Genomic DNA, 57,262 nt, shown 5'->3' with positions numbered 1-57,262 from the left:
TCACGCGCGTTGCCCAGAACGCGGGAACTGAGGCGACCACCACCGCGAGCAGGCTCGCCAAGACGGCGGCTCCCACCACCACCAACGGAGTCCATATCGGCACCGACGCGATCGCCGCTCCCGGCACGTCGCCATGCACTAACCCAAGGTGCACCGCGGCGCCGGCAAAGCCCAGGAGCGAGCCTGCGGCAACCCCAATGATCGCGAGCAGCCCGGCCTCGACGCACGTCGCGAGCACAATGTGCCGCTTCGACGCCCCAAGCGCCCGTGCCGTCGCGACCCACTGGGTGCGGGATTGGGCTTGGGCGCGTCCAAAGGCGAATGCCATGGCGATGGCGCCGATGACGAGGACTACCGCGGCCATCGCTACCCAGATGCTTGCGTTGTTGGTGCCAGTCTCGAAGCCGTACGCGTTTGCTGCGGGCTGTGTCAGGGCGTCATTGAGAACGGTGCTCTCGCCGTCCCAGTACAAATCCAGGTCGTAGTACGTTGGTTCGTCGTCTCCGCGAAGCTCGCTCAACTGCTCGGTGTAGAGCGGGAAGTCGTCCCACGCCACGAGGACCTCTGGGTAGCCGTATAGCGACAGGCCAGCGCTGTCGAAATTGGAGACCGAGATGCCCGAGACGGTGACCGAGGTTACGAGCGGCTGTGGAACGTCTACCTCGCCGTACAGTGGGATAGCGTCGCCCAGGCTAACTCCAAGGACGTCCGCGACGGCTGCGGTCAGCACCACCTGTCCGGAGGAGGGCGGCTCGCCGTCGAGTAGCAGTTGGTCCCAGTCCAGGTCTCCCATCGCGGCCGTGACCTGGCCGTTGTATTCGGGGTCACTGCCTGGCAGCGCCGAGAGTCCCCAGACCCTCGCATACGCCGCAACTCTGGTTCCTTGAGCCTGCGCGGTCTCCACGTCTGCCGCGAGATCCGCAGTGTCGAAAAGGGGCAAGCCCACGTCGGGGCCGCCCGTGGCCCCCGAGCCGATAGAGGTGTACTCGGCGTCGAACACGAGCGCAGCGCCCATGTCCGTCGATGCCTGGCGCAAGGTTGTCGACAGCAGCGCCCCGTACACTGCGGTCGCCACAGCAAGGGCCACCACGACGGCGGCCCAACCGATGTACCTTCGCTGCGAGCGCACCTGCTCGCGAGCCAACGACCAGATCATCGAACACCCCCAACGGTCGAGTACTGCAGATCCTCTACGGGCGTGTGCGTGCGCCGAGTAACGGCCGTGATCCACACGGTGATGCCCACCACGCTCACGGTGATGAGCACCGCGCAGAGCAGCACCACCCACGCCACGGAGCCGAACGCGGTGGCGAGGTAGGAATCGGTGATCACTCCCGTGAGTGAGCTCCGTGCACGTTGAATCAGCGTGATGACAAAGCGTGTGATGCCTCCGAGGCCGGTGCCGACGACCATGGCGAACGCGGTGATCGTGACGGTCTCTACGACGAGCGCGCGGCGCAAGGCGACGCGAGTGGCGCCCATCGCCGCGAGCGTCGCGTCGTCACGGCGCCGGGCCCGCGCCACGCCAACTCCGAGCGCCACCATGGGCGTTCCAAGGAGCAGTGCCAAGAACGCCCAGTAGGCAAGGTTCACCAACCACATCGAGTTGCCGTTGCTGCTGGCCGTCTGACCCGAGCTCTCCCAGCTGTCCTCGCCGGGGCCGTACGGACTGAGATCCCACGCCGCTTGCGTCACCTCGTCGTTGAGAGCGGGATCCGTGGAGTAGATGAGGTAGGTGACGGCATCGGCGCTTGGCACCATTCCGGCCGACGCGCTCGTGAACGTCTCGCAGCAGGTCACGATGGGCACGATTCCTGTGGGGATGAAGCCCCAGTTGGGATCGCTTCCCTCATGCAGGTGGCCTGACCCGTTCCACAGGTTCTGTGCGATCGCGGATGGGTGCTCGGTGAGGATCTGGGCGAGTGCTGGATCGTATTGCCGCACCTCATTCGGATCCACGGCAAAGAGGTAGCCGGGATTGCCGCTCGCGTCCCCGATGTCTCGCGTCTGCGGCATGATGACGCCCGCGACCCCGTCAACCGCGCGCAACTCGTCGGCGAATGCCTCGGCATCGATATCGGAGCCGAATGTGCGGAAGCCCAAGTACGTGGGGCTGAGTTGAGTGGAGGTATCGACGGACGCCGCCGCGCCAAGCAGATACCCGAACGAGCCAAGCACCACCACCAGCCTGCCGCCGGCCCGCGTGACGGTGCCCGCGCGGGCGGCAACGATCGACCCGGCAGGGCGGGGGACGCGAGCGGCGACCCAGGTCAAGACAGCGGGCACCGCGGCTTGCGACGCGGGAATCAGCACAAAGAGAGCGAGCGCGAGCATCGCCACAATCGCTACCGCAACCGCTATGCCTATCGTGTTCGACACATAGAAGCTGGGCGCAAGGTCATAGGCGAGCGCGATCCCTGCCACCACGCCGCTCGCGAGCGCCGTCACTACGGCGAGCGCCACCCCCAGGCGGCGACGTCCGCGCCCGCTCTCGACTGGCTTCGCGTCCTCGTAGAGCCGCTCAACGGGCGTGCGGTGGGGTCGCGCTGCGTCGATCACGTGTGCAAGCACCAGCGTGCCGATGGTGGATAGCGCTACAACGAGACGTCCGGTCCACATGTAGGCATCGGTGCTGAGGGGCCATCCGGACTGCACGAGGATGATCACCTGCGTCACGCCGCTCACCACATACGCCCCGCCAACCACGAGCGCGCCGTCCCGCAGACCGCGCGACGCGGCCGCGCGCACGGCCGAGCCGCCAGTCTCGCCAAGCGCGGCTCGTACTGCAAGGTCATGTGGCCTGCTCGAGTCGCGAATCCCCAGCACGGACACCTGAATGATCCCCACCACGACGAGCGGGAACGCGATATACAAGAGCACTGGCAACAGCACCCAAAGACCATGAGCGCCGCCCCACCCGTTGTACATCGAGCAGTTGCTGGGATCGCAGTTCAGCCGGTCCCATGGCTGGAACACCATCATGGCCAGGAGCGCGAACGCGCCCCCCACCCCGGCCGCAAGCTTTCTCATCGCTCTACCCCCGCGAGTGCGTCGAGGCCCGCAAGCACAGCGTCGGGCGTTGGATCGTTGACGTGCCCTGCCACCTGGCCGTCCGCAAACAGCAGCACCCGGCCGGCGTACGAGGCTGCCGTTGGATCGTGCGTGACCATCACCACGGACTGGCCAAGCTCGCGGCACGACTGCCGCAAGTGCGACAAAATCTCCGCGCTCGCGTGCGTGTCCAGGTTGCCGGTTGGCTCGTCGGCGAGGACCACGCGCGGGCGCGTGATGAGCGCGCGCGCTATCGCGACGCGCTGCTGCTGACCGCCGCTGAGCTCGAACGGGCGGCGCTCCAGCTCACGCCCAATGCCAAGCATGTCGGTGAGCGAACCCAGCCACGCGTCGTCGGCCGGAAGTCCGTTGAGCCGCAGCGGCAACACGATGTTGTCCCGCGCGCTCATGGTCTGCAGCAGGTTGAAGCCCTGAAACACGAATCCCACGATGCGCCCGCGCACCTTCGCGAGTTCCTTGTCTTTGAGCGCCGTGATCTCCTGATCGCCCACCCACACCTGGCCGGAGTCCGGGCGGTCGAGTCCCGCGAGCAGGTGCACCAGCGTGGTCTTCCCGGAGCCCGAGGGCCCCATCACCGCGGTCAGCACGCCCTCGTCGATGTCGAGGTCCACATGGTTGACGGCCGTCACCGCGGACGCTCCCGCGCCGTACGTCTTGGTGAGCCCTCGCGCCCTCAGCGCCAGCTTCGTGTCGTTCATAGGCCCGACGCTACGGCCGGCCTGGGTGGGAGCGCGTCGGACCGTGGGATGGAGGTGGGTAGTACCTGGGTATCGCTGGCGCCGAGGCGCCTATCATTCCCTGCGTGAGGCACACCGAGGATCACGACGTCTGGGGGCCGGACGACCGCTGCGACGTGCTGATCATGGAAGACGACGGCACGGTCACCCGGTGCGGGTACGTGCGGTCGGTGGTGGCGTTCGACCTCCGGCCAGACATGCCAAAGCCGCCGGCGCCGCGCGCTCCCAAGATGGCGCGCAACGTGATCATTGGTGTTGTGGTGGTAGTTCTCGGCCTGCTAATTGCCTTGGACTGGCTCGCATTCTGGCTCTACGTGTTTCGCAACGATGACAACCCAAACCTCGCCGTTGCCTTCATCTTTCGAATCGCGGCGAGCGGCGCGTACGCGGCCGCCGCTGTTTGGCTGTGGAGGCGGCGTTAGGGTCCGTCCGGGTCAAGGACCCGGCCCACGAACTCGATGGCGCCGGTCTGGGTATCGCGGATCACGTAGATGAAGGGCTTGTCCGCCTTCACCTCGATGGGCGGCTGCATTGGTGCTGAGCCGGCATCCATCCCCACCACTGTTGCGGCGGCCGCCTCCGTGCCCTTCTCGTCGACGATGACCTTGACGCCGTGGGACGCGGAACTGATGTAGAGGTTGGGGCCGATTCCGTCCAGGCCGATGACGTCGTAGATGCCCTTCACGCCGAGCGTGGTCTCCATTGCCTCGCGAAGGTCCGTGCTCGACTCCACGGTGAACTTGGGCAGGGTGAGCGCGAACTCGGTGCCCTCGAGGTGCGCGTTGATGGTGGCCAGAACCTCCGGGAGCGTGCTGTCGACCTCATCAAACCGGCCTTGATCAGGGACGATGATGAGCATCTCGGTATCGCCCTCAAGGTATGGCTTCACGCCAGCCGCCCAGCCGTCGCCCACGGCCGCTTCGCCCCACACCGTCTGATGCATGAGCGGCACCGTGGACGTGGAGCCGTCGAGGTGGGTGAAATCGCCGTCGCTCGTGGCGTCTTTCTCGAACGGCTCGTCCCAGTCGGCCTTCATGTACACCGTGTTGGCGAGCATCACGCGAGAGCGATCATTGAACGTGTTTGGCTTGACGAGATCCTTGATGAGGCCCGTAGTTTCATCGGAGATCCAGCCGTTGACGCGCTTGGCCGCGGCGTCAGGGTTCTTCACCATCGGAATGGGTTCAGCGCCCGCGCCAAAGTAGGTGGCGAGCGTGACGCGGTAGTCCTCGTTGGGGGTGAACGCCTCATCGGTGAAGAGCCGGTTCGCGATGGTGAGGATCTTCCCCTCTTGGTCGCTCCCGAGAGCGAGATCCAGCGCGTTGAAGGCCTCAAGGCGCTCGTCCCCGGAGGCAGGGAAACCGAAGAAATCGCTGAGGGCGCGTTCTAGGTCTCCGGTGGCCCCAGCGTCGGCCATTCCAAAGGCGAGGCCAATGCTCACCGGCGACACCGCGGTGTTCGCGCCGTCCTTGCGAGCGGCCAGGTAGATCTGGAGGCCCGCGTCGTTGATGCCGTCAACCAGGGCGGGAACGTTCTCTTGATCGGTGATGGGCCTATCGACCACCGGATCCGCGTAGGCGGCGGCGCAACCGGTCAGCACCAGCGCGGTGGCGAGGAACGGCAGGGATCGCCTCATGCAAGAAGGACGGAGCGGACGCGCATTTCGTTGGGGTGCGCGAATGTGCCGCTGAGGTACGGATCCTGCCGCCTGACGGCTCCTGTTGGTGCATGAGGTACATGTGCCGGTTGGTCCTTGAGGGGAGCCGATCTGTGGTGAGCAATTCCGGCGCATCAGGGTCTCCATGCCGGAATGTACCTGAGTGCCATTCGGGAGCTGTCGCGGGCGCGATTCCGTACCTCAGCGCACATTTCGCGTGGACCCGGTGCTGGGCCCACTCAGCCCTGCGGTGTGACGAGCCCCGCTTCATGCGCCATCACCACGGCCTGGACGCGATCCCGCGCGCCCAACTTGGCAAGCACGCGGCCCACGTGGGTCTTCACCGTGGGCTCGGCCAGGAACAGCTCCGCGCAGATCTCCTGGTTGGATTTGCCGCGCGCCATGAGCAGCAGCACCTCGCGCTCGCGGTCCGTGAGGTCGTCGAAGTGGTGGGTGCCGGTGGGCTCTGGAAGGTGGGCGAGGCGCGTCAGCAGCCGTCGCGTCGAGGACGGCGCAATCACCGCATCTCCGGCATGCACGGAGCGGATCGCGTGCAGCAGGTCTTCCGGGGGCGCGTCTTTCAACAGGAAGCCAGAAGCGCCGGCTTTGATCGCCGCGACCACGTACTCGTCCAGGTCAAAGGTGGTGAGGATGATGACCCTGGCGTCGCTCGCGGCGGTCAGCGCCGCACACGCGGCGATCCCGTCTGTGCCGGGCATGCGGATGTCCATGAGCACCACGTCCGCGGCAGCATCCGGCAGCACCCGCAGCGCCTCGTCGCCGTCGCCCGCCTCGGCCACCACTTCCATGTCGGCCTGCGAACCCACCACCATCCGGAAGCCCGCGCGGATGAGCTGCTGGTCGTCGACGAGCGCAACGCGAATGGTCATGGCGCGAGGCTACCCGCGCCAGCGTCGGGCGTGCCAAGCGGAAGGCGCGCCTTCACCACGAAGCCGCCACCCGCTCGCGGCCCCGCGGACAGCGTGCCGCCGAACAACGCCACGCGTTCGTGCATCCCGGTGATCCCCGTGCCGGAGCCGTCCCCGCGCGCGGCGGCGCCGCGGCCGTCGTCGCTCACGGTGAGCGCAACGCCGGCGTCCTCCCACGTCAGTTGTACATACGCGGTTGGGCTGGGACCTGCGTGTTTGAGGACGTTAGTGAGCGCCTCCTGCGCAACGCGATACAGGGTCAGACCAGCACCAATGGGCAGCGGCCGAGGGGTTCCGGTGGTGACGAAGGAGACGTTGAGCCCTCCCTCGCGCATCGCGCTGACGAGCACCGGGATGTCGTCGAGCGAGGGTTGCGGACCCATCGCGGCCACCCCGTCGCCGTCGCGCAGAATGCCGAGCAGCGCGCGCATCTCGGTGAGCGCGGAACGGCTTACCTCGGCGATCGTGTCGAGGGTGCGTTGGGCCGCCTCGGGGTCCGTCTTCGCCGCGAACCGCCCGCCGTCTGCCTGGGCGACCACCACGGACAGTGTGTGGGCCACGACGTCGTGCATCTCTCGAGCGATGCGGGCGCGCTCGGCCGCAGCGGCAAGCTCGGCACCTGCCGCAGTGTCGCTCGCGAGCTGCTGCTCGAGGCCGGAGACCCTGCGCGCGAGGCGTCGGGAGCGCCACCAGAAGGTCGCCGCCGCCGTGGCGCCCAGCACCGCGAACGCCCACGCGACCCACTCCATGCGCCCACTCTAGGGCTGGGACGCCTGCGCCCTCGTGGCCAGCGCCTCGGCGAGGCGAGCGCGAAAGCGCTCCTCGGTCGTCGGGCCGTCCGACGGCGTGGCAAGCCGGGCGCGAACCGCACGGGCCTCCGCTTCCGCCCTTTGGCGCGTGGCTGGGTCATTGCTCGTGAGCCGGCGGGCGAGGTCGAGGGCATCGCGGCCCGCTGACTCGAGAGCGGTCATGAGCGTGGTGCCGTCGTGGAGCAGGTCGTCTGGAGTGACGCCCGCGCGTGAGGCGAGCCACGTGACGCCGGGGCCGTGGTCACTGGTGGTCATTGATGAACTCCTTCACAAGTGCGGCCTCGTTGGCGGACGCGGGTTCGGCGATCAGGGTGGCTGCGGTGGCGAGATCCAGAGGCACGGGTGCTCCACCCGTGCTCGTGAAACTGAGTCCTGGAGCCAGGTGGTCACGCGCAGCGCGTCCGGCAACGAGCCACGTCTGTCCGTGTGGTTCAAGCAGGAGCGCCTCGGCGACGATCCCGCCCTGAGGGTCTCTGAGTGATCCCACGAGCGCAATCACGCTGTCGGCCACGGAGGCGAGGGCGAACACTTTCGCGGGAGCGACGTCGCCTGCAGGCAGCAGGGCGCTCGCGGCGCGTACCTGACCCGGCACGGCGAAGCGCCCGGAAAGCGGGCTAAGCCCGCTGCCCGGGGCGTAGTGCCGCTGGGCGTCTTCTCGTACCGCGATGTATGCGTCGTCACTCGGCTCCGCGTTCGCGGCACGCGTCACTGCGGCGTCCGCGGCCAAGTGTGCGGTCACGGCGTCGATCGCCGCTGTCACCCTTGGGTCAGTAGCCATAGGTCCGCTCCTATCTGATCTGAGTGGGTTCCGCCAGCCGGATCGGTGAACGTCCAGGTGTAGACGATGCCCGTGATGCGCAGCAGGTCTGGGTGTACCTGGCCCGCGTTGATTTTCTGGACGATCTCAGCGTCGAGGTCTGCTCCTGGCCGGATGCCCTGTGCATCGAGCAGGGCCTTCGCCTCCGCCAACGCTGCAGGGTCTCTGAGCGCCCCGAAGGACACGGTGACGGTCATCGTGAATGACACCTCGGTCACGCCGCGACCATTGGCATTGGCGAAGACTGCGATCGAGTCGCCGATGCGGCGCTCGATTCCACGCATGTGCGTCTGGTTGTACTCGGAACTCGCCGTGATGAGGTTTCCTCCCGCGGCGTAGCCCGAGCCTCCAAACTCGTTGGCGATGATGTGAGAGCGGTCGAAGCCGTTGTTGACGGTGAAAGCCGGCGAGTCTTGAGTGACACCGCGGCCCGTCATGAAGCGCAGGTTCTCGCCTGTCACCGACATAGACAGGCCGTTGTTGGAGTTAACCGTTGACGTGTACGTCTGCCCCGTGACCGTGCTGTACGTAATGGTGCGGACACCGCCGCCCTCGGTCTCAACGATGTTCACGGGCCGGTACCGCGTGTGGTCGGGAATGCGTTCCGTGGGGAACTCGATGCGGCCGCCGCCAGGGGCGCCCGGCTCAAAGCGCATCCGATTGAGGCGCGCGAGCAGACGGTCCTTGTAGTCCTGATCGACCCGAGTGCTTGGCTGAATGGTCCAGGTGGCCGCCGTCTGGAGACGTGCCACGGCAGCGTCGCCGTACCCCTTGCGGAACGACATCCGCGTGCTCATCGGGCCACCGCCGGTGAACACGTAGTCACTGAATGCGGCGGTCTTGACCCGGCGGTTGCGCGCGTCCGCTTGGAAGTACGGCAGGAACATTCGGTGCGTGGAGTCCGCGGCAATGAAGGTCTCCGCCCCGGATCTAGTGCCGTCAAGAACGCCGACGCCCCAAATGCGCTCGTCGTCCGGCTGGTTGCCAATGGTGAACTCGGGGATGCGCAGCGCCCAGTCTCGATACGGAGAGTCCATTGCGGTCTGCGCCTCGCCCGGCAGATACTCGCCCATCTCTCGCAGCCACTGCTCGGTCTTGTCCCCGCCTTCGAATATGTCGAAGAGCCGTCCGATGGCTGTGGCGAGGGCTCGCTCGCGGTTCTCGAGCGAATCGTCCGACGGCGGCTCCACGTCGTCGTTCCTATCCGCCTCGGCACGTAGGAAGTCGGCGGCGAGCGCGTCGGCCTCTGCGCTCGCCTCTCCGAGCAGTCCTTCGGCTGCGGACAGGGCCCCGTCCGCTTCCGCGTATTGCTGGGGGTCGTCTGGCTCGCCGGCATTATGGCGTCCTCTCCATTCGGCAATGCGTGCCTCGACCGGCGTGGGTGTCGAGGCGACCATGATGGTCGCGTCATCGCCTGCCCTTTGGACGAATAGCCGATGGCTTTCGCGCCCCCCGCTGAACCGCACGGTGGTGCCCAACTCGTCGTCCTCGTTGTGGTGCTCGTCGTCCTCTTCGTCCTCGTCGCCGCCGATGCCGATGCGCCTCAGCAGCGCCCTCGCTTGGGTCACGAGGAAGCCCACGATGGTGTCGATCACGCCAAGCACGTACGCCTGCATGCGCTGGATCACGCCGGCCACCTCGTCTGGCAGGTCGCCCAGGCCGAGCAGTCCCATGAAGAGGTCGATGACCACCACGAGCATCGACGCGAGGGCGCGCTCCACCACCGCGGCGAGGCCGCCGATGTTTCCCGCGATGACGTTGGCGATGCCGCCAACGACGGCCTGCACAAACGCGAAGATGCGTGCCGCGTTGCGGAAGATCCACGAACACACGCGATAGATGAGCATGATGGCCTGCGCCACCGCGCCCGCTGGGTTGAGCAGCGAGAAGATGTATTCGGCCGCCTTGACGATGAGCTTCTCGACGATGAAGTCGATGGCGGCGTCGAGGATCATCCCCACGATGTTCTCGGGCGACAACTGCTCCTTGATCATGTTGACGAGCCCTTGCGGCCCTTGGCTGATGAGCGTCGAGATGATCTGCCACGCGATCTCGAGAAGTTCCACGGCCTCCGGGCCAAGATGGCGCACGAGGATCTCGCGCACGTTGGGCCACGTGATGCCCATGAGCTGTAGCGCGAACGTCACGAGAGACAACGGGTCAAAGCTCGAGGGCATCGGAATGGGCGTCTTGAGGCTCGAGAACAGCCAGTTCCAGAACGCCCCGATCAGGTGCGTCCCAAAGTTGTCGAAGAACTGCGAGAAGCCTTGCTTCACGCCCGCTTGCAGGTTGTTGATGAAGTTCTCGGGGTTGTCGGCGATGTCGCTGATGACCTGCTCGATCTGCGCAATCAGCGACCAGAACGCCCCTGGCGGAATCCCCACGAGCCGCAACAGTCCATTGATGATGGCCCGCACGGGGTCGTCAATGAACTCGGCGATCGCGGCCACCACCCGGCCAATAAGTCCGCCTGCCTCTTCGCGCTTTGCTTGCACGGTCGCGTGAGCCTCGTTGACGGCAGTGATTGCACGCGTCGAGACGTCCCGCACAAAGCTCGTCTGCGCCTCGGTCACGCGCGTCGCGAGGCCGTCGAGCATGCCTGCGAACCGCGCCCGCTCCGTCGCCACGAACTCGGGGAACTCGGCCTCCATCTGGTCGAACAGCCCGTTGATGTCGTCCCTCGCCTGGCGGATGATTCCTTGCGCGGAGGCGATCACCGCGTTGACGTCAGAGGAGATCGACAGCAGCGTGTCGCATACCCCGTCGCCGAACTGCCGCTCCGCGCGGTTGTATTCGTCGATCACCCACCCGGGCAGGCCAGCCACATAGTCGCCGATCGCCACGAGGGTGCCGATCACCCCGGAGTGGCGATCATCGATCCACCGCTGCACCGCATCGAGAGCATCGTGGAACTCCCGCGAGTGCCGCGCGAGCTCCGCATCCCACCGCGCCATCGCGGTGCGGCTTAGCGGCGTGAGAAGCGCCTCGACATCGCGTTGTGCCTGGTCATAGATGCCTTGCGCGCGTTGCGAGACGTTGTCGCGGGTCACCTCCTCGGTGCCGGTCATGGCTCCGGAGGCGCCCGTGGTCTCACCAACGGTTCGCCCGCGCGCCGCGCGCATCGCCGCTACGGCCTGCAACTGCAGGTTTGCCATATCGGCCTGCGCGGTGTCGATGGCGGTCTGCTCTTCCGCGCGAATCTCCTCTGGCGTGCGCGCCGCGAGCTCGCCAAGCTCGCCTCTCGCATCACGGGTGGCCTGGAACGGGCCGTCGGGAATCTCCGCGGTGACTCGCGTCTCGATCCCCGAGTCGGCGATCCGCTGGTCCGTCGCCGCCACGTCCGCATCGAGGCTGATGTTTTCGTCGGGGATGGGATCGGGAGCTGCGCTCGCCGCGTCCACTCCCATGCCTGGGGAACTTGCATCGGGTGCCGCTACTGGGGTTGGCGTGAGCGCCGGGCTGCCCGACGGCGGGCTCGCCATCGCGTCATACGCACCGGCTACCTCGTTGGACTGGGTTTCCACGGAGCCGGTAATCGTCGCGCCCGCGTTTTGCGCTTGCTGGGTGGGGTCGGTGGCGATGAGTTCGTCTTCGTCTTCCGGCCGGTTCTCGCGGATGGCCGTGCGGATGCGCTCGGTGAGTTCGACGATCTCCGGGCTTGGCGGTGGCACCTCGCCGAGTTCCGCCGCGACCTCCTCGCGCGCTCTCGCCGCGGTCTCGGAGGCGGGCTCCGTGACCGCGCCACGCGCGTCCGCGGTGTTCTCGTCGGCGGTGGGCAGGTCTCGCGCCGCCGACGCAGCTCCTCCTGCTCCTCCCGCCACCGCTCCGCCGCGAGCGGCCGCCGCGGGAGTTGGTTCCGTTGGCGCCTCGGGCATGAGCACCTCGACCGCAGGTGCCGCCTCTCCTTCGTCGGCGCCCGCCTCGCCTTCGGGTGCTTCTTCCGCGGCAGGGGCTCCGCCACCGCCCGCCGCTCCCGCGGGGCCCGCCTCTGCCTCCGCGCCCGCGCCGCCCGCAGCTTCCGCATCGGCCGCGGGTGCCGTCTCACCACTGGCCGCGGGAACGTTCGCGTCCACCACGGTCGTGTCCGCGGCCGGGCCGGCTTCGCCTTCAGGCGCTGGCGGCGTGGGAGGTGCGGCGGGTTCCGCACCCACCGTTCCGAACAATCCGGCGAGCGCTGCCCGGATCGCAGCGTCGAGCACCTGGAGGGCATCCGGGGAGTCAACGCCATAGACGCCCGGCGCAAAGAACAGCTCCGTGTCACTCACGAACGCGGGTGCGCCGGCGACGGGGGAGTCGGCATGCACGGTCAGCCCTGAGACGTCGGTGCCGAGCAGTCCCCTAAACAGCTCTGCGTACCGGGGGCTGAGCGGTTCCCCTTGGGGGAGGGCGTCGCCGGGCAACTCCACGGTCGTCGCGGTCCCGTCGGTGGTGGCGTTAAGCGCGGCGGCTGGCGTGAAGGCCGCCTCGCGCGGAAGGCCAGCGAGGTCCACCCGTACCTTGGTGCCTTGCAGCCGTGCCGTGGGCGCGAGCAAGGCTGACTCTGGCGCCCAACCGGCCACGGACCACGTCGCTTCACCTAGCGGCATGCCGAGGATGGCGATCGCGGCGCGCATCTGCACGGAGCCGTCGAGCGTGCCGTCCGCGCGGAATCCGGCGCGCCCCGTGAGGTCCACGAACGGGCGTTTGCCGGTGAGCACCACCTCGCCGCCTTCGAGGCCCCACTCCGCGTGCACGGCCTCGAGCCCGCCAGCAGTCACGGAGGTGAGCGGCACCACAGTGCTGTCGCCAACCGGCCGCGGCACCTCAGCAAGCAGGGTGGGAGCTCGCTCCACCTCCGCGGGCGAGCGCGCGGTCTCCATGGGCGCGCGCGTGGCGTCCGCCGTGACCGTCACGAGGGGACCGTCCTGCCTGCCTTGTCGTATTGCCGCCGCACGGCGGTGACCAACAGTTCTTCCGTGACCACATCGTTGGCGGCCGCCGCGGCGTAGGCGGCGTCGACGATTGCATCGCGAATCTGAGCGCCCGTGAGAACGTAGCGATCCGCGAGCGACGCGAGCCCCAGGTCCCCGGCCACGGGCAGCTCAGGGGGAAGCGCCTGCTCCCAGATGAGGGCTCTCTCGGCGGGCCCCGGAGGCGCGAACTCGACGGCGAGGTGAATGCGGCGCTGGAAAGCGTCGTCGATATTGCCGCGCAGGTTGGTGGTGAGGATCACCACTCCTGGGTGACTCTCTATCCGTGTTAACAGGTACGAGACCTCTTGATTGGCGTAGCGATCGTGGGAATCGGTGACCTCGGTGCGCGAGCCAAACACAGCGTCGGCCTCATCGAAGACGAGCACGCAGCGCTCGTGAGCCGCACGGTCAAACACGTTGGCGAGCGCCTTCTCCGTTTCGCCAATGTACTTGGATACCAGGGCCGATAGGTCGATTACGTACGCGGGAAGTCCAGCCGCGGCGGCCACGGCTCCCGCGGTCATCGTCTTTCCGGTACCCGGAGGACCATGGAAGAGGGCCACGAGCCCCGCGGTGTTGTCGTGATGGCGGCCAAAGCCCCAGTCCTCGACCACGCGCTCGCGCCACGCGATCCGGTGCTGCAGATCGGTCAGCCGCGACCGCGTGCGCGCAGGCAGCACCACGTCGGTAAGCGAGTGCACCGTGGTGAGCGGCCGCGCGGGAAACTCCGCAGTGGCGCGCTGCTCTGGCGCAGGCAACCCAAGGGTCCACGCGGCCAGCGCGGGCTCCGGCGTGAGGCGCCCGGCGAGGCTGTCGGGAGGGTCGAGGCGCACGAGGCCCGATGCGCGCAGCGCCCCATGCGGACCCAACAGCGCGGCGGCGTCGAGCCGCGCCCCAAGGGAGCGCGCAACGAGGGTCCGCGCCACCTCGCCGGTGAGCCCCGTCACGCCGTCGCGATCCGTGAGCGCGGCATACGCGGCATCGAAGCGCTCATCGATCAGCGGCGCGATCGCGGCAACCAGGATGAGCGCCTCGGCCGCGCTTAGGCCCGCCATGCCGATTGCCGCGGCGAGCGGCCCAATCCCCTCGTACCGCTCGAGCGGCGGAATGCCGTCGTCGCCATCGTCGATGCTCAGGGGCCGGTGTTCGATCCCGCCTTTGCGCTCCTCGAGGCGCACCTGGATCACGGCATCGAGCATCTCGAGCGCCGTGCGGATCTCCGCGACCACGGTCGTCACGTCGGCCTGCGCGGTCATGGGCGGAACCTCACCATCACGGGCGGTGACCACGGCAGCCTGAAGAGCCCAAGCGGATACGGCAGTCGGCCCAACACCACGTCGAGGGGGTGGCTCGTGGCCGTGAGCAGCACGGGGTCGCGGCCGTCGTCCACGAGCCCGCGTCTGGCTATCCACTCCCCGCGCACGAACGCTGCAGACGACCTCTCGAAACCCGGCACGAGGCTCGCGAACGACGCGAGCACGCGCTCGGCAGACTCGTGCACCTCGCGCGCGTGCGGGAGCGGCACTTGCTCGCCGAGCGGCTCGGCGACGCCCGCGAGCAGCCTCACAAAGGGATCGTGCACGAGCCCCACGTCGGTGGGGTCCACGAGCGCCGCGAACGCGTGCGCGCGCACCGTGGCCTCATCGATCCCTGGGTGCAGCGCCATCGAGGCCCGCGCGTGATCCGCGAGCCACGGGTACACGATTGCGAGGCCCGCGGCAGCCGTGAGCGCCGCGGGGTCCAGCGCTTCGTGCGACGGCACCAGTTCCGCAAGAGCGCTCAGTTCCGCGGCGAGATGGGCGATTTGCGGCATGGCACCGCGCTCCCCTTGGCGCACTTGCCTGCCCGACGCTGTGTTTTGCGCCGCGGTCACGTCACCTTGCGCTCGGGTTTCGGAGGTGCTCGCCGGGTGCTCCGCGGCGTCCTCTGGTCGTGGAGGGCTCGCGGGATGTCCGGACCACGGCGCGGCGAGTGCCGCGAGCAGCTCGTTCGCGAGGGCCGCAAGCTCTGGCGTTGATGCCGCGCCCACCCGGCCTGACGTGCCGGGCTGTTCCGCCGCCGTGGCGTTCGCTCCGCTCGCAGTCGCCGCCGCAAGCGCCTCGGCAAGCGTCCGCAGTACCGCGCCCGGCAACCCACCGCGAGGAGGAGTAGAGGCGAGCCACGAGCGAGCGGCGGCCACAGCGTCGGGCAGCGAAGGCGCGACGGCGCCGTTGCGGGAGGTGCCGTTGGCCGTAGCGGGGGCGACGCGTGAGGCCCCTAGCAATAGCAACTCAGCGCGGATGGCGCCCGCCCACAGGGTTGCGATGGTGGCGTCGTCCGCGAAGGGATCCACGTCGACGGCGATGCGCACTTCGTCGATGCGGCAATCGCCGAGGTCCGCGAGCGCGCCCTCGAGCGCCGCCGGGAGCACCGTGGCGGCCACGCGCGCAAGGCGCGCGGCATCGCGCCCGCGAATCCGCACAGTTCCCACCACGGCATCGGTCATCGAGCGCCCCTACCCCAGCAGGCCCTTCATGGCGCGGAACTGGGCGTCGAGCGCGCGCTTGGCACCCGCCTCCACGCCGGACGCGCCGATCATCGTGCGCATCGAGTCCAGCAGGTTGACCGTTGCCTCCGCGACGATGCCGGGGTCGCCCGCGCGAACGGCGAGTTCCAACTCGCTCTGCTTGCGCTCCACCGCCTCGATGTACTCCGGCAGGTTCTTGTTGCGCGGATCATTGATGGTCTGCAGCGCCTTCACGGCCGTCTGCGCGAACTCCGCAAGGGTGTTGCCCACGTCCACCGTGTACGTCTTGGTGCCGAGCTCACCCACCTCGGCGAGCGCCTTTCCCTCGAGCTTTGCCACCCGCTCGGCAAGCACATCCGCTCGCCCCATGCGTTCCTCGAGATGCGTGATGCGCTGTTGCGCGAAGCCCACGTCTCCGGGGCCGCCCTTGATGGTCCCCACGTCCGCCTGCAAGGTGGTCACCGCCATCTGGAGGTTGGTGAAACCGCCGGTGACGGCCTTCATGCCCTCGTTGAACTCCAGCTGGAAGCCGTCCACGCGGGTCAGGGTCTCCTCCGCGGTGACGGCTGCGTTCTTCGCCACTTGCGCGATGGGGCCGGCCTGACGCACCGCAACCATTCCGGGCACCACGCCCATGTTGGTCACCAGGCCCTTGGAGTTGGTGATGACCACCACGTGGTCGGAGCCGCTGAAGGCGGTGCCTGGGTGGAAGTCGTCCAGTTGGTTCTTGTCGAGGGCGTTCTCGAACTCCTTCTCCGTCATGACGGTGACGGTGGGGTTGCCCCCGTGTTCGCGCACGTCGTTCTCGATCGTTGCCTTGACGTTGACGCCGTGTTCGCCGATGAGCGTGTCTGCGTTGAACACTCCGTCATTGAGTGCGTTGAGTTTGTCGTAGCCGTACAGCTCGGCCACAGCGTCGATGATGCGGATGTCGGGATCCAGGATGCTGTCGTCGATCGGCAGGTAGTCGTCCGGGCCTACGCCAATCGGCACCTTGATCACGGGCGGCCAGGGGTACCTGGTCTTTGGCGGCGGGAAGACAACGATCTTTCCGCACCCGAACGTGCCCTTGGGGCAGTACTTGATCGGCGGCTTGATGATGACGCCACCGTTTCCGCCTGGAGGCGTTGGAGTGGGGGCGGGGACGGGCGGCGCATAGTCCGTGAGGACGGACACGAGGAAGTCTTGGCTCGCTCCGCACACGGACTGGCACGTGCCACCAAGCAGGGCTTGTGAGAGCCCCTTTGGCGGCTCCCAGTGATGCTTGTAGGAGCAGGTAAACGTCCAGGTGCCGCCGGTCTGCGTGACCGCGCCGAGCACCACCCCTGGGTGTGAGTCGTCGCGGAAGCACTCGATCGCGTTAAGGGCGCGGCAGCGCACCAGGTCGGTCGCGGCCATCAGCACCATGTTGAGCCAGCCCACCTTGTACCCGCGGATCGCGGCTTCCTCGCTGGCTCCCACGGTCACCGCGGTGACCTTGCCCTTGAGGGCGGCGACCGGCCCGCCAAGTTCGTCGAGCACGCCAACAAGGTCCGTCTTGAACGGCTCAATGTTGCCAATGAGCTCGCCCTTTGGCGTCAGTAGCAGCGGCGCAATCTTGAGCACTTTGTGCTCACTGAACGCATACCTGGGCCCGGTGATGCGGCCGCGCTTCACCTCGAGCACCACCTCTCTCAGGTGCTTGACGGAGTGGCCATCGCAGCCGGTCTCCGTGCACGCGGTGTGCGGCAGCTCGGTGTCCGCCGCCCTCGCGATGACGCTCCACACGTCCGTCTCGGAGTTGATGAACGGGTACGCGGTTGTCGACAGTGGCGAGGCAGGGAACGCGATGGTCTTCGACTGCCGCATCACAAGCGGCTCTCCCGATTGATCAACCGCCATTCCCGGTTGGATCGTGAGCACCGCGCCGGTGAAGGTGCCGCTGAATCCGCAGTTCACGCCAAAGCCGATGAGCCTGCCGAGCAATGTGTCGCGATGGAAGGAGTGCTCGGCAAGCAAGTTCAGCTCGTCGGCCGTGAGCGTCTGGCCCGCAACGTAGGCGGGGTACTCGGTGACGGTCATGGTGGTGCCTTTCCTTACGTGAGTTCTGTGGGCAAGTGCCCGACGCTGAGGTGGTCTACGCTGCGAGGCTCACCAAGGGCGGTGGGCGGGATCGTTGCCGGGTCGCAGCCATACAGGTGGATGCCGTTGGCGTGGTCGATGACGGAGACGACGGTGCACGCAAGCTCTCGCAGCGTGGTCAGCTGGGCGAGCAGTTGGTTGCGGAACGTCGTGACATCGGCCTCCGTCGGAGCCAAGGTGGCGGGTGCGGGGAGGCCCTCGAGGAACCCTGGCGCCACGTAACAAATGCGCATGGCCACGTGCGCGGGCGCGTACCAGTCCACGAACTCGGCCGCCTCAACGCGCCTGCGATAGTCCACGAACGTCGCGGAGTTTGGCACGAAGAGCGTGGCGGTGAACGGCCCTGGATTGAGCGCCCCGCCCGGCACCTTGAAGTGCTCGAGCAAGAATGGCCGGTCCGCGGCCGCGTCGATCGCGAAGTACGTGCAGAACCAGTCCACGAATCCCCTAGGGGTGCCGCGCCTGCGCCACAGGCGCGCCGCCTTGGTGAGGAACCGGCGCCGAGCCGACAGCCCCACCTCGCCAGCCCCCCACGAAGACGGCACGTCGAACGCGAACCACTCGGCGAGCGCGTCGTAGCGCTCGGTGAGGGACGCGATCAGCTCGGCACCCCCGGCGCCAAGGGGAACGTCATGCGGCCAACTGGCCCCAGCGTCGGGCCCAAGGGTGAAGGCGAGGCTGTCGACGTGCGCGACGATCGCCTCCGCGAGCTCGTCGGCGAGCCCGAGGAACGCGTCAACCTGCGCGAACGAGGCCGCGTCGTCCTGATACAGCGCGGGCAGGGTCGCGGCGGTGCGCGTGAAATCGGCGCTACGCATTGCAGCTCCCCGATGACGGCCCTGGCGCCACGTTGAACGCGGTGGTGAAGCAACCCTGATCCGCGAGCTCGGGGACCGTTCCGGCAGGCAGCTCAAGGGCGCCGGCCGCGGGCTGCGTCCACTCCGTGTCCTCGACCGTGCGCATCGCCATCGCGGTCACCGCGATCACGTCCGGCACCGCCATGAGCTGTTCCACGACCTCGCTGAAGCGCACGGGCTCTCCGGGCACCCAGCCGCCCTCCGGTTGCGGAGCGGGCTCCCACGGCCCAGAGAGGGGTGCGTCGATCGTCGTGGGCGTCTCCTTGCGCCCGTTCGTGAAGAACGCGTCAACGGCGGCCATGGCGGCATCGGTGACCGCGGTGGCGCTCGCGGTGGCGGGAATGATGAGGGTGGCCTGCACCAGCACCTGGATGCGGGCGAGCAACGCGATTCCCACCTCGTCACCAATGAGCCGGCGGGGGTCCAGCGGGTTGAGGGTGTCGCGCCATGTGGGGGCGGGTGTGTACGTCTCCGTCCCGACGGCGTGGGCAAGGATCGCCCTTAGCGTCACCTGGTCCGTGGTCTTCACGCTCGGCGCGTCCACGATGATCGTGAGCGCGGGGGCGTCTTCGTCCACCACCCAGTGCACCCCGAACGCGAGCTCTTGGGACGCCGCGGGCGGGACGAAGGCGGGGTCGCGGGTTGGCAGCCCGTTCCACGCGAGGCCTTTGAGGCGGCCAGAGACCGCCCACGCGCGGTTCACGGCCGAGTGGGTGCGCGCCCGTCGCGCGTAGTCCTCCGCGACCACCGGCTCACACGTCAGGGCCTGGATGGGGTGTGGGGGCCACACCTCCGTGCCACCGTCTGGACCCTCGAGTTCTTCGGGACTGACGTTGACGGGCACGCGCGGGCGGGCCGCGAACGCGTGTGCCTCGTCCGCAGTGAGGCCCGCGTGCCCAAGATCGATGAGCAATTGTGCGAGGCCCGCGGGGCCGGTGGCCTCCACTCGTGCGGCAAACGGGGCGGCGGCCTCGACCGTAAGGCGCGTGCGTTCGCGGCGCACGAGAGCCGCCGCCTCATCTGGCCACAATCCCGTGCGGGCCACCACATCCGCCGTGGCCGCGGCGTCGCGCTCGGCGGGCGACCCGCCGAGCCCGTCCGCGTGCTCAACGGCATCCGCGATGACGTCGGCGTGCTCCAGCGCTACGCGTCGCACCACGCGGGAGCGCAGCAGGGTCACGGCGTCCGCCCGCATCCCCGCCGCCACGGCGGCGGCGAACGGGGCGGCCGCAAGCAGCGACTCCGCATCGCGGCGTGAGGGTGCCGCAGCGATTTCTCGTTCCGCGTCGCGAGGTGACACCGCAAGCAGCGCGGCTACGGCGTCGGCGAAGTCGCTGAGCTGCGTGGCCGGTAGCGCGGGGTACCAGGGCCGCTCGTCGTCGGGGAGCCAGCCGGGCCACGCGAGCGGCCAGTCTGCAAATCCGGCGTCCTCGAGCCGGTAGTGGACGTCTGCGACGGTGAATGCCGCGGCTTCCATGAGGGTGATGCCCGGTTCTGGGGCGTTGTGGTCCGTCCACGCGGGCACGGTGGTGAGGGCGGCGGCGACGCGGTCGCGGATCGTGAGCCAGTCGGCGTCTGGGGCGGTGGCGGCCGCGAGCGTGACGGGTGCTGGCATCGCGGGAACCGGCGCCGCGGACGTGGGCAGGGTCTCGGTCACAGTTGCTCCTCGAAGGTGAGGTTGTGCGCGCCGGAGGAGCAGTAGAGGCCGCGCTTTGGCTCTACGGCGACGACGTCTCCGGCGCCGTCGGGGCCGGCCATGGCAAAGGTGAGCACCGCGTCGACGTCCCATAGGCGTTCGAGCGCCGCGATCAGCGCGGAGCTGTAGAGCGACACTCCCCAGCGGGTGGGCACGGTGGTGGTGGGGTGCAGAAGCGCCTCAAGAGCGCTCGTGACGCTCGCGGTGCCGGAGATGGCTGCCACCCCTGCCCGCAGCCGAATGGTCGCGGTGATGGTGACGGGCGCGTAGCAAGGGCACAGCACGGAGACGTTGGCGCCCGCGGGCATGACGGCGTTGAGGGCGTCGGTGGCGCGGCCCGCGAGGCTCACGCTTGGGCGCGGGGCCACGCGGGTCGGCTCGTCCGGAATGAGGACCAGGCCCACTCGTCCCGGAGCGCGGTGGCCCTCAGAGTCGGTGTGCGGCAGGCACTTAACGGCTGCGACTTCGGGGAACTGGATGGCGATCATCTGCTCGTAGTCCCACGCGGTGATCGCGCGCCCGCGGTGGCGCACAAGGGCGGACGCTCTGCGCGCGTAGTCGTCGTCTGTCTCGGGGCCGCGGCCGCGGACGGACGCGAGGTTCGTGACCTTCTTGACGCCCGAAATGGGAGCGAGGGTCCCCTTGATTGCTCCCACGGGGAGCGCCGTGGCGGGGCTTGGGTCGTTCGCGGGGTCTGCGGCGGAGGACACGTATTCGGCGATCACCGCGTCGGGGATCGCGGACCTCAGCAAACCCAGCCGCTCTGGCTGGTTGGTAACCATGCGTACCCACTTGCCGTGCGCGGCGGTGACGTCATCGCAGCCCTCAGCCCAGCCGTCGGGCGCCACAAAGCGAAGCAGCCCAGACTCTCGCAACCGGCTGGTGCCGTCCGCGGCCACCAGCTCCACCCAGTGCGTGCCGTTCCACCATTGCCACTCGGCGTCCACGTCATCCGTGGCGCCGCACGGAGAGGCGGAATCGAGCTCGATGTAGACGGACACCGAGGAGCCGGTCGCCGACGCGGGCAGCGCGAGCCCAATGGCGACCATTCCGGTAGATCCCACCGCATCCACCTGGCGACGGAACGGCTGCCACATCCCCGACATCACGGAGTGTCGCCAACCAGACCAGGACTCCACGCGCGTGGCCGCCACGGGGTCGGTGGTGTAGCTGAGCCGCAGGTCCTTGTAAAGCGCGGGAGTGATGGGGGAGGGCATGTCCGGCACCGTCAGCGGCGCCTTGACGGCCTTGGTGGCGAAGTCCGCGAGGCGCTTCTGGTAGTCGGACCAGCCAAGGTCTCCAGAGGCGATAAAGCACCTGATGTACCGGCCCGGCTGCCCGGATACCTGCGACGGCAGCGATCCCTGCCCGCCAAGGGTGCCCGTGGTGCCGCCAAAACCCGACAGGCCAGAGCCGAAGTTCGCCCACCCGGTGCTCAGCAGCCGCTGCCAGCTGACGGCGGGAGCGGAACTCGTGGTGGTGGTGCCGCCGGAGCTTGGCCCCCAATAGATGCCGTCATCCATCACGGTGCCGGTGGCCTGAATCTCGTCGAAGTCGTAGTCGTCCGCCATGAGCGCGTACGTGACGTAGCCCATGTCCTCGATGAGCACCGCGTCCCACGTGAAGGACAGGCCGCCGGTCTTGCTCGAGAACAGCGTGGCGCTCACGGTGAGCGAGTTGACCGCCTTCGAGAGCACCTCGTCGCTACGCACGTAGAACGCGTCGCCCTTGGTGGCGGTGGCGGCGAAGGGCTCGAACTCCTTAGTGATGTCCACGAGTCCGTCGTTCGCGAAGGCCGCGTCGGGGACCACGTCGCTACGTTCGGCCACGGACACCATGACCGCCACGAAGGCCGCTCCCTCGGGGACTGGGATGCCCGCGGGGATCACGCATTCGATCCACGGCTCGCCGCCATCGGGGTCCACGCAGCCACCACTCATCGTGACCTCGATGCCGAATCCGCTGCCGCCTCCGGCTACGGGAACGGACAGGGTGCCGTCAGGGAGCGGGTGACGCCACTCCGCAGCGGCCCTGAGCGTGGCAATGCGCGCCGCGCCACCGGGCACGGGCATCGCGTTGAAGCCGAGCGTGACCTTCATGGTTCCGCCGACGAATCCAAGCGCGGGCGAGGTGATGCGGAGTCGATGCGGAGCGGGCGGAGCGGCGTCGCGCTCGTCATCCGTGGTGGGAGGGGCGATGGGAAAGTCGGGGGCGCTGAAGACCGCCCCATGCGCGCCGGAAGGAGGGCCTCCCGGCACCATGACGCGCACTCCTTCGAGCGCTGCCCCGTGAGCGGTGAGCGCATCAACCGTCCGGTAGCGCCGTTCATTGCCGAACGCGTCCTTGCCGCCGCGAAGCACTGTTCCGGCGGGCACCACGGCCGGCGCGAGCTTTGGCTCCACCGTTGCGGACGCGACCACGCGGTCCGGTACCACGGGCAATCGCTCAATGCCGAGCACGTCTCGCAGCCACTCAAGGTGCAAGCGGCGCGGCAGAGTTGCGGCGTGCTCGTCGAGGGTCACGTACTCCTCGGCAAGGGCGGTGAGCAGCGCGCGGTCAGGCTCGCCTTGCCGGGTCAACGCCCAACTACCAGGCCCGACGCTGGTGAACAGCGCATCGCGCCACGTCACCTTTCCCTCGGTGTGGGTGGGATCGGTGAAAGGGGTGAGCCGGGCGGCGTCGGCGAACGCGGAGATGATCTGGGCATGCGAGCGGGTCATGCGGCACCCCCAACGTAGAAGGGCACCACGAGCGACTCGGCGCGGCGGTGCCGGTCAACGCGGTACTCGATGGTGACGTCCACGCGGTCGTCCGCGTCGCCAGCCGGTTCCGCGGTGACCGAGTCGACGATCACGCGCGGCTCCCCAAGCACGAGCGCCCTGCGCACGTCGTCGGCGAGCCGGTAGCAGACCTCGGGCGTGCGCGGCTCGAAGACGTAGCGGTCAACCCCCGCCCCGAGGCCGGGGCGCATCACTCGTGATCCGCGCAGCGTGCGCAGCAAGATGATCATTGCCTCGCGCACGTGGTCGAGCCCAGCGTTCGTGACGACGTAGGCGGGCATAGCGCCGCCCCCGCGCTCAGCGTCGGGCATGCGCCACCGCGGAGGGAACGCCCAACCGGAGCCAACTTGCGGGTAGTCGGTGAAGCTCATGCGATCACCACCGTTGGCGCACCAACCGCCACCGACGCGCCGCACGCACAGCTGTCGCCGGAGCGCAGCGCGGGCCGCCCCTGAATCATCACGGTCCCCGAGCCCGCCGTGAACGGCGAAGCGGGAATGTGGCCCGTGTTTGGCGGGATAACGCACGCGTGCATGTCCCCGAGCACCGCGGCCGGCATGCCGCCGATCATCACGGTAGCGACGCCGGGACCCACGACGGTGCCGCCGTGGATGGTGGTGTCGCCAACGCGCGCTGCAAAGGCCATCGGTGCTCCTAGTTGATGTTCACGAGGGCACCCTTGAGCCCGAGCGGGCCGGATGCTTTGAGGTCGAAGGTGGCGGAGGCCTCGAACTTTGACGGCGCAGAGGCCTTGCCCTCGAAGGTCATCGCGTCGATCTTCACGGTGCCGCTTGAGGCCTTGAGGATGAGGTCCCCCTTGGCCGCCGTGAGCTCGATGCCGCTGTCAGAAAGCTTGAGTTCGTTCGAGGAGTCCTTGTGAGTGAGCGTCACCGCGGAGTTAGCGTCGTCGATCACCACGGAATGGCCCTTGGCGCTGACGATGCTGACCGCAGCGTCGTCGCCATCATCGAGCGTCACGGTGTGCCCGCCAGGGGTGACGAAGGCACGCACCGCGTTCTTGTCGGGGTCGATCGTCACGGGGGCCGCAGCCTTGCCGTTGAACAACTGGCCGAGCACCACGGGCGCGGCTGCGTCGCCGTCGACGAACCCGATAAGCACTTCTTGCCCAACATTGGGGATCACCACGTGCCCGTATCCATCGCCGGCGTCAGCGGCCGCCACTCGCGCCCACACGCCTTCGCCTGCGTCTTGCCGCCACGGCAAGCGCACCTTGACGCGGTTGAGCGAATCGGGATCGTCGAGCGCCTCCACCACCCCAAGCGCCAGTCCGGTCTGCATACTGCCCGACGCTGGTGGCGGGGTGAGCACGGGAGGTCGCCCAAGCTGTAGTTCCGTTCGGTAGCCCTTGTCGCTCAGGCGGTGGCGAGCTGCGGTGACGTAGTGGGGACCGCTCAGCCGCGCGCCCACCCCGGTGATCTCCACCCACGCGTCGCAGCGCAGCGAAGGGTCGCCAGCAACCACCATGTGCCCGTGCACGTGGGCGAGCGCCGCGTCCCTTTGCCGTCCAAGGGCGCGCGCGTCGGCGCCGTCGCTTGCCGAGTCCGCGTCCTTCTCGTCACGTTCCGCGCGCAATGGCCACCCCGCGGCGCCAACGGCCTTCGCATGGGTATCGCGGTCTCCAGTGGCGATTCCTGCTGAATCTGCGGACTGCTCGCTTTCCGCCACGTCGAGCGCGGAGACGTCCCACGACACCCCCGTGGCGGTGTCGATCGCGTGGGTCAGATCCTCCGTGAGATGCGCCTCGATGATGCCGCTCGTGTAGTCGAACTTGGGGGGCGAATCCGGGCCGGGCGGGGCGTGGAACACGATCGTGTCGTCACGCACATAGAGCGCCCACCCAAGGCGCGCCGCGCGTGCCTTGAGGAAGTCCCAGTCGCTTTGGCGGTCGCTCACCACGAACGCGCGCTGCACGCCGGAATCCGCGTCTGACGAGAGCGAATAGTCGCTCGCGATCGCGCTCGCGACGTCCGCGTCGGTGACGTCCGCGAGTTGGCGCGAGCGTGGGGGGTGCTCAAGCAGGATCGACTTGGAGCGCGCCTCCACGCGCAAGACGGGCCTGCCGTTGGATCCAAAGTGGGCCGTGATGGAGGCGATGACCCCGCCGAAGACGGGAGTGAGGTCCGAGTGGTAGCCGAGCGCCACCGCGATGTCCTTGCCAGGGGCGAAGGGGCCGGTGTCGCTGTGGCGCACGGTGCGCTCGTCGGCATTCCAGTTCTGCACCAGCAGCGTGCACCTGCCGTGCCTCCCTACCTCCTCGTGGACGTCAAACTCGATCACGTCCGCAGCATCAGCGGGCGAGAGTGCCGCTCCCGCGACGGTGACTTCGAAGGTGGGGCGATCGGGCTGCGCGGCGGGGCTCATCGAGGGGTCCCTGTGCGCTGCGCTGTTGATGTGCGCTGCGCCACTGGGGGCAGCATGAGCACTTGCCCTGCGCGCACCCCGCGCGGGTTCGTGAGGTGGTTCGCCTTGGCAAGGGGCCGCCAGTAGGCGGGGTCGCCGTAGACGCTCGCGGCGATCGCATCGAGGGCATCGCCGTCCTTGACGAGCCAGGTCTGATACAGATCGGGCGACGCGGGGCGGTCCTCCGCTTGCACCTCTTGCGGGGACAGCGCCTCCTTGAACGCGAGTTTGATCGTGGCGCGCAAGGGCTCACCTGTGCGATCGAACAGTTTGTACGTGACGTCCGCTTGCGTGAGGATGCCGCGGAAGGTGAACCGGCCCCAATAGGCGTGCACGTAGTAGGGCTGATGCGTGTCGCCCTGGAACTTGGTGAGCGCCAGCAACTCGTCGAGCTTGGGACCGATACTCCCGGCCTCCCCTACCACCCCCGTGCCGTCAAGCAAGAGGTCCAGAGAGACCTCATCGGGCTCCCCTCCGCTATACGACTGCTGCGGCTGGGACGTGCCGGCCGACTGCGTGGCCTCGTACTTGTTTTTGCGAGAGAAGCTCAGCTCCGTGGGATTCAGCAGCGCCGTCCACGTCACCCCCGCGGGCTTGGAGAACTCAAGGTCCGTGTAGGCGTCGATCGTGAGCTTGGTGAGTTGGGTGGCGGTGAGCATCAGCGGTCCCACTCCCTGCGCAGCGTCTCGAGCACCCGCTCCGTTGCCTTGCGCACCACCGCCTCGAGCTGCTCCTCCGCAGGAGCCGGGCCGCCCGCACCGCCCTCTGGTGCCGGGGCCACCGCAGTCTCAGTGATGATCTCGCCAATGACAACCGCCATGTCAGGCCCCCACCTTCTTGAGAGCGAGGCCGTGGTGCGCAATCTCGATGGACTCGATCGCCACCGCGCTCGACTGCGCGTCCAGGTCCGGGCCCGTGAGCTTCGCCGGCCAGCCACGCGAGAACCCCCACACGCGCACAGGGGTGAGTTCGCCGTCGGCCGTGCTCATCAGCGTGACCGTGCCGTCCCGGGGAGCCACGAGCCCGCTTGTGAGGTACTCGCCCCACCAATCCCAGAGCTCTTGGGTGGGGCCAGCGCCTTGGCTGAGCACCAGGTTGGGGAACGAGGCACGCGAGGGCATGCGGTGCGAGAAGCGATTCTCGCCGCCCTCCGCGTACTCCTCGACGCTCACCTCTCCCGCCAGGCCCGTGCACTTGCTGAAGCTCGTCGACGCGAGGCCGTCGATGGCCAACACAAAGTGCACCGTGGTGAACGGCATGACGGCGGGAGAGGCGAGCGCGAGCACTTACTTGACCTCGATCTCGATGCCCTCGCAGGCGAACTCGACGGACTCGATGGCCACGTCGGTGCCGGTGGACTTAAGGCCAGGGCCCTCGAGCTTGACGGGCCACGCCTCCTTGATCTTCCAGGTCATCACGGGCTCGCGCGTCTCGTTGAGCAGGCTCACCGTCACGGGACGGCGCGCCACATTGCCAGCGACGATGGTGTTGTACCAATCGAAGAGGCCGTTGCCCGCCTCTTTGGGCGCGATGCCTCGCTTCATGGTGACGTTGGAGAACTTCTTGAGTCCCGGTTGCTTTCGCGTGCTCAGTTGCACGTCGGCACCGCCGCGGTACTCCACTACTTCGGCCTCCATGGTGAGGCCGCTGACCTCGGAGAAGCTCGAGGTGTTTTGGGAATCGCCCCAGCTGACTTCGAAGTGCAGGGTGGTCATGGGATACATGGCTCAGGTCCTTTCTGTGCTCGTCGACTATTCAGCGAGTCGCTTGTGGCTGAAGCGGAACACCACAAACTCCGCTGGCTTAGCAGGGGCAATGGCCACTTCGGTGATGACGAGACCGAGGTCAACGTCCGTCTCCGTCATGGTTTCGCCGATCCCAACGCGAACGCGATACGCCTCAGTTGGCTTGGTGCCCGCGAGAGCGCCGGCGCGCCACTGCTGATCGAGGAAGTTCTCCACGGACACCTTGATGCGGATCCACGTGGAGGCCGTGTTGGGTTCAAACACCACCCATTGCGTGGACCGCTCAACGCTGGTCTCAATCATGTTGAACAGGCGCCGCACGTTGACATAGCGCCAGGTCACGTCGTCGGTGGCGTTGCGCGCGCCCCACAACCGGATTCCACGGCCAGGGAAGGCCCTGATCAGGTTGACGCTGCCGGGGTTCAGCAGGTCTTGGCGCCGCTGCGTGTAGTCCTGTGTGAGGCCCACGATGCCGTTGACGCGTTCGTTGCCCGGCGCCTTGTGCACGCCGCGCTCGCGATCGGTTCGCGCGAACACTCCCGCGACAAACCCGGAGGGCGGCACGGTGGTGTAGCGGTCTATCGAATCGGGATCGATCGTCACGATCTTCACGTGCGGCGCGTAGACGGACGCGTAGGTGCTGCTCACCGCGGTGTTTCGCCACGCGAGCAACTCCGTGTCCTCGTCGATGTCAGGGGTGTCGATGATCGCGAAGCGACGCTGCTGCTCGCAGTGCGTGATGACCTTGCCCACGAGGTCCGCTTGCAGCAGGGGATCCTCGAATCGCACGGCGTCTGGCACGATCACCATCGCGGGCTCTGTTGGCACCTCGAGCGCAGCCAGTCCCGCGGCGTAGTCGCTGGTTCCCGCATCGTTGTCCACGCCGTCTCGCGTTCGCGTCACGATCGCCGGCATGGTGCCCGACGCTATGGCTGGCGCTCCCCCCGCGCGTGGGTTGAGCGTGACGTAGGTGGACACGCCGTTGACCACGTCGTCGCGAGCGAAGTACGTGGGGTGGGTGGGGTCGAGCGCGAGCGACGAGAAGGTCTCGACGACAGCCCCGTCGTTCAGCACCCGCAGGCTGAAGCGATACGGGAAGGCCTGCGTGGCCGTGACGGCGAGCAGCGGGAACCGGCCAGCATCCGGGTTGGTGGCCGCGGAGATGTTGGCGGTGGCCGCAAAGTCGAGCACGTAGATGTTGCCGCTGGGGTTGTCCACGCCCGTGATCCTGAGGGTGTTCGCAGCGAACGCCACGTAGTCCCCCACGCGCGGGGCTACCGCGCACTTGACCACCACGCCGAGCGAGGCGTCGTTGGGCAACACAAAGGTGGCCGTGGTGAACGTGTGGGCGAGCCCGTCGCCTGCGGACGTTCCCGTGGCCGCTCCCGTGCGGGTAACGGTGGTGGTGTCCGTGCCATTGGTGAGGCGGATGGCCGTGCCGATGGGCAAGAAGCTGAACTGCGAGACCACCTCCGCCTCATTGGCCGGGCTGAGGTCGATGGTCTGCGAGAACACCGCCACGCGCACTTGGCCGTCAACGGAGATGGCTCCCGAGGGGAAGTCGCCGCCGGCGGGCATCGAGAAGGTGGTGCCGGAGACCTGTGCCTCAACCCCCGTCGAGACGATCGCGCGGGCGTTGGTGAGCTGGCCGTCCTGAGTGTGCGGCACCACTGCCGGGTCCGCGGCCCAGGCGATGTCGCCAAGGTTCAGTGCCCCCACCTTGGCCGCGATGGTGCCGGCGAACGCGGTGCGCCGCGGCGCGAGGCCCGCCGCATCGATCGCCGCACCAAGCGGCGCCGCAAGTGTCACGGTGAGTGATGCGCCGTCTGGCACTGCGCTCGCAACCCTCGCGGTCACTCGCGATGCGTCTGCGCGTTGCAGTACCAGGAGGTCGCCCGTGCGGATGCCGGATCCGGCGGCGAACGTCAGCACGGTTGCGGTGCCAGCCACGGCGAGCGCGATCGTGTCTCCCGCATCCAGCGCGAGCGCTGCCCCGCCGGACTTGGTGACCCGCACCGTGGTGGCCGTCACGTCGTTGACCACAGCCGCACGCGTGTCACCAGCGGAGTTGATGAGCGTCACCGTGTCGTTGATCGCGAGGCCGCCAGGGCTTGAGACCGGCACGTCGATTGCCGCGGCGGTGACGTTTACGGGGCCGGACACGGTGGCGCGCGCCATCGTGGCGAGCCCGCCGGTGAAGTCGGGGGCCACGGCAAGCGAGACATCGTTCGCCCAGGCTCCGGGGCTGATCGCGTCAACCGTGAAGGATGCGGCGGGTGTCGAGTCGCTCACCAACCACTGCGCTCCAACGGACGGGTCCACGCGCACGATGTACGCGGCGGGCCCGCCATTTTCGAAGAAGCCGAACACCGACTCTGCCGTGAAGGAACGGGATGTTGCGGTGCCGAACACGCGCACAAAGTCAGACCAGCCGGTGACCCGCGTGGGCTTGAGGACCGGTCCCTTCCTGGTGGTGCCGAGCACGGCGACCACGCTGGTGGGAGCGGCGGCAATCGGTTGAGGGCCCGAGGGCACCTCCTCGATGTACACGCCGGGGGATTGATAGGTCACAACGGCCTCCTTGGCTCGTCAGGTTGGGTCGACCACATGGATGCGGGTCTCGGCGCGCGTGAAGTCAAGCGAGACCTTGCGCACGGTGGTGGCGCCGATCCGCAGATCGGCTGGGGTGAAGGGCGCCCCCCAGGTTCGGGGCGCGCTCGAGTAGACGCCGGGCTTGCCGGCTACTGCGGTGAGGGGGACGTCCGCTCCCGTGCTTGGGTGCACGGTCACCGACTTCCCGACGGCGGGGTTGCCCGTGCCCAGATCCTTGAGGGCCACGGTGAGCACCATGGGCGTTGGGTCCAGGGCCACGTCGATGGGGACCTCGGTTGGCGGGCCGGCGAGTGGAACGCGGATGGTGTGCGCACGGTCAGCTCCTGCGGGAAACACGAGGTGCGCTGCGAGCCCTGCATCGGCCACTGTGACGTCCACGAAGGCGGGCGCCGGTGTGCCAGCCGTGGCGGTGCGCGCTACCACCACCGAGCCAGAGACCACGCGAGCCGACCACCCTGGCGGCCACAGCGTCGGGCCTACCGAAAGTGCCCCGATGGCCGCTCCCGTGGACGCGTGAAGCAGGCGAACGCGGTACTGGAGGCTCGTGGTGGAGGTGGCGATGACGGTCACGGCGCCCCCACGTAATCCACGCGGTGGGTGAGGATGCGCCCCGCGCCTTCGCGCTCGAGGATCGGCACGGGCGCCACGTCCACCTCGTAGAACAGCGCCACCTTGCCCGGCCTGCCGAGCACGCCCCACACCTGGTTGCGCTCATCGTGCGTGGGGCTCAGTAGCCGAATCGCGATTGCGTCCACGGTTCCCTTGAGCGGCGGCACGAGGTCGGCGCCTGTGAGCACCGGAGTGGTGTGGAACGCCTGCACGATGCGGCCAAGGCGGGTCTGTGCCTCGTCGTGAACGCCAAAGTACGTGATGAGGTACGTCAGTTTGAGGCTGAGGGGAGCGCGGACGAGGCCCGCATTTCCCTCCACGAGCGGGCGGTTGATCATGTGCGGGTGGGGCGCCACGGCGATCAGCGCGATCGCCGCCTTGTTGTCCTCCGGAGCGGTGTCGCCCTCCACAAGGGAGTTGATCTGCACCCACGGCGCAAGATCTGGCGTCGCGTCATGGATCACGTCAACGAGCGCCTCAGTCACCTCGAGGATCATGCGTCCCGCTCCCACCTGCGAGGAGTGAGGCCCTCCGCGTCGAGCCGCGCCTCGACGAGGCGCTCAATCTCGGCGAACGACCCCACGTACGTCTCCTCGTCAGTTGCGAGGTCACGCACTCTTGCCCTCACGATGAGGGGAAGCGACTCCACCTCGCGGGGCTCTGCCCACACGTCGAGGAGAAAGCGGTGCTTCCAGGTTTTCACCACCAGGCCGTGACCCTTCTGATTTGGGGTCAGCCTGACTGTGGGCGGTCACGGTGTGGTCACCGCGGCCGCGCCTCGCTATCGCGAAACGGTCACCGCAGCCGCGCCACGTGATCGAGCGCGCGGTCGACGATCTCGCTGAGGCGCGTGATTTCCCTGTGGGCGCGCTCCAGTTCCGCCACGAGAGCGCCGACGCTGGGGTTGCCTTCGCCTGGAGCGCTCGGTTCGCGGCGGCGCAGGGTGGCATAGAGCGCGATGGTCTCGGGCATGGGATCCGCGCCGAGTTCCTCGAGCAGCACCGTGCGGCACCGTTCGAACTGCCGCTCCACGAGGTCGTCCCTGCCCGCGGCTCCGTAGGCCGCCATGACGTGGCGGTGGACGTCCTCGCGCAAGGGCTCCATGGCGAGCGCCATGTCCCCGTACTTGGCGATGGCCCCCAGCTCTTTGCGTGCCCCGTAGTACTGCAGCAAGTGGTCGAGTGCCGTGAGGTACAGGTTCTCGATGCGGGCGCGCTCGGAAAGCACCCACTCGTGGTCGCACGGCTCCACGAGCGTTCCCCTGTGCATCGACACTGCGGCTTCGAGCGCCGAGGCCTGTGCGGGCGTGAGGTCGTGAGCGCGCGTCTCGAGCGTCGGCGTGGTGAGCTGCTCAAACAGGCGCGCATCCAAGGCGACCTCTATCGCCGAGCTCAGCGCCACCCGTCGGCCCGTTGCTTCAGCGACGATTTCCACGCCCGTGCGCGCGCGGACCTCGGTGCGCAATCGCCACACGGCCGTGTTGAGGCGGCGGCGCGCCGTAGGGGCGGAGCAGTCGCTGAACAAATGCGCTGCAGCGATGTCGCGCGCGCGGCCCTCTTTGGGGGCGAGGGCGAGGTAGGCGCACAGCAACGACGCCCCTGGCGAAAGCGCCACGGGACTGTCTCCGCTTAGGAGAGTTGGGGCCCCCAAGAGCCTCAGCGTGAGTTGCGTGGTTTCCACGCCTCCCCCTCACGTGCGTGCGAGTGTCCATCTGTGAAAATAACGCAATTCGGACACCCGCGCTTGGTGACAGCTGCCCCCATTTATGGGGGTGCCGATTGCTGCGTTACCTTGTCACCATGCCAACTCCGCGACGGACTCGCATCCTCGTGTGGTCTCTTGTAGGTCTCATCTTGCTCGGCGCCGCGGTGCTATTCGCCTTCACCGAGCGGCCCGTCACCACCCCGCGCTATCCCGCTGCAGCGTGGGAAGGGCAGGGCGGAACGTACGCCGGAACGCTCGACGCCGACGTGGGCGATTCCCAAATCTGCTGGTACATCCTGAGTTCCACCGGCACGCGAGTTGGCATGGTCCTCCCTGACACGTATCGCGCGTTCAAGCTCTCAGTTGTGCAGCGCGGGACTTCCGGCGCGGCTCCCTTCATCTCAGGGACGTCGCTCTTTGCGGGCGACAAGATTGCGCAGTATCCCGAGCCCGTGGTGGCCGTGGGCAGGCCGGCGGTTGGCGACGGGTGGCTCGCGCAGGCGCGCGCGGAGTGGGATCACTATTGCGATCCGTCCGTGGAAACGGTGATCGTGGTTGAGCCGGGGACTCTGGGGACGCCCGAGGCGTAGTTGAGCCCGGGGGCTCGCAGTTGTACGTTGATGTACAGCGTCGTACAATCCCTGCATGACCACCGTGAGCGCGAGTGATGCTCGCCAGACGCTTCCCGCGCAGCTCGATCGCGTGGAGCGTGGCGAAGAGGTGGCGATCACCAGGCATGGTCGCGTCGTGGCGGTGCTCGTGCGGCCGGATGTGCTTCGCGCGCGACGCGCGAGCGACGTCTGGGACCAGGCCGATCGCGTCGGCTCGCGCCTCGAGGCGGCGCTCGCGGAGTCACTCACGACCGCCGCGATTGGGCCCGGGCGTGCAGAGGTACTTGTCGAGGCCGCGCGCGACGCCCGGCGCCGCGGATGACGAATCGTGTGGCGTTTGACGCGGACGTGCTGATCTACGCTGCCGACCGCGGCCATCCGCTCGGGGCGCCGGTAGCGGCGCTGGTCGCGGAGTCAGCGGAGGCGGACCACACCTGCATCGGATCGCTGCTGCTGCTGCCCGAGGTGCTCGCGAAGCCAATGCGTGACGATCCCGACTCCGACGAGACCACGGCGTTACTGAGCTTGCTCAGTCGCCTCGACCTGCGGTCCATCGACGAGCCCACCGCGAGGCTCGCGCTCGTGCTCGCTTCGAAGTACGGTCTGCGTGCTGCCGACGCGACCCACCTTGCAACGGCGGTGGCGGCAGGCGCCGAGTGGTTCATCACCAACAACCGCAAGGACTTCCCGCAATCCGTCGCGGAGATCGACATCGTCTATCCGGATCACCTGCCCGGGTACGCTTGACCCATTCCGTCACCGCCACCTCTGAGGACCCGATGACCGACGCTTCCGCGCCTTCGCCTTCCGTAGCCAGCCACCTCGACACGGTGGAGCACGCCGCCGCGACCCCAGACCAGGAGCAGCCCTGGGCCGAGCTCGGCCTCAAGGCCGACGAGTACGCGCGCATCCGCGAACTCCTCGGCCGCCGCCCCACCAACGCGGAGCTCGCAATGTACTCCGTGATGTGGTCGGAGCACTGCTCGTACAAGTCGTCCAAGGTGCACCTGCGCCAGTTTGGCGAGAAGACCACCGATGAGATGAAGACGCACCTCATGGTGGGCATCGGCGAGAACGCCGGGGTGGTTGACATCGGCGACGGCTGGGCCGTGACGTTCAAGGTCGAGTCCCACAACCACCCGTCGTACGTGGAGCCGTACCAGGGCGCCGCCACCGGCGTTGGCGGCATCGTGCGCGACATTCTCGCGATGGGCGCGCGCCCCGTGGCCGTGATGGACGAGCTGCGGTTCGGCGACATTGCGCACCCGGACACCGCGCGCGTGGTGCACGGGGTGGTCTCCGGCGTTGGCGGCTACGGCAACTCGCTTGGCCTTCCCAATGTTGGCGGCGGGGCCGCGTTTGATGCCTCGTACCAGGGAAATCCCTTGGTGAACGCCCTGTGCGTTGGCGTCATGAAGCACGAGGACATCCACCTTGCCTCCGCCGCTGGTGTGGGGAACAAGGTGGTGTTGTTTGGTGCGCGCACCGGTGGCGACGGCATCGGCGGAGCGTCCATCCTCGCCTCAGAGACTTTTGAGGACGGCGTCCCTTCCAAACGACCTTCCGTCCAGGTGGGTGACCCTTTCATGGAGAAGGTGCTCATCGAGTGCTGCCTCGAGCTGTTTGCCGCGGACGTTGTACTCGGCATCCAGGACCTTGGCGCGGCCGGTATCTCGTGCGCGACGTCTGAGCTCGCCTCCAACGGCTCCGGCGGCATGCACGTGTGGCTCGACGACGTCCTGCTGCGCGACCCCACCCTCAATGCGGGCGAGATCCTGATGTCCGAGTCTCAAGAGCGCATGATGGCCGTCGTCACCCCCGAGAAGCTCGATGCCTTCCTCGAGATCACCGGCAAGTGGGACGTTGAGACCGCGGTGGTCGGCGAGGTCAACGACTCCGGCCGCCTCACCATCGACCACCATGGCGAGCGCATCGTGGACGTGGACCCGCGCACGGTCGCCCACGACGGCCCCGTGTATGAGCGCCCCTTCGCCCGCCCGGCGTGGATGGACGGCCTGCAGAAGGACACCGCGCGCACGCTCGGGATGCCGGTCGCCGAGGATGACCTCAAGATGGCGTTCCTTGAACTCATGTCCTCGCCCAACCTGTCTTCTCGGGCCTGGATCACCTCCCAGTACGACCGCTACGTGCAGGGCAACACGGCCATGGCGCGGCCCGACACCGTTGGCGTCATCCGCGTGGACGAGTCCACCGGGCGCGGGGTTGCGATTGCGACGCGCTCGAACGACCGCTTCACCAAGTTGGACCCGTACGCGGGCGCGATCGAGAGCCTCGCGCACGCGTACCGCGCCGTCGCGGCCACGGGCGCTACACCTCTCGCCATCACGGACGGCCTCAACTTCGGCTCCCCCGAGGACCCTGACGCCATGTGGCAGTTCGCCGAGGCCATCCGCGGCCTCGCCGACGGCTGCCAAGAGTTGGGCGTCCCCGTCACAGGCGGCAACGTCTCGCTGTACAACGGCACGGGACAGCCTGGCCGCATCGACTCGAGCATTAATCCCACGGCCATCGTGGGCGTGCTCGGCGTCTTCGACGATGTCACCCGCGCGCTGCCCTCTGGTTGGCGCGAGGACGGCCAGCTCATCTACGTGCTCGGCACCACCCGCCCCGAGCTCGACGGATCGCAGTATGCCGCCATCTCCGGTCACCTCGGCGGTCTGCCACCGGTGGCCGACCTTGAGGCCGAACGCGTGCTCGCCGAGGTGCTGGTTTCGGTGAGTCGTGACGGCCTGGCCGACGCTGCGGTCGCCTTGGGTGAGGGCGGCATCGCTGCCGCTCTGGCTCGCGGGGCGCTGCGGTACGGGGTTGGCGCTCGCGTCACCCTGGACGAGCTGGCCGCGCGCGACGGCGTTTCGGTTGTCCAAGCGCTCTTCTCCGAGTCCCAGGCCCGCGCGCTCGTGGTTCTCCCGCGCACTGAGGAGCCGACGTTCCTCGCGATGCTCGAGGCTCGCGGAGTGCCTGCCGTGCGCATCGGCGTGACCGACGCTCAAGGTGACCTGGAAGTTCAGGGCGCGTTTAGCGTCGGGCTGGACGAATTGAAGGCCGCGCACGAGGCGACCCTGCCGAAGCACTTCGCGTAGGCCCGCACCGGCCGCGTGGCACCCTAGAACCATGACCGCCCGCCGCCGCATCCCCGACGTCGAGGGCCGCTCCGCACTCGCCAGCTGGCAGGCCGCTGACGGCCACATCGACCGCGACGTCATCGCCACCGCCGTGCGCTGGAGCCTCGAAGAGCTCAACGCGCGAGCCCCCGGCCAGTCGGTCGAGGTGCGCGTGCCGCCCATCGGCGCCGTTCAGATCCTCGAAGGCACCACGCACCGGCGCGGCACCCCGCCCGCCGTGGTGGAGATGGGTGCGGACACGTTCCTGCGCCTCGTGGTGGGTGACATGCCGTGGCCCGACGCTGTGGCTAAGGGCCTCGTGGTGGCTTCGGGGGAGCGGGCTGACCTGTCTGGGCTGCTCCCACTCGCGAACCCGTAGAATGTCCCCGTGAGCGACGCCCCCCGGTACGAGCCTGCCTCATACGACAGCGCCGACGAGGACGTACCCCCCATGGACGAACTCGACCGCGTGGCCTTCGACGCGGTGGTGCGCAACGCCCCCCGCTTTGGCCGGTTCATCGGCACCGGTGTGGGCATCGGCTTTGTGCTCGGCCTCATCATCGGCCTCGTGCTTCCCAACACCACGAGCGTCGGCAGAGGAACCGTCGCCATGCTCATGGGTGCCGGGTTCGCGATCATCGGGGCCATCGTGTCCGCGTCGATCGTCGTGGGCCTCGACGGCACTCGCCGGGCGCCCACTGAGGAGGGCTTCCCTTGGGAGGCGCCGAGCGAAACTGACACCAGCGTCGGGCAGGACGCTGTGAAAAGGGACAGCGAGTGAGCCGCAGGGGCGACGGCCGCCTGAGCCACGACCTTCTCCCCGGCGAGAAGGGCCCCCAGGACGCGTGCGGCGTGTTCGGCGTCTTTGGGCCCGGCGAGGAAGTCGCCAAGCTTGCCTACTTTGGCCTCTACGCGCTCCAGCACCGTGGCCAAGAGAGCGCCGGAATCGCGGCCAGCAATGGCGAGAACATCCTGGTATTCAAGGACATGGGCCTGGTCTCCCAGGTGTTCGACGAGGGCGCGCTCGAGGCGCTGCAGGGCCACATCGCGGTGGGCCACACGCGCTACTCGACCACCGGCGCGTCCACGTGGGCAAACGCCCAGCCGACGCTGGGGCCCACCAAGCACGGGACCGTCGCCTTGGGCCACAACGGCAACCTGACGAACACTGAACGACTTCTTGAACTCGTGGCGGAGCGCCTGGGAGGCGAGCGCCGCGACACGATGCGCGGCGGCGGCTGCACGGACACCGCGATCCTCACGTCGCTGCTCAGTTGGGACCGCTTCGACACCCTCGAAGAGACCGCGCTTGAACTGCTGCCGCAGGTGCGCGGCGCGTTCTGCTTTGTCTTCATGGACGAGACCACCCTGTACGCGGCGAGGGACGCGAATGGCGTGCGACCGCTCGTGCTTGGCCAGCTGGCGAGTGGCGGCTGGGTGGTGGCCTCCGAGATCCCCGCGCTCGACATCACGGGCGCGCGGTACGTGCGCGAGGTGGAGCCCGGCGAGTTCTTGCGAATCGACGAGACGGGCGTTCACTCGCAGCGCTTCGCCGAGCCGGACCCCAAGGGCTGCATCTTCGAATACGTCTACCTCGCGCGCCCGGACACCTCTATCAATGGGCGCTCTGTGCAGGCATCGCGCCTGGAAATGGGCCGTGCGCTTGCGCGCGAGCATCCGGTAGAGGCGGATCTCGTGATCCCCGTGCCCGAGAGCGGCACTCCGGCGGCTGTTGGTTACGCCCAGGCCTCTGGCATCCCATTCGCGCAGGGACTCACCAAGAACGCGTACGTGGGCCGCACCTTCATTCAGCCGTCGCAGACGCTGCGCCAGTTGGGCATCCGGCTCAAGCTCAATCCTTTGCGCGAGGTCATCGAGGGCAAGCGGCTCATCGTGGTTGACGACTCGATCGTGCGCGGCAACACGCAGCGTGCCATCGTCGCGATGCTGCGGGAGGCGGGAGCCGCAGAGGTGCACGTGCGCATCTCGTCGCCGCCGGTGCAGTGGCCGTGCTTCTACGGCATCGACTTTCCCACGCGCGAGGAACTCGCCGCAGTGGGCCACGCCGTGGACGAGATCCGGGACCAGATTGGCGCTGATTCCCTCGGCTTCATCTCGACCGAGGGCATGGTGACCGCCACCGAGCAGGCCGTGGAGCGGCTGTGCACCGCGTGCTTCACCGGAACGTATCCCATCGAGCCGCCGGTGTCCGCGCGGCACCTGCTGCTGCAGCAGCGCGTGGAGGTTGGCTCGTGAGCGGCACAGAAGGCATCACCTACGCCGACGCTGGGGTCGACATCCACGCAGGCGACAAGGCCGTGGAACTCATGAAGGCCGCCGTTGCGCGTACGCATGGGCCGGAGGTGCTTGGCGGGGTTGGCGCGTTCGCCGGCCTCTTCGACGCGAGCGCGCTCCTTGACTACAAGCGGCCGCTGCTCGCGAGCAGCACGGACGGCGTAGGCACCAAGATCGTCATCGCGCAGGCAATGGGGATTCACGACACCATCGGCAAGGACCTCGTGGCAATGGTGGTCGATGACATCGTCGTGTGCGGCGCAAAGCCCCTGGTCATGACCGACTACATCGCGTGCGGCCGCGTGGTCCCAGAGCGCATCGCCGACATCGTGCGCGGCATCGCGGAGGGCTGCGTGGAGGCGGGCGTTGCGCTCGTCGGAGGCGAGACCGCGGAGCACCCCGGCGTCATGGAGCCAGACGAGTACGACGTCGCGGGTGCCGCCATCGGTGTGGTCGAGGCGGAGAAGGTGCTTGGCCCTGACAAGGTGCAGTCCGGCGATCTGGTGATCGCGATGGCGTCTTCGGGGCTCCACTCGAACGGTTACTCGCTCGTGCGCTCAATTGTCGCCCACCAGGGCTGGACTCTCGAGACCTACGCTCCTGAGCTCACGCGCTCACTCGGCCTCGAGCTACTGGAACCCACGCGCATCTACTCCAAGCTCTGCGTCGATCTAGCCACGAACATCCCTGGTATTCACGCATTCAGCCACGTGACCGGCGGAGGGCTCGCGGCGAACGTTGCTCGCGTCCTCCCCAAGGGCCTCGCGGCAACCGTTGCTCGCGACTCATGGTCGCTGCCCGCGATCTTCGCCTTGCTCCAGGACGCGGGCAAGGTGCCGTGGCATGACCTTGAGTCCACGCTCAACCTTGGCATTGGCATGGTTGCCGTGGTCGCCCCCGGCGATGCTGCCGCGGTGGTCGAGGCGAGCGGCGCGGCCGGAGTTCCCGCGTGGATCATCGGCGAGGTGGCACCGGATGCTGGCCGCCCAACGTCACCGGATGTGGTGCGCGGCGCTAAGGGAGTGGACGGCGGCGCCGTGGTGCTCACTGGTACCTACCAGGTATAGCCAGCCACGCCGTCGGGCCTTCCACCGCGGCACTCCTCCACACAAATGGAGGTGTGGTGCCTAGCCGCGAAACCAAGATGCCTGGTAGATGAGATGGCCTGGTTTCCAGCGGGCCAAATTGTGTGGAGGAGGGCCGCGGCGGGCGCGGCGCGGCTCACGCAGAGCGCGCGATGTCAGTCGTCGTCGTCAGACGCCCAACGGTCCACGTAGGGGTCATCGTTGGGCTCAACACGTGTGGCGGTCTGCTTGGGGGCACCGGAAATCAGCTCGCGCTCAAGGTCACGGAGGTCTCCGCCGTGATTCGTGTACTTCAGCTCGCGAGCGATCTTCGCGTCTTTTGCCTTCTGACGACCGCGCCCCATGTCGCCGTCCCTTCCCGTTGTGCAGGTCCGTGTCCCGGTCCCAACCGGTACTTTACAACGCGCGCTCGGGGGCAAGATACTCCCGCAGATCGGGCAATTGCGGATTTCTGGGTGAAAGCCCGTCATAATCGGCGTGGAGTTGTCTCTCATAGGGGGACAGCGCTCCATGAGGGAGCAGTACCAGATCTGAGGGATATCAATGATGGCTGACACGGCACAGGAGCCGGAGAAGTTGCTCACGCCCAGCGAGGTTGCCGCGATTTTCCGCGTCGACCCCAAGACGGTCACCCGGTGGGCGAAGGTGGGCAAGCTGTCCTCCATCCGCACGCTTGGCGGTCACCGTCGCTTCCGTGAGGCCGAGGTCCAGGCTCTTCTCGCCGACGCGCAGGAGCCCCGCGCGTAGGTGCCGCTTGGGCCTAACCGGCCCTCGCTCCACGTCAGTCCCCGCGCGTAGTGTTGCGGCATGCCGTCCCCACTGCACGCGGGCACCTATTCCACGCCCGTAGGCGACCTTTCCGTGCTCGTTGACCCAGCGTCGGGCAGCGTTGTGTGTTCCCACTTTGGCACCGTTGCCGACGCCGCCCGTGAGGTGGGCGCCAGTTGGGTTGATATGCCCGACGCTAGGGTGGCTGCGGCGCTCGCCTCCTGGGCGTCTGGGGATGGGTCGGCACTTGCCGAGATCCCGGTGTACCAGGCGGGATCTGAGTTGCAGCAAGAGATCTGGGCTGCGGTGCGCGCCATCCCTAGCGGCGAGACTGCGACGTACGGGGAGATCGCGCTTGAGGTGGGCCGGCCGCGCGCAGCCCGCGCCGTTGGCACGGCCTGCGCGCGCAATCTCACTACGCCATTCACTCCGTGCCACCGCGTGGTGAGCGCCAGCGGAATCGGGGGATTTGGGGGAGCGACCTCGCTCAAGCGACGGATGCTTGAACTGGAGATGCGATGAACGCCCCCACGAAGTCCTGGCTGCCTGCCTTCATTATCTGCGCGCTGTTCTGGGGCTCAAGCTTTCTGTTCATCCACGAGGCCATCAAGTCGTTCACGGCGTCGCAGGTGGCGTTCGGGCGGGTGGTCGTTGGTGCGCTCGTGCTCGGCGGCATGCTGCTCGCGCAGCGACGCCGGCCTCGGTTCTCGTGGCGGGAGATCGGCTCCGTTGCCCTCGTGGCGCTGCTGCTGTCCGTGGTGCCGTTCATCCTCATCCCCATCGCGCAGGAGCACATCACCTCGATCCTTGCGAGCCTGCTGAACGCGACCACGCCGTTGTGGACCGCGCTGTTCGTGGCGCTGTTGATTCCCACGGAGAAGGCCAGCCGCCTCCAGGTGGTTGGGCTTGTCATTGGCGCGTTCGGAATTGCGGTGCTGCTGGGCGCGTGGAACGTGAGCGATCTACCGATGCTTGGTGCGGTGCTGATGCTTGCCGCCACTGCGTGTTACGGCCTCGGCTCCACCATGTCCCGGCTCTTCCTCAGTTCCGTTAAGGAGACTCCCACGGGGCTAAGTGCCGCCCAGATGGGGCTCTCCGCGATCATGCTCGCGCCCGTGGCTTTGGTGACCGCCCCCAGCGATCCGCCCACCTTGCACGGGAGTGCCGTGTGGGCGCTGCTTGCCCTTGGGCTCTTCGGCACGAGCTTCGCGTACGTGCTCTTCTACCAAGTGGTGCGCGTGGCGGGCGCTACTACGGCGGCGTCCACCACCTACGTGGTACCGATCGTTGCGACCTTCCTGGGCATCATCGTGCTCAAGGAGCACCTCCACTGGTACGAGCCGGTGGGCGCGGTCGTCGTGCTCGGCGGGGTGTGGCTCGCGCAACGCAAGCCAAAGGTGCTCGAGGTGGAGGCTAAGGCCGCCCACGCATAGCGCGTCGGGGGCTTACGGCAGCGCGCCCTTGATGTTCTCGATGGCGCGGTGCGGCACCAGATCCTTGTTCTTGCGGATCTTCACCATGCCCCAGATGCCAAAGAGCAGCACCCACAGCAGCAGCGCTCCCGCAACCACAAGAGCGGCGGCCCACGCGGGCATGATCGTGGCGAGGCCAAGCACGGCCGCGGTCAGCAGGATCGCGATCATGAAGAAGCCAAGGAACGCGGCCACGGCCAGCATGACGGCGCCCGCGCGAAGTTCCCTGAGCTTGACCTGCATCTCCACCTTGGCGATCGCGTATTCGGTCTGAATGCGCGCCACGAGCGGCCCCAACAGGGACGCGAAGAGCGCGTTGAACACGGACTTGAGGATGCCGGTCATTGACATGAGAAACTCCTTGGTGGCCTACACCTAGTGAAACCTCTATCGGCATGCGAGCGCAAACGCGTGAGTTCGGCAGGGGTCGACTTGGTCACTGGCCGGCACCGCAGCATGGCCCAAAGGCGGCCTCTTCTGGCACTCTATGAGCCATGTCGCAGACTCCCGGGGAGCCCGAGTACTACCAGCCGCCGAGCCAAGCCACACCCACCCCACCGCCTCCGCCGTCTATCTCCGACGCCGCGCAGCAGTGGGGCCAGGCCCAGGACGGCAGTGGTGCAGAGATCCCCGAGCAGTACGCGCCGCCCGCTCCCGGGCCCGCGGGGTACGTGCAGGCGGGCTATCCGCAGCAGTACGCGCAGCCCGGTTACGCGCAGCCCGGTTACGCGCAGCAGTACGGCTACGCGCCACCTCCCGGCGCCCCCAAGGCGCCCCAGGGGCTCGCAATCACGGCGCTCGTGCTTGGCATCGTCGCATTCGTGACGGGGTGGGCGCCGGTGTTCGGCACCATCATCGGGGTGCTTGCCGTGCTCTTCGGAGTGATCGCGCTCGCCAAGAAGCAGTCCAAGGGCATGGCGCTCACGGGCCTCGTGCTGGGCTTCATCGGCGCAGTCGCTTCGGTGTTGATGCTGATTTTCGTGCTCAGGAGCGCGGACAACTTCGCCGACGAGTACGAAGACTGGTCCACCTACCCTCCCACCACCGAGGACCAGACGGCGCTGCCCGTGACCCCTGACGGCACGAGTGTGAGCGTCACCGAGACCGCCTTCGGCACGTTCGACTACGACGACGCGTCCACGTGGTACGTGGTGATTCTGGACAACGAGAGCGGCGTGAGCTACGGCCCCACCGACCTGACGGTGGAGGCGCTCGACGCCTCGGGCAACGTCATCGACTCGAGCTGGACCTACGCCACGCTTCCCACGGGCTCCATCGCGCTCACGGGCAGCTTCTGGAAGGCGGACCCCGCAGAGATCGCGTCGCTCAACGTCGTTGGGCCTGCAGAGAACGACTTCCAGGAGTGGGACCTCGCTGGCAGCGCCACGGTGGAGGGACTCACCGCGCAAGACGATGACTACTGGACCACCGTGAGCGGCACGTTCGTCTCCGACCTCGATCAGGACGTGATTGGGCCGCAGGTCAACGTAGTGGCGCGCGACGCGAGCGGCCAGATCATTGGATCCGCCACGGCGTGGCTCGAGACGGTCAGCCCTGGGGGCTCGCAAGACTTCGACGCGATGTTCTACTCGCTGATGCCTGAGAGCACGCAATACGAGGCGTATTGGACGTCCTACTAGGGAGAATCCCACCGGATATGGAAGAAGCCCCTGGCGATGGACCAGGGGCTTCGAGAGTGGCTCCGACGGGCGTCGATCCCGTGACCTCACGATTTTCAGTCGTGCGCTCTACCAACTGAGCTACAGAGCCTCAAGCGGACTACGCCGCTGACACGAAAGCCCCTTACGAATAAGGGGCCCGCGTACCGCGACCCTGACGGGACTTGAACCCGCGACCTCCGCCGTGACAGGGCGGCGCGCTAACCGACTGCGCTACAGGGCCATTGCTCTAAATGAGCAAGAGCAAGTGTAGACCATCCTGAGACGGTCAACGAACTCCGTACCCCCAACGGGATTCGAACCCGTGCTACCGCCGTGAAAGGGCGGCGTCCTAGGCCGCTAGACGATGAGGGCGACGCGGTGGCAAGCCACCGGGACCCGCCAATAGTACCGGCGACAGGGCAGGATTACCCAACCCCGCCGTCGGGCCGTGAGAATAGACACATGGTGGAGCTCTCCCGCGAGGACTTTGAGGCGGCCGTAGACGACGCGCTGGAGGCCATTCCAGACGAGCTGCTCGACCTCGTAGACAACGTGGTGATCCTCGTGGAGGAGGAGCCTGACGGGCCTGACAAGGACCTGCTTGGGCTCTACGACGGCATCGCCCTCACCGAGCGCGGCGTGTATGGATTTGGCGAACTGCCTGACCGAATCTTCATCTACCGCGGCCCCACACTGCGCATGTGCGAGACCGCGGACGAGGTGCGGCGCGAGGTGGCGATCACGGTGGTGCATGAGATCGCGCATCACTTTGGGATCGACGATGATCGCCTCCACGAACTGGGCTGGGACTGAATCACCTCTCCACACACGACGAATACCTGTCCACACAAGGTGGGCCCGTTCCGCTTCGCGGGTGCCATCTCTGAGCACGACGACCAGCCGCGCCACGGCCTGATGTGTGGAGGGGCATTCGGGCTGTGTGGAGGGGTGATCGTGGCGGGCGTAGAATTGTTGCCCTGACCACTCGGTAACTAACCGCCGCAGCACCAGGAGCCGCAAAGGAGCGCGCCATGTCTGAATTCACCCCCCTGAAGGAGTTCGGTGCCGTCCCGGCCGGCTGGCTGTGGGGCACCGCAACGGCCGCTCACCAGATCGAGGGCGGCAACACGAACAACGACTGGTGGGCCTGGGAGCACAACCCCGATAGCGGCACCAAGGAGTCCAGCGGCGACGCCACCGACTCCTACCACCGCTGGTTCGAGGACCTTGAGCTCGTCAAGAAGATGGGACTCGACTCGTACCGCTTCTCGATCGAGTGGAGCCGCATCGAGCCAGCCCAGGGCGAGTTCTCCATCGCGGCGCTCGAGCACTACCGAGAGATCATGCTCGCCGCCCATGAGTTGGGCCTCAAGACTTCGGTCACGTTCCACCACTTCACCACACCGCTGTGGGCCGCCGAGCAGGGTGGCTGGACCAACCCGGAGATCGTTGACTGGTTCGCGCGCTACGTGGACATCGCGGTGCAGCACCTCGGCGACCAGATCGACATCGCGGCCACCTTCAACGAGCCCAATGTGGTGGCGCTGCTCGGCTACATGATGGATGTCTTCCCGCCCGGCCTTGGCGGCGGCCTTGACCCCTTCCGCGCGGCCACCGAGAACTTCGTGGCGGCCCACAAGCGCGCTCGCGTCATCCTCAAGGACGGCCCTGGCGATTTCCCCATTGGCCTCACGCTCGCGCTCAGCGACACGGTGGTGCACCCTGATGGCGACCCCAACTCGGAGGGCATCCGCATGGGAGATATGCCCACCGACGATCCCACCAACCCCTTCCCGTGGCTCATGGCGGGCGCCTACCTGGACGCCGCAAAGGATGACGACTACATCGGCATCCAGACGTACTTCACACAGCACATGGGGCCCGACTTCCAGGAGCTTCCCAAGCCCGCGGACTGGCGCCTCACGCAGATGGGTTGGACCTTCACTCCCGAGTCGCTGGGCGTGACCGTGCGCCAGGCCTACGCGGCGACGGGAGTGCCCGTGATCGTGACGGAGAACGGCGTCGCCACCGCCGACGACGCAGAGCGCATCGAGTACTACTCGCGCTCGCTCACGGCCCTGCGGGAGGCCATGGACGACGGCGTTGACGTGCGCGGCTTCTTCGCGTGGAGCCTCCTTGACAACTTCGAGTGGGCGGAGGGCTACCGCCCCACCTTCGGGCTCGTGGCGGTAGACCCCGTCACCTTCGCCCGCACGCCAAAGCCCAGCTCCGAGTGGTACGCGGGCCTGGTTGCCTCAAGCCGCTCCTAGGGCAAGCAAACGGCCCGACGCTACTGGAGCGTCGGGCCGTTTTCTCGCCCTTGGGCGGGTAAAGCTTTAGCGGGTCTTCTTGAACGTCTTGGTGTAGACCTTGGCGCCGTAGTACGTGGAGGTTGCCTTGTAGGTGACGCTCACCGTGTACGTGCCCTTCTTGAACGCGCCCTGGTAGTAGTACCAGACGTAGCCGCGCGAAGGGATGCGCAAGGGGATCGACGCGGTGATACCGCCCTTAGGCGGCGTGACCTTGACAATGACCGTGGAGTTCTTGGCGCCCGTGACCTTGATCCACTTGCCGGTGGACCACTTGGACGTGATGTTGGTGGCGCTGATGCTTGCCTTCTTGAACGGCTTGCCCACCGTCAGGTACTTGGCGACGGTCTTCTCGCCGGGGCTCGTGAACGTCACCTTGTACTTACCCGCGGTCTTGGGGGCGGTGATCTTTCCGGAGATGGCGCCCGTGGAGCTCGCGGTGAGGCTCACCGACTTGCTCGACAACGTGACCTTCACCTTCGCGGCCGGCTTGTACTTGGTGCCCTTGACCGTCACGGAGGCGCCGGCCTTCGCGGTGCTCGGCACCGTCACGGACGGCGACGTGCCCGGGGGGTAGGCGTTCGCCGAGGTGGCAATGCCGCCCACCAGAAGGGCGGCAATTGCGGCGGTGCCAAGCAGCTTATTGGTCAACTTGTTCACGTAAACCTCCGTATCAGGGTGATCCTCATCGCACTCGCTGAGTCACGACAGAACCCCCGAATGCCTGCCGGAGTACCCGGCACGTTGTGCCAGAGCATAGCGATACCTGGGCGTGCCGGGATACGTGCTGCTGAAGAGTTTGCCCAGAGTTTTCGTCACCGACATGCGGCGGAAATGGGCGCCGAGACTGTGGCCTCGTTGATGAGGGGCGGGAGGATGACCTGAGGCTGTCCCGAGAGGGCCTTTCCGTCCTCGTCTTCGGCGGGCTCTAGCCAGGTCACGGTGATGGTTCTGGCCTGGCCAGGCTGGAGCTCCACGGGGATGCTGACGAACTCGCGGTTGCGCTCAAACCCATACCCGGCGCCCACGTCTTCCCCGTCGAGAAGCGCGGTGTTGAGCATCGCGTCGACCGGCGGGTAGATGAGCATGTCGGTGAGCGTTGAGCCCTCGGTGTAGGGCGTTCCGGCTGGCAAATCGAGCCGCCCGGTCATGTAGGCGGGCAGGCCCGTGGTTGGCGCCGAGTTGGTGACATCAACCGTGAGGGACGCCTCCCGCATTGCCGCCGCCGCGTCATCTGCCACGCACGCGCCAAGCGTGTACGTCACGCCCACGTGGAGGAAGGCCTCGAGTTTGTTGCCCGCGACGTTGACCGCGCGGACGCTCGCGACCGGCCCAAGCGAATCCGGCATCTGCCCTGACAAACCTGCGGCGACGATCTGCTGTTGCTCGTCGGGGTCCGCGGACCATATCTGCAGGTAGTCGGCGTTGGGTGTGGTGAGGACCGTCCGCACGAGCGCCTGGATGTCGAGGTCACCGGCCGCGATCTTCTGGAACACCTCGCCGATGATCTCGGACACGACGGTGTCCTTCTCAACGGGGTCCGGATAGTCCCTGTAGACGGTCTGGGTGAGGTACTCAGAGAGGTCGGAAGGGGCAATGGTCGCCCCCCGCACGGTCACGGGCCCTGTCGCCGCGGCGAGGTACTGGACGGTGCCTTGACCGAACGTGACCACGCCGTCGATGGGAGTTTCGCTCAGCGCGCCCCAACTGTCCGCGATGATCTGCGCGGTGGTGGGGAAGTCAGCGGACTCATTGAGTCCCCACCACTGCGTCAGCTCGTCACCCCAATAGTCGCGAAGCTCGCTCGGCGCGGAGCTTGGGTCCGCGTCCCCCATAGCGGCAAGGTCATCGTTGGTACCTTGCTCCGCGAGTTCCACGACGCCGTTGCGGACGTGGATCACCGCGTAGGTGGACAGCAGCCCGCCCGAGCCGCGAGCCTCTGTGAGGTTCTGGTTGATCACGAGCCACGTGCGGGGCGTGTCGTTTGTGGTGAGCACGGCCAGGCCCGCGATCAGTGACTCCGCACGGTCAAGTGTGGTGGTCGCGTCGTCAAGCGCATCCGTGAGGCGGGGCAGTTGCTCGGCGAGCGGCGCCACCTTGAGAGACGCGACGTCGATCTTCGCCAGGTTGTCGTGGCCTTCGCGCGTGCGCGCTTGGAAGTCGTCGATGTGCGCATGCAGGGCCACCAGGGTCTCGATCGGCAAGCCGGCTCCGGGATCCTCCTGCGCGCCCTTCACGGTGCCAAGCGTTGCGGCACCAACGTCAGTGAGCGAGGCCGCCGTGAGCGACACTTGGCGCACCGCCTCGACGTCGTTGCCGATGAGCGGCAGGTGCGCCACCGCGCGGACGCTCCAGTTATTCGCGTGGTTCGCGCCCTCAGCGGCCGCGTCGCGCAAGTCCAGGACCTGCGATTCCAGCGCACCGAGATCACCGGATTCCGCCGTGTCAGCGAGCACCGGTGCTGCGTTGCGCAGCGCCATGACTCCTGAGACCATCCCCCAGGTCTGAAAGGCCGCATACGTCGCAACGCCCAAGACAACGAGCGCCACGAGCGTCAGCGACAGCCGCAAACCGCGCGCACCAGCAGGCTTGCTGCGTGCGTGGCGGACGGCACTCGCGGTCACGGGTCTTCCTCAGCTAAGTGGCTACGGCGGGTACAGGATAGCCGCCGGTATGTTACGAAAAACCGCGCGCGAGGTGAGCAAACGGCCCGACGCTACTGGAGCGTCGGGCCGTTGCCGTTGCCTTTAGTTCTCGTCGCCTTCGATGAAGGCGGGAGTGGCGGGTGCCCCTGTGGCGCCGCGCAGGCGGGATACCCATCCGAGCCCGTGGTAGATCACGAGCGCGGCGATGGTGCCGAGCGCGATGCCGTTGAAGAGCATCGAGCCAAGGTGCGCCGTGTAGTCCGCGGTGCCCACGATGAGCGCCACAGCGGCCGTGACCAGGTTGACCGGCTGCTTGAAGTCCACCTTTGCCTCTACCCAGATGCGGGCGCCGAGCACGGCGATGAGGCCAAATAGCAAGGTCGCGAGACCGCCGAGCACGCCCGCGGGGAGCACGGCCACAATCGCGCCGAACTTGGGGCTGAGGCTCAGAATCAGCGCGAACACCGCGGCCGCCCAGTAGGCGAGAGTGGAGTACACGCGCGTTGCCGCCATGACGCCGATGTTCTCCGCATAGGTGGTGGTACCGGATCCGCCGCCGAGGCCAGCGACGGTGGTGGCGAGGCCGTCGGCGAGGAGCGCGCGGCCAGTCTCGGGGTCCAGATCGCGGCCCGTCATCGCGGACACGGACTTGAGGTGGCCGATGTTCTCCGCGATCAGAATGATCACCACGGGAATGAAGGCGACCAGCACCGAACCCTCAAAGGTTGGAGTGTGGAACTTGGGGATGCCTAGCCACGCCGCGTCGCCAATCACCTCGGTGCCGGTCTTGCCGCCCCACGCGTCAAGGGGAGCCGACCATTCGCCACGGATCGCCGCAAAGATGATGCCGATGACGGCACCAACCACAATGGCGATGCGCCCGAGGAAGCCGCGGAACACGAACATCGCGAGCAGCACGGCCGTGAGCGTGACGAGCGCCGTCCATGGGCTTGCCACCCACATGTTCTTGGCGGCTCCGGCGAGGTTGAGACCGATGAGCGCCACGATGGAACCGGTGACGATGGGGGGCATTGACACGTCGATCCAACGCGTGCCCCACAGGTTGACGACCACGCCCACGATGGCCAGTAGCACACCCGCCAACAGGATGCCTCCAAGGCCCTTGCCGATGGTCGCCGCGTCAAGCGGGCCGTTCTCGGCATTGACACCGGCGGCGGCGAGCGGGGCAATGAATGCGAAGCTCGAGCCGAGGTAGCTGGGCACTCGGTTGCGCGTGATCGTGAGGAACAGCGCCGTGCCGATGGCGGAGAAGAACAGCGTGGTTGAGGCGGGCATGCCAGTGATAGCAGGCACGACGAGCGTGGAGCCCATCATCGCGAGCACGTGCTGCGCGCCAATTCCAAAGGTGCGGGGGTAACTCAGGCGCTCGTCCGGGGCTACAGCGGCATCGGGGGCGATGGCCTTGCCATCGCCGTGGACGGTCCAGGTGAACAGACTCATGCGTGCTCCTTCGCACCGAGCGGGACCTCGCGCGTGCGCGCGATTGACCGGACTCTAGCGAGTAACTGCCACTACGCGCGCGGGATGAACGTCCCGGCCGCTCCCCTTTTGCGCCCTAGCGGCAACGGACAGGGCTTAAGGGCGCCATGCGACGTATTGGGTGCCGCAGGGACGCAAGCGGCCCGACGCTGGGGCCGGGTCAGGCGATGGTCGCGCCGTTGGTTCTGGGTTGGGACCGTGCCGGGTCAGGAACCAGGCAGGGTCAGGAACCAGGCAGGGTCAGGAGCCAGGCAGGGTCAGGAGCCGTGCGGGTGCGAGGCCCACGCCGACTCCACCATCTCCCGCACCGAGTGAGAGTTCTTCCACTCGAGGTCATCGGCGGCGAGGTCCCCGGTGGCGACGATCCGCGCGGGGTCTCCCGGCCGTCGGGGCGCCTCGATGGGCACCAGCGACGTGCCGGTCACCGCGACGATCGCATCCACGATCTCCCTCACAGAGGTGCCCGCGCCAGAGCCAAGGTTGTACACGGGGGCGAGTCCGCGCCCCGCGGCGAGCATGCGCGCAGCCGCTACGTGAGAGTGGGCGAGGTCGCTCACGTGTACGTAGTCGCGAACGCACGTGCCGTCAGGGGTGTCGTAGTCGGTGCCGTTAATCTGCGGAGCGTTGCCCGCCTCGATCGCTGCGAAGACCTTCGGAAAGAGGTTGTGCGGCGAGGCGTCCCACACGTCGCGGAATCCGGAGCCCACCACGTTGAAGTAGCGCAGCGAGGTCGCGGCGAGCGCGGCATCGGTGCCCGCCGTGGCCCGAACCTGGTCCCGGATCAGCCACTCGCCGATGAGCTTGGACTCGCCGTACGGCGACTCCGGCTCGGTGGGTGTCTGCTCGGTGACAACCGGCGACGATGGCGTCCCGTACACGCCAGCGGATGAGGAGAACACGAGCAGTCGCACACCAGCGACGGCCATCGCCTCAAGCAGCGACCGGGTGCCGTCAACATTCTGCTGATAGGTGTGCAGCGGGTACTTCACGGACTCGCCAGCGAACTTGTAGCCAGCGCAGTGGATGACTCCCTCGACGTTGTGCTCGATGAGCGCGGCGATCACCGCAGCGGTATCGAGCACAGAGGCCCGCACAAACGGGGTGTCGCCAACGACGAAGCTCTCGATGCCGGTAGACAGATCGTCCAAGACAACGGGCTGCATTCCCGCGGCATCAAGCGCCCGCACCACGTGCGTTCCGATGTACCCCGCTCCGCCCGTGACCAGCCAGCTCATGAAACCACCCTATGTACTCGGTACTAGATGTCGCGGTGCGCCCCGTCGGACGGCACCACCTTGAAACACCGCGGCGCGCCGAACCCCGCCGCGGAGAAATCTTCGGTGACCTTTGCTGCGATCTCGCCGACAGCGTCGGACGCCACGAGCGCGATAGCCGCGCCGCCAAACCCACCGCCCGTCATGCGAGCCCCAAGCGCACCGTGACGCACGGCCGACTCCACGGCGAGGTCGAGTTCGGGCACGGAGATCTCGAAGTCATCGCGCATGGATGCGTGAGACGCGAGTAGCAAGTCGCCTATCGCCTGCGGCCCTTCGTTCTGGAGTGTGCGCACCGTTGACGCGACGCGAGCGGACTCCGTCACCACGTGGCGCACGCGCCGGTAGGTCTCCTCATCAAGCACCGACGCCGCGCGCGGGAGGTCCTCTTCAAGCACAAAGCGCAGCGACGGCACGTTGAGGATCTCCGCTCCACGCTCGCACGAGGCGCGTCGGTCTCCGTAGCCTCCGGTCGCGTGCTCGTGGCGCACGCCAGTGTCGATGACAAGCACGGAGAGGTGCTCGCGGTCCAGGTGAAGGGGCACGGACTCTGCGCTCTCGGTGCCGCAGTCGAGGAACACCGCGTGGTCTTCCTCGCCAAGTAGCGAGGCGCACTGATCCATGATTCCGGTGGGAGCGCCAACGGCCACGTTCTCGGCGAGCCGGCCCGCGCGAGCGAGCGCCATCCTGTCGAGCCCAAGCCCCCACAGCTCGTTGAGGGCAACAGCAACCGCGCACTCGATGGCGGCAGAGGAGGACAGCCCGGCACCCAAGGGCACCTCGCTCGTGAGGAAGATATCGAGGCCCGACGCTGCGGCAAGATCGGCTCCCGGCTCACCCGCGATGGGTTGGGAGATAGCCCAGGCAACGCCGAGCGCGTAGGCGGACCAGCCGTCGAGTGCCTCAGGGGCGAGGTCGTCGATCGCGATCTGCGCCTCGCCCTCGATGGTGGCGGAGCGGACCCGCAACACACGGTCTTCGCGCCTCGCGACGGCGCAATAGGTACGGCGGTCAATGGCGAAGGGCAGCACCAAGCCACCGTTGTAGTCCGTGTGTTCGCCGATGAGGTTGACGCGCCCTGGTGCGGACCACACGCCTTCTGGTTGGCGGCCATACTCGGCCGCGAACTGGTCGCTTGCACGCTGCGCTGCGTCGGACATTCCTACCTCACTTGTACGGGGTGGCGTGCGGGTCTACCGCTCCTGCCAGAATCAATGTTACCGTGAACATTGAAAAGGCGTTTCGCGAGCGGGGTTCTCATGACTTCTGCGAGCGTCTTGCCTGCTAACGCCAATGTTGTCGTAGTAGTTTTGCCGCGGAGGGTTCTGTGCCAAAGCAATCGCGTGGTCCAAGCATGCATGACGTTGCCGCGCGCGCGGGCGTCTCCCACCAGACGGTGTCCCGAGTTCTCAATGACTTCCCCGGCATTCGGCCCGGCACCCGACAGCGCGTTCTCGATGCGATCGAGGAGCTTGGCTACCGCCGCAATCTGGCCGCTCGCACGCTTGCCACGGGCAAGTCGCAGGCGATCGGCGTGCTCGCGCCGGAGACGCCAAACTACGGCCCTATGGCCACGCTGTACGCCACGGAACGCACCGCCGTGAAGGCAGGCTTTCACCCCCTCATCACCACCACGTCGCACGATCCGGACGCGGTGCTCGAGGGCCTCGACTTCCTCCTTGGCCGATCCATCGACGCCCTGCTCGTGGTGGCGCAAAGTCCCCACGTCACGGAGATCGTGGAGGCCATGAACACGGGAATCCCCGTTGCGTACGTGCTCACGGGCCATCCCGCGGTGGGCAGCGCGGTGGCCGTAGACCAGGTAGCAGGCACAAGGCTCGCCCTGGAGCATCTCTACGCGCTTGGCCACCGGCACTTCCAGCACATCGCCGGTCCCGAAGGGTTCACCGAGGCCGACATGCGCAACGAGACCTTCCACGCCTTCCTCAAGGAGCGTGGGCTCACCGCCTACCCCAACCTCGAGGGCGACTGGACTCCGGACTCTGGCTTTCGCGCGGGGCTGCAGCTCGCCACCGAGGTCACCGCGCTGTTCGCGGCCAACGACCAGATGGCGCAAGGCGCAATGCATGCGCTGCGCGGCCGCGGCCTTTCCGTGCCGATGGACGTGAGCGTGGTGGGCTTCGATGACATCCCAGAGGCCGCCCACTTCTATCCGCCGCTCACCTCCGTGCACCAAGACTTCCAGGGCGCTGGCGAGCAGGCGGTCGCCCTCTTGCTAGCGCGTCTGGAGGAGCCGAGCACGCCCGCGCCGCCGCCATTGCGCCCGTGGCTCGTTGAGCGCTCCTCCACCACTCGCCCCAGGGGCTGATACCAGGACTGTCGTCCCTCGTTCGGTGCGTGACTGCGTCATATGTTAGCGTTCATATCCCATCACTAGTTTGGGCAAAGGAGCCACGATGGTTGAACCAAGAACCGCATACGTCATCGGCGTGGATTTCGGCACCCTTTCTGGCCGCGCACTCGTCGTGGACGCCGCGGACGGCACCGAACTCGCGAGCGCGGTGTACGACTACCCCCACGCCGTGATGGACACCACGCTCGCGGCAACGGGCGCCTCCCTGCCGCCAGAGTGGGCGCTGCAGGTGCCGAACGACTATCGCGAGGTTTTGCGCCGCGCAGTGCCCGACGCTGTGGCCGCCAGTGGCATTGACCCCTCCTTGGTGGTTGGCATCACCACGGATTTCACCGCGTCGACGCCTCTGCCTGTGCTTGCCGACGGCACGCCGCTGTGCGAGGTGCCCGGCTTCGAGAGCCGCCCGCACGCCTACGTGAAGCTGTGGAAGCACCACGCGGGCCAGGCGCAGGCCGACCGCATCAACGCCCTCGCTCGCGAGCGCGGCGAGTCGTGGCTGCCCCGCTACGGCGGCTTCATCTCTTCGGAGTGGGAGTACGCGAAGGCGCTCCAGCTGCTTGAGGAAGACCCCGAGATCTACGAGCGCATGGACCACTGGGTCGAGGCTGCGGACTGGATCATCTGGCAGCTGTGCGGGGAGTATGTCCGCAACGCGTGCACCGCCGGCTACAAGGGAATCCTCCAGGACGGTTCGTACCCCAGCCCAGAGTTCGAGGCCGCGCTCAACCCCGCGTTCGAGGGATTCGCGCAGAACAAGCTGGCCCACCGCATCGGCCAACTCGGCGAGCGCGCTGGCGGGCTAACCGCCGAGGCCGCCGCGTGGACCGGGCTTCCAGAGGGCATCGCGGTCGCGGTCGGCAATGTCGACGCGCACGTCACCGCCCCCGCGGCCAAGGCCACCGAGCCTGGACAGATGCTCGCGATCATGGGCACCTCCACGTGCCACGTCATGAACGGAGACCACCTCGCGGAGGTGCCCGGAATGTGCGGCGTGGTCGACGGCGGCATCCTCGCGGGTTACTACGGCTACGAGGCAGGCCAGTCCGGCGTTGGCGACATCTTCGCGTGGTACGTCAAGAACCAGGTGCCGCAGCGCTACTTCGACGAGGCCGAGGCGGCGGGAACGTCCGTGCACCAGCACCTCACCAACCTTGCATTCGAGGAAGAGATTGGGGCGCACGGTCTCGTCGCCCTCGACTGGCACAACGGCAACCGCTCGGTGCTCGTGGACACGGGACTCAGCGGCGTCATCGTTGGCCAGACTCTCGCGACTCGCGCCGAACAGGGCTACCGGGCTCTGCTCGAGTCCACGGCCTTCGGTGCCCGCACCATCGTCGAGACGTTCAACGCGTCAGGCGTTCCCGTCACCGAGTTCGTGGTGGCGGGCGGCCTGCTCAAGAACCGCCATCTCATGCAGATGTACGCCGACGTTCTCAACCTGCCGATCTCGACCATCGCCTCGGACCAAGGCCCGGCCCTCGGAAGCGCCATCCACGCCGCCGTGGCAGCGGGACTGTACCCCAGCGTCGGGCAGGCAGGGGAGGCCATGGGAAGGGTGACACGCGCCGCGTACGTGCCCAATCCCCAAGCCGTCGCCGCCTACGACCGCCTGTTTGCCGAGTACACCCAGCTCCACGACTACTTCGGGCGCGGAGCGAACGACGTCATGAAGAGACTCAAGGCCATGCGAAGGGAGGCCCACTCATGAGTTTCACGGAAAGCCAAGAGGCGGCGATCGCCGCGAGCCGCGAGAAGGTGGCTGCGCTACACAACGAGCTGGTGCGTTACGGGCTCGTGGTGTGGACTGCGGGCAACGTCTCCGAGCGCGTGCCCGGCACGCAGCACTTTGTCATCAAGCCGTCCGGCGTGGACTACGACGAGCTGGCGCCAGAGAACATGATCCTGTGCGATCTTGACGGCCTCGTGGTGCCGGGAACTCCGGGATCCGACCGCAGCCCAAGCTCGGACACGGCAGCGCACGCCTACGTGTACCGCGCCCTCCAACACGTGGGCGGCGTGGTGCACACCCACTCTCCCTATGCGACGGCATGGGCCGCGCGCCAGGAGCCGATCCCGTGCGTGATCACCGCCATGGCGGACGAGTTTGGCGGCGAGATCCCCGTTGGGCCGTTCGCGATCATTGGCGATGACTCGATTGGCCGCGGCATCGTCGCGACCCTCGAGCACCACCGCAGCCGCGCGGTGCTCATGGCGAACCATGGCGTCTTCACCATTGGCAAGGACGCTCGCGACGCCGTGAAGGCCGCGGTGATGTGCGAGGACGTGGCACGCACCGTTCACTTCGCGCGTCAGCTTGGCACGCCCGTGCCCATCGACCCCGCAGCCATCGACAAGCTTTACGACCGTTACCAAAACGTCTACGGACAGGAACCGCAAGGAGGGCTCAAGTGACCAGCATCGTTCCCGACCTCACCACCTACGAGGTGTGGTTCCTCACGGGCAGCCAGACGCTGTACGGCGAGGAGGTGCTCAAGCAGGTCGCCGAGCAGTCGCAGGGTGTTGTCTCCCTGTTGCAGGAATCCGGCGACATCCCCGTAACCATCGTGTGGAAGCCCGTGCTCATCAGCCGCGACGGAATCCTTGAGGCGATGGTGGAGGCGTCCGCGAACCCGCGCGTTGTGGGAGTCATCTCTTGGATGCACACGTTCAGCCCCGCCAAGATGTGGATCTCTGGGCTCAACGCGCTCACCAAGCCTTTGTTGCACTTCGCCACCCAGGCCAACCTCGAGTTGCCGTGGGGCGAGATCGACTTCGACTTCATGAACCTCAACCAGGCCGCCCACGGCGACCGCGAGCACGCCTACATCGAGACGCGCCTCAACGTTCCGCGCGTGACCGTGGTGGGGCATGCCTCGTCTCCAGAGGTCAGCCGACGCATCGGCACGTGGGCGCGCGCAGCGTCGGGCATTGCCGCCGCAAAATCCCTCAAGGTTGCGCGCTTTGGCGACAACATGCGCTTCGTCGCCGTCACCGAAGGTGACAAGACGGAGGCCGAGGTGGTGCTCGGCACGCAGATCAACACGTGGGGCATCAACGAGCTTGCGGAGCGCGTGCACGCGGTGGGCGAAGAGGCGATTGACGCGCTTGTTGCCGAGTACCTCGAGGCGTATGACGTTGCTCCCGAACTCCTGCCGGGCGGCGATCGCCACGACTCGTTGCGTTACGCGGCTGCGATCGAGGCAGGCCTGCGCGGCTTCCTCGAGGAGGGCGGCTTCGGCGCGTTCACCGATTCCTTCGAGGACCTTGGCGAGCTGCGCCAGCTACCCGGGCTCGCCGTGCAGCGCCTCATGGCCGACGGCTACGGCTTTGGTGCCGAGGGCGACTGGAAGACGGCGATCCTCGTGCACCTGTGCGCCGTGATGGGTGCCGGCCTTCCCGGCGGCTCGAGCCTCATGGAGGACTACACGTACCACCTCGTGCCCGGCGAGGAACTTTCGCTTGGCGCACACATGCTCGAGGTCAACCCCGCGCTGTCCTCGAAGAAGGCGCGGCTGGAAATCCACCCGCTTGGCATTGGCGGCAAGGAAGACCCAGTTCGCCTGGTCTTCACGGCCGACGCTGGTGAGGCCATCGTTGTTGCGCTCAGTGACATGCGGGATAGGTTCCGGCTGGTCATGAACGTCGTGGACAACGTCGACCTCCCAGAGGCGATGCCGAACCTGCCGGTTGGCCACGCGGTGTGGAAGGCGCGCCCCAACTTCCCCACGGCGGTTGGCGCGTGGTTGCAGACGGGCGGCGCCCACCACACCGCGATGTCAACGCAGCTGGATCCCCAGGTCATCAAGGACTTCGCCAAGATGGCGGGGATTGAGCTGTTGGTCATCGACGAGGACACGACGCTCGACGGATTTGAGCAGCAGATTCGCTGGAACACCGCGTACTACGCGTTCGGCGGCCGCTGACACTAGATGCACACTTCCTACCCTTGGTAGGTTGTGCGCAACCGGGCGGCCCCGATCGCCCGGTCCCTTCCGGCGACGGACCCCTCATCTCCAGTGGTGGGGGGTCCGTTGTCGCCTCTGTTCGGGCGTCCGGCTGGGGCCGTCACGTCTGGCTGGGTCCCGCCCGGCTAGGCCCGGCTAGGCCCGCGCCGCCCGCGC

General features: G+C 67.5%; 53 protein-coding genes and 3 tRNA genes (1 of these 56 cut by a window edge). 19 read left to right on the top strand and 37 right to left on the bottom strand.

Going from position 1 to position 57,262, the window contains the following annotated elements:
• The 3 genes in view from QM618_RS05860 to QM618_RS05850 are tightly spaced (each overlapping or abutting the next) and all read right to left on the bottom strand, a layout consistent with a single transcriptional unit that may run on beyond the window.
• A protein-coding gene (locus QM618_RS05860; protein WP_428095641.1) for an FtsX-like permease family protein crosses the window boundary here: on the bottom strand, positions 1-1,156 show its 5' portion. It extends 878 nt beyond the left edge of the window; 1,156 of the gene's 2,034 nt are visible here — the first part of the coding sequence; the start codon lies at positions 1,154-1,156; the stop codon falls past the left edge of the window.
• A complete protein-coding gene (locus tag QM618_RS05855; protein WP_428095639.1) occupies positions 1,153-3,030 on the bottom strand; it encodes an FtsX-like permease family protein in 1,878 nt (625 codons plus the stop codon). Before QM618_RS05855 ends, QM618_RS05860 begins: the two co-directional genes overlap by 4 nt.
• Positions 3,027-3,770: an ABC transporter ATP-binding protein gene (locus QM618_RS05850; RefSeq protein WP_428095637.1), complete on the bottom strand. Its 744-nt coding sequence runs from the start codon at positions 3,768-3,770 to the stop codon at positions 3,027-3,029. The genes QM618_RS05855 and QM618_RS05850 overlap by 4 nt, the downstream gene beginning before the upstream one ends.
• Positions 3,771-3,874: 104 nt before the next feature.
• On the opposite strand from QM618_RS05850, the gene QM618_RS05845 reads away from it, so the two are divergent.
• Positions 3,875-4,231 (top strand): hypothetical protein, encoded by a 357-nt coding sequence (locus QM618_RS05845; protein WP_428095635.1) that lies wholly within the window; start codon positions 3,875-3,877, stop codon positions 4,229-4,231.
• Here QM618_RS05845 and QM618_RS05840 read toward each other — a convergent pair.
• From QM618_RS05840 to QM618_RS05725, 24 genes are all read right to left on the bottom strand, one after another.
• Positions 4,228-5,445, bottom strand: coding sequence for a serpin family protein (locus tag QM618_RS05840; protein WP_428095633.1), 1,218 nt, complete (start codon positions 5,443-5,445; stop codon positions 4,228-4,230). The two genes, QM618_RS05845 and QM618_RS05840, sit on opposite strands and share 4 nt — an antisense overlap.
• A 260-nt stretch (positions 5,446-5,705) precedes the next feature.
• Positions 5,706-6,356, bottom strand: coding sequence for a response regulator (locus QM618_RS05835; protein WP_428095631.1), 651 nt, complete (start codon positions 6,354-6,356; stop codon positions 5,706-5,708).
• Positions 6,353-7,144 carry a sensor histidine kinase gene (locus QM618_RS05830; RefSeq protein ID WP_428095629.1) on the bottom strand — a complete coding sequence of 264 codons (792 nt, stop codon included), beginning with the start codon at positions 7,142-7,144 and terminating at the stop codon, positions 6,353-6,355. The genes QM618_RS05835 and QM618_RS05830 overlap by 4 nt, the downstream gene beginning before the upstream one ends.
• A 9-nt stretch (positions 7,145-7,153) precedes the next feature.
• The gene (locus QM618_RS05825; protein WP_428095627.1) at positions 7,154-7,459 is read right to left on the bottom strand and encodes a hypothetical protein; all 306 of its coding nucleotides are present in this window, start codon (positions 7,457-7,459) and stop codon (positions 7,154-7,156) included.
• Positions 7,446-7,982 (bottom strand): hypothetical protein, encoded by a 537-nt coding sequence (locus QM618_RS05820; protein WP_428095625.1) that lies wholly within the window; start codon positions 7,980-7,982, stop codon positions 7,446-7,448. Before QM618_RS05820 ends, QM618_RS05825 begins: the two co-directional genes overlap by 14 nt.
• Entirely contained in the window at positions 7,961-12,913 is a 4,953-nt protein-coding gene (locus QM618_RS05815) for a hypothetical protein (protein ID WP_428095623.1), read from the bottom strand. The genes QM618_RS05820 and QM618_RS05815 overlap by 22 nt, the downstream gene beginning before the upstream one ends.
• Complete coding sequence (locus QM618_RS05810; RefSeq protein ID WP_428095621.1) at positions 12,910-14,229, bottom strand: ATP-binding protein; 1,320 nt, start codon at positions 14,227-14,229, stop codon at positions 12,910-12,912. The genes QM618_RS05815 and QM618_RS05810 overlap by 4 nt, the downstream gene beginning before the upstream one ends.
• Positions 14,226-15,458: a contractile injection system tape measure protein gene (locus tag QM618_RS05805; protein ID WP_428095619.1), complete on the bottom strand. Its 1,233-nt coding sequence runs from the start codon at positions 15,456-15,458 to the stop codon at positions 14,226-14,228. Before QM618_RS05805 ends, QM618_RS05810 begins: the two co-directional genes overlap by 4 nt.
• Before the next feature lie 9 nt (positions 15,459-15,467).
• Positions 15,468-17,540 carry a hypothetical protein gene (locus tag QM618_RS05800; protein ID WP_428095617.1) on the bottom strand — a complete coding sequence of 691 codons (2,073 nt, stop codon included), beginning with the start codon at positions 17,538-17,540 and terminating at the stop codon, positions 15,468-15,470.
• Positions 17,541-17,554: 14 nt separating this feature from the next.
• Positions 17,555-18,418: a hypothetical protein gene (locus tag QM618_RS05795; RefSeq protein ID WP_428095615.1), complete on the bottom strand. Its 864-nt coding sequence runs from the start codon at positions 18,416-18,418 to the stop codon at positions 17,555-17,557.
• Positions 18,411-20,114, bottom strand: coding sequence for a hypothetical protein (locus QM618_RS05790; protein WP_428095613.1), 1,704 nt, complete (start codon positions 20,112-20,114; stop codon positions 18,411-18,413). The genes QM618_RS05795 and QM618_RS05790 overlap by 8 nt, the downstream gene beginning before the upstream one ends.
• Positions 20,111-22,873 carry a baseplate J/gp47 family protein gene (locus tag QM618_RS05785; protein WP_428095611.1) on the bottom strand — a complete coding sequence of 921 codons (2,763 nt, stop codon included), beginning with the start codon at positions 22,871-22,873 and terminating at the stop codon, positions 20,111-20,113. The genes QM618_RS05790 and QM618_RS05785 overlap by 4 nt, the downstream gene beginning before the upstream one ends.
• Entirely contained in the window at positions 22,870-23,304 is a 435-nt protein-coding gene (locus QM618_RS05780; RefSeq protein WP_428095609.1) for a GPW/gp25 family protein, read from the bottom strand. Before QM618_RS05780 ends, QM618_RS05785 begins: the two co-directional genes overlap by 4 nt.
• On the bottom strand, positions 23,301-23,579 hold the full coding sequence (locus tag QM618_RS05775; protein WP_428095607.1) for a PAAR domain-containing protein: 279 nt from the start codon (positions 23,577-23,579) through the stop codon (positions 23,301-23,303). Before QM618_RS05775 ends, QM618_RS05780 begins: the two co-directional genes overlap by 4 nt.
• 8 nt (positions 23,580-23,587) lie before the next feature.
• Positions 23,588-25,315, bottom strand: a complete 1,728-nt coding sequence (locus QM618_RS05770) for a phage baseplate assembly protein V (protein ID WP_428095605.1) — start codon at positions 25,313-25,315, stop codon at positions 23,588-23,590.
• Positions 25,312-26,013: a LysM peptidoglycan-binding domain-containing protein gene (locus tag QM618_RS05765; protein WP_428095603.1), complete on the bottom strand. Its 702-nt coding sequence runs from the start codon at positions 26,011-26,013 to the stop codon at positions 25,312-25,314. Before QM618_RS05765 ends, QM618_RS05770 begins: the two co-directional genes overlap by 4 nt.
• A complete protein-coding gene (locus tag QM618_RS05760) occupies positions 26,013-26,174 on the bottom strand; it encodes a hypothetical protein (protein ID WP_428095601.1) in 162 nt (53 codons plus the stop codon). Before QM618_RS05760 ends, QM618_RS05765 begins: the two co-directional genes overlap by 1 nt.
• Before the next feature lies 1 nt (position 26,175).
• A complete protein-coding gene (locus QM618_RS05755) occupies positions 26,176-26,640 on the bottom strand; it encodes a phage tail protein (protein WP_428095599.1) in 465 nt (154 codons plus the stop codon).
• Positions 26,641-27,078, bottom strand: coding sequence for a phage tail protein (locus QM618_RS05750; RefSeq protein WP_428095597.1), 438 nt, complete (start codon positions 27,076-27,078; stop codon positions 26,641-26,643).
• Between the two features lie 27 nt (positions 27,079-27,105).
• A complete protein-coding gene (locus tag QM618_RS05745) occupies positions 27,106-29,670 on the bottom strand; it encodes a phage tail sheath subtilisin-like domain-containing protein (RefSeq protein WP_428095594.1) in 2,565 nt (854 codons plus the stop codon).
• 18 nt (positions 29,671-29,688) lie between these two features.
• Entirely contained in the window at positions 29,689-30,282 is a 594-nt protein-coding gene (locus QM618_RS05740) for a hypothetical protein (RefSeq protein WP_428095592.1), read from the bottom strand.
• The gene (locus QM618_RS05735; RefSeq protein WP_428095590.1) at positions 30,279-30,818 is read right to left on the bottom strand and encodes a Pvc16 family protein; all 540 of its coding nucleotides are present in this window, start codon (positions 30,816-30,818) and stop codon (positions 30,279-30,281) included. Before QM618_RS05735 ends, QM618_RS05740 begins: the two co-directional genes overlap by 4 nt.
• Positions 30,815-31,027 carry a hypothetical protein gene (locus tag QM618_RS05730; RefSeq protein ID WP_428095588.1) on the bottom strand — a complete coding sequence of 71 codons (213 nt, stop codon included), beginning with the start codon at positions 31,025-31,027 and terminating at the stop codon, positions 30,815-30,817. Before QM618_RS05730 ends, QM618_RS05735 begins: the two co-directional genes overlap by 4 nt.
• Before the next feature lie 89 nt (positions 31,028-31,116).
• Entirely contained in the window at positions 31,117-32,001 is an 885-nt protein-coding gene (locus tag QM618_RS05725) for an AfsR/SARP family transcriptional regulator (protein WP_428095586.1), read from the bottom strand.
• Between the two features lie 119 nt (positions 32,002-32,120).
• Between QM618_RS05725 and QM618_RS05720 the strand changes: the two genes are divergently transcribed.
• From QM618_RS05720 to purM, 8 genes are read left to right on the top strand one after another with little or no spacing between them, the layout of a single operon-like run.
• Complete coding sequence (locus QM618_RS05720) at positions 32,121-32,615, top strand: hypothetical protein (protein WP_428095584.1); 495 nt, start codon at positions 32,121-32,123, stop codon at positions 32,613-32,615.
• A gap of 55 nt (positions 32,616-32,670) precedes the next feature.
• Positions 32,671-32,958 (top strand): type II toxin-antitoxin system Phd/YefM family antitoxin, encoded by a 288-nt coding sequence (locus QM618_RS05715; RefSeq protein ID WP_428095581.1) that lies wholly within the window; start codon positions 32,671-32,673, stop codon positions 32,956-32,958.
• A complete protein-coding gene (locus tag QM618_RS05710; RefSeq protein ID WP_428095579.1) occupies positions 32,955-33,383 on the top strand; it encodes a type II toxin-antitoxin system VapC family toxin in 429 nt (142 codons plus the stop codon). Before QM618_RS05715 ends, QM618_RS05710 begins: the two co-directional genes overlap by 4 nt.
• A 32-nt stretch (positions 33,384-33,415) precedes the next feature.
• Positions 33,416-35,737, top strand: coding sequence for a phosphoribosylformylglycinamidine synthase subunit PurL (gene purL, locus QM618_RS05705; RefSeq protein ID WP_428095577.1), 2,322 nt, complete (start codon positions 33,416-33,418; stop codon positions 35,735-35,737).
• A gap of 31 nt (positions 35,738-35,768) precedes the next feature.
• Entirely contained in the window at positions 35,769-36,137 is a 369-nt protein-coding gene (locus QM618_RS05700) for a sterol carrier family protein (protein WP_428095575.1), read from the top strand.
• 9 nt (positions 36,138-36,146) lie between these two features.
• On the top strand, positions 36,147-36,539 hold the full coding sequence (locus QM618_RS05695; RefSeq protein WP_428095573.1) for a hypothetical protein: 393 nt from the start codon (positions 36,147-36,149) through the stop codon (positions 36,537-36,539).
• A complete protein-coding gene (purF, locus tag QM618_RS05690; RefSeq protein WP_428095571.1) occupies positions 36,536-38,014 on the top strand; it encodes an amidophosphoribosyltransferase in 1,479 nt (492 codons plus the stop codon). The genes QM618_RS05695 and purF overlap by 4 nt, the downstream gene beginning before the upstream one ends.
• Positions 38,011-39,120, top strand: coding sequence for a phosphoribosylformylglycinamidine cyclo-ligase (gene purM / locus QM618_RS05685; RefSeq protein WP_428095569.1), 1,110 nt, complete (start codon positions 38,011-38,013; stop codon positions 39,118-39,120). The genes purF and purM overlap by 4 nt, the downstream gene beginning before the upstream one ends.
• A gap of 173 nt (positions 39,121-39,293) precedes the next feature.
• On the opposite strand, the gene QM618_RS05680 is transcribed toward purM, so the two are convergent.
• Entirely contained in the window at positions 39,294-39,482 is a 189-nt protein-coding gene (locus QM618_RS05680; RefSeq protein WP_428095567.1) for a DUF3073 family protein, read from the bottom strand.
• A gap of 202 nt (positions 39,483-39,684) precedes the next feature.
• On the opposite strand from QM618_RS05680, the gene QM618_RS05675 reads away from it, so the two are divergent.
• From QM618_RS05675 to QM618_RS05665, 3 genes are read left to right on the top strand one after another with little or no spacing between them, the layout of a single operon-like run.
• Entirely contained in the window at positions 39,685-39,885 is a 201-nt protein-coding gene (locus tag QM618_RS05675; RefSeq protein ID WP_428095565.1) for a BldC family transcriptional regulator, read from the top strand.
• Between the two features lie 60 nt (positions 39,886-39,945).
• Positions 39,946-40,428 (top strand): methylated-DNA--[protein]-cysteine S-methyltransferase, encoded by a 483-nt coding sequence (locus QM618_RS05670; RefSeq protein ID WP_428095562.1) that lies wholly within the window; start codon positions 39,946-39,948, stop codon positions 40,426-40,428.
• Positions 40,425-41,339 carry a DMT family transporter gene (locus QM618_RS05665; protein WP_428095560.1) on the top strand — a complete coding sequence of 305 codons (915 nt, stop codon included), beginning with the start codon at positions 40,425-40,427 and terminating at the stop codon, positions 41,337-41,339. The genes QM618_RS05670 and QM618_RS05665 overlap by 4 nt, the downstream gene beginning before the upstream one ends.
• Positions 41,340-41,351: 12 nt before the next feature.
• Here the strand turns inward: QM618_RS05665 and QM618_RS05660 are convergent, their stop codons facing one another.
• A complete protein-coding gene (locus QM618_RS05660; protein ID WP_428095558.1) occupies positions 41,352-41,729 on the bottom strand; it encodes a phage holin family protein in 378 nt (125 codons plus the stop codon).
• A 143-nt stretch (positions 41,730-41,872) separates the two neighbouring features.
• On the opposite strand from QM618_RS05660, the gene QM618_RS05655 reads away from it, so the two are divergent.
• Positions 41,873-43,018 carry an FxLYD domain-containing protein gene (locus QM618_RS05655; protein WP_428095556.1) on the top strand — a complete coding sequence of 382 codons (1,146 nt, stop codon included), beginning with the start codon at positions 41,873-41,875 and terminating at the stop codon, positions 43,016-43,018.
• A gap of 57 nt (positions 43,019-43,075) precedes the next feature.
• Here QM618_RS05655 and QM618_RS05650 read toward each other — a convergent pair.
• From QM618_RS05650 to QM618_RS05640, 3 genes are all read right to left on the bottom strand, one after another.
• Positions 43,076-43,148, bottom strand: a tRNA-Phe gene (locus QM618_RS05650).
• 58 nt (positions 43,149-43,206) lie between these two features.
• Positions 43,207-43,280 (bottom strand) — tRNA-Asp (locus QM618_RS05645).
• A gap of 58 nt (positions 43,281-43,338) precedes the next feature.
• Positions 43,339-43,411, bottom strand: a tRNA-Glu gene (locus QM618_RS05640).
• Positions 43,412-43,501: 90 nt separating this feature from the next.
• Here QM618_RS05640 and QM618_RS05635 point away from each other — a divergent pair.
• Together QM618_RS05635 and QM618_RS05630 are read left to right on the top strand one after the other, a co-directional pair.
• Entirely contained in the window at positions 43,502-43,852 is a 351-nt protein-coding gene (locus QM618_RS05635) for a metallopeptidase family protein (RefSeq protein WP_428095554.1), read from the top strand.
• A gap of 218 nt (positions 43,853-44,070) precedes the next feature.
• Positions 44,071-45,309 (top strand): glycoside hydrolase family 1 protein, encoded by a 1,239-nt coding sequence (locus QM618_RS05630; protein ID WP_428095552.1) that lies wholly within the window; start codon positions 44,071-44,073, stop codon positions 45,307-45,309.
• Between the two features lie 66 nt (positions 45,310-45,375).
• On the opposite strand, the gene QM618_RS05625 is transcribed toward QM618_RS05630, so the two are convergent.
• The 5 genes from QM618_RS05625 to galK form a co-directional block, all read right to left on the bottom strand.
• Complete coding sequence (locus QM618_RS05625) at positions 45,376-46,008, bottom strand: hypothetical protein (protein WP_428095550.1); 633 nt, start codon at positions 46,006-46,008, stop codon at positions 45,376-45,378.
• A gap of 155 nt (positions 46,009-46,163) precedes the next feature.
• Positions 46,164-47,972 (bottom strand): DUF4012 domain-containing protein, encoded by a 1,809-nt coding sequence (locus QM618_RS05620; protein WP_428095548.1) that lies wholly within the window; start codon positions 47,970-47,972, stop codon positions 46,164-46,166.
• Between the two features lie 123 nt (positions 47,973-48,095).
• Complete coding sequence (locus QM618_RS05615) at positions 48,096-49,454, bottom strand: uracil-xanthine permease family protein (protein WP_428095546.1); 1,359 nt, start codon at positions 49,452-49,454, stop codon at positions 48,096-48,098.
• Between the two features lie 296 nt (positions 49,455-49,750).
• Positions 49,751-50,728 carry a UDP-glucose 4-epimerase GalE gene (gene galE / locus QM618_RS05610; protein WP_428095543.1) on the bottom strand — a complete coding sequence of 326 codons (978 nt, stop codon included), beginning with the start codon at positions 50,726-50,728 and terminating at the stop codon, positions 49,751-49,753.
• A gap of 23 nt (positions 50,729-50,751) precedes the next feature.
• Positions 50,752-51,927 carry a galactokinase gene (gene galK, locus QM618_RS05605; RefSeq protein ID WP_428095541.1) on the bottom strand — a complete coding sequence of 392 codons (1,176 nt, stop codon included), beginning with the start codon at positions 51,925-51,927 and terminating at the stop codon, positions 50,752-50,754.
• 194 nt (positions 51,928-52,121) lie between these two features.
• Here galK and QM618_RS05600 point away from each other — a divergent pair, with 194 nt between their 5' ends.
• From QM618_RS05600 to araA, 4 genes are all read left to right on the top strand, one after another.
• A complete protein-coding gene (locus QM618_RS05600; RefSeq protein ID WP_428095539.1) occupies positions 52,122-53,096 on the top strand; it encodes a LacI family DNA-binding transcriptional regulator in 975 nt (324 codons plus the stop codon).
• Between the two features lie 88 nt (positions 53,097-53,184).
• Positions 53,185-54,849: a ribulokinase gene (gene araB / locus QM618_RS05595; protein WP_428095536.1), complete on the top strand. Its 1,665-nt coding sequence runs from the start codon at positions 53,185-53,187 to the stop codon at positions 54,847-54,849.
• On the top strand, positions 54,846-55,553 hold the full coding sequence (locus QM618_RS05590) for an L-ribulose-5-phosphate 4-epimerase (protein ID WP_428095534.1): 708 nt from the start codon (positions 54,846-54,848) through the stop codon (positions 55,551-55,553). Before araB ends, QM618_RS05590 begins: the two co-directional genes overlap by 4 nt.
• Complete coding sequence (gene araA / locus QM618_RS05585; RefSeq protein ID WP_428095532.1) at positions 55,550-57,064, top strand: L-arabinose isomerase; 1,515 nt, start codon at positions 55,550-55,552, stop codon at positions 57,062-57,064. Before QM618_RS05590 ends, araA begins: the two co-directional genes overlap by 4 nt.
• Positions 57,065-57,262: the final 198 nt, after the last annotated feature.

The sequence above is a fragment of the Demequina sp. genome (assembly GCF_049841215.1).
Taxonomy (GTDB): Bacteria; Actinomycetota; Actinomycetes; order Actinomycetales; family Demequinaceae; genus Demequina.
Note: the sequence above shows the minus strand (reverse complement) of the source record. Positions and strands in the feature narration are given on the sequence as shown.

Coding starts and splice junctions, on each gene's coding strand:
- QM618_RS05855 (WP_428095639.1), bottom strand. CDS start 3,030: ATGAGAAAGCTTGCGGCCGGGGTGGGGGGCGCGTTCGCGCTCCTGGCC.
- QM618_RS05850 (WP_428095637.1), bottom strand. CDS start 3,770: ATGAACGACACGAAGCTGGCGCTGAGGGCGCGAGGGCTCACCAAGACG.
- QM618_RS05840 (WP_428095633.1), bottom strand. CDS start 5,445: ATGAGGCGATCCCTGCCGTTCCTCGCCACCGCGCTGGTGCTGACCGGT.
- QM618_RS05835 (WP_428095631.1), bottom strand. CDS start 6,356: ATGACCATTCGCGTTGCGCTCGTCGACGACCAGCAGCTCATCCGCGCG.
- QM618_RS05830 (WP_428095629.1), bottom strand. CDS start 7,144: ATGGAGTGGGTCGCGTGGGCGTTCGCGGTGCTGGGCGCCACGGCGGCG.
- QM618_RS05825 (WP_428095627.1), bottom strand. CDS start 7,459: ATGACCACCAGTGACCACGGCCCCGGCGTCACGTGGCTCGCCTCACGC.
- QM618_RS05820 (WP_428095625.1), bottom strand. CDS start 7,982: ATGGCTACTGACCCAAGGGTGACAGCGGCGATCGACGCCGTGACCGCA.
- QM618_RS05810 (WP_428095621.1), bottom strand. CDS start 14,229: ATGACCGCGCAGGCCGACGTGACGACCGTGGTCGCGGAGATCCGCACG.
- QM618_RS05805 (WP_428095619.1), bottom strand. CDS start 15,458: ATGACCGATGCCGTGGTGGGAACTGTGCGGATTCGCGGGCGCGATGCC.
- QM618_RS05800 (WP_428095617.1), bottom strand. CDS start 17,540: ATGACCGTCACCGAGTACCCCGCCTACGTTGCGGGCCAGACGCTCACG.
- QM618_RS05795 (WP_428095615.1), bottom strand. CDS start 18,418: ATGCGTAGCGCCGATTTCACGCGCACCGCCGCGACCCTGCCCGCGCTG.
- QM618_RS05785 (WP_428095611.1), bottom strand. CDS start 22,873: ATGACCCGCTCGCATGCCCAGATCATCTCCGCGTTCGCCGACGCCGCC.
- QM618_RS05780 (WP_428095609.1), bottom strand. CDS start 23,304: ATGAGCTTCACCGACTACCCGCAAGTTGGCTCCGGTTGGGCGTTCCCT.
- QM618_RS05775 (WP_428095607.1), bottom strand. CDS start 23,579: ATGGCCTTTGCAGCGCGCGTTGGCGACACCACCATCCACGGCGGCACC.
- QM618_RS05770 (WP_428095605.1), bottom strand. CDS start 25,315: ATGAGCCCCGCCGCGCAGCCCGATCGCCCCACCTTCGAAGTCACCGTC.
- QM618_RS05765 (WP_428095603.1), bottom strand. CDS start 26,013: ATGCTCACCGCCACCCAACTCACCAAGCTCACGATCGACGCCTACACG.
- QM618_RS05760 (WP_428095601.1), bottom strand. CDS start 26,174: ATGGCGGTTGTCATTGGCGAGATCATCACTGAGACTGCGGTGGCCCCG.
- QM618_RS05750 (WP_428095597.1), bottom strand. CDS start 27,078: ATGTATCCCATGACCACCCTGCACTTCGAAGTCAGCTGGGGCGATTCC.
- QM618_RS05735 (WP_428095590.1), bottom strand. CDS start 30,818: ATGATCCTCGAGGTGACTGAGGCGCTCGTTGACGTGATCCATGACGCG.
- QM618_RS05720 (WP_428095584.1), top strand. CDS start 32,121: ATGCCAACTCCGCGACGGACTCGCATCCTCGTGTGGTCTCTTGTAGGT.
- QM618_RS05715 (WP_428095581.1), top strand. CDS start 32,671: ATGACCACCGTGAGCGCGAGTGATGCTCGCCAGACGCTTCCCGCGCAG.
- QM618_RS05710 (WP_428095579.1), top strand. CDS start 32,955: ATGACGAATCGTGTGGCGTTTGACGCGGACGTGCTGATCTACGCTGCC.
- purL (WP_428095577.1), top strand. CDS start 33,416: ATGACCGACGCTTCCGCGCCTTCGCCTTCCGTAGCCAGCCACCTCGAC.
- QM618_RS05700 (WP_428095575.1), top strand. CDS start 35,769: ATGACCGCCCGCCGCCGCATCCCCGACGTCGAGGGCCGCTCCGCACTC.
- QM618_RS05680 (WP_428095567.1), bottom strand. CDS start 39,482: ATGGGGCGCGGTCGTCAGAAGGCAAAAGACGCGAAGATCGCTCGCGAG.
- QM618_RS05675 (WP_428095565.1), top strand. CDS start 39,685: ATGGCTGACACGGCACAGGAGCCGGAGAAGTTGCTCACGCCCAGCGAG.
- QM618_RS05670 (WP_428095562.1), top strand. CDS start 39,946: ATGCCGTCCCCACTGCACGCGGGCACCTATTCCACGCCCGTAGGCGAC.
- QM618_RS05665 (WP_428095560.1), top strand. CDS start 40,425: ATGAACGCCCCCACGAAGTCCTGGCTGCCTGCCTTCATTATCTGCGCG.
- QM618_RS05660 (WP_428095558.1), bottom strand. CDS start 41,729: ATGTCAATGACCGGCATCCTCAAGTCCGTGTTCAACGCGCTCTTCGCG.
- QM618_RS05655 (WP_428095556.1), top strand. CDS start 41,873: ATGTCGCAGACTCCCGGGGAGCCCGAGTACTACCAGCCGCCGAGCCAA.
- QM618_RS05635 (WP_428095554.1), top strand. CDS start 43,502: ATGGTGGAGCTCTCCCGCGAGGACTTTGAGGCGGCCGTAGACGACGCG.
- QM618_RS05630 (WP_428095552.1), top strand. CDS start 44,071: ATGTCTGAATTCACCCCCCTGAAGGAGTTCGGTGCCGTCCCGGCCGGC.
- QM618_RS05615 (WP_428095546.1), bottom strand. CDS start 49,454: ATGAGTCTGTTCACCTGGACCGTCCACGGCGATGGCAAGGCCATCGCC.
- galE (WP_428095543.1), bottom strand. CDS start 50,728: ATGAGCTGGCTGGTCACGGGCGGAGCGGGGTACATCGGAACGCACGTG.
- galK (WP_428095541.1), bottom strand. CDS start 51,927: ATGTCCGACGCAGCGCAGCGTGCAAGCGACCAGTTCGCGGCCGAGTAT.
- QM618_RS05600 (WP_428095539.1), top strand. CDS start 52,122: ATGCATGACGTTGCCGCGCGCGCGGGCGTCTCCCACCAGACGGTGTCC.
- araB (WP_428095536.1), top strand. CDS start 53,185: ATGGTTGAACCAAGAACCGCATACGTCATCGGCGTGGATTTCGGCACC.
- QM618_RS05590 (WP_428095534.1), top strand. CDS start 54,846: ATGAGTTTCACGGAAAGCCAAGAGGCGGCGATCGCCGCGAGCCGCGAG.